The following is a 56,055-nucleotide window of genomic DNA, read 5'->3' as shown; positions in this document are numbered from 1 at the left end:
TTCACCCCCCGGCACGCCGAGCTCCTCGCCTCCGACCTGGACCACGAGACGCTGGTGCGCACCATCGACCGGTTCCTGATGTTCTACATCCGCACCGCCGACCGCCTCCAGCGCACCGCCGCCTGGCTGGAGAGCCTGGAAGGCGGCCTCGACCACCTGCGAGCCGTGATCATGGACGACTCGCTCGGCATCTGCGCCGAACTCGACGCCGCCATGGACCGCCACGTCGCCGACTACCACGACGAGTGGCGCGGCGTCCTGGAGGACCCCGAGAAGGTGGCCCGTTTCACCTCCTTCGTCAACGCCCCCGACACCCCCGACCCGGCGATCTCCTTCGCCGTCGAGCGGGAGCAGCCGGTCCCGGTGACCGGCCCGGTGTCGCTCGGCATCCCCGAGGTGCCCGCCGCCGAGGGGGCGCGCGCGTGAGGAGCACCCCTGCCCGTACGAGCCGAAAGGTGACCGCCATGACGACCCTCACTCCCACCAGCGCTTCCACCGACTCCGCCACCGGCTGGTCCGCCGTCTGCCCGCCGGACGCCCTCCCCGTGGAGCAGGGCCGCGCCGCGCTGCTGCCGGACGGCAGCGCCGTCGCCCTCTTCCGGCTGCACACCGGCGACGTCCACGCGGTCGGGAATCTGGACCCCTTCAGCGGGGCACCCGTCATCTGCCACGGCATCGTCGGCGACCGGGACGGCGTTCCCGTCGTCACCGGGCCGCTGGGCAAGGAGACCTTCGAGCTGGCGACCGGCCGCTGTCTGGACGACGACACCGTCCGGCTCCCCGTCCACGAAGTGCGGCTGACCGGCGGAGTGATCGAGGTCTCCGCCCCGCGAAACACGGTGGAAACGCTGGTCGGGTGACGATGAAGAGCACAGCACAGCAGGCAGCCCGCAAGTGAGCACTGAGAGGAGACGCGGTGTCGGCACCTGACCCGTCGCGGAACCGCACGGGATCCGTTCCCCCGCTGGCGGGGTTCACCGTCGCGGTCACTGCGGCGCGCCGGGCCGAGGAGCTGGGCGCGCTGCTGGAGCGGCGTGGCGCCGAGGTCGTGCACGCGCCCGCGCTGCGCATCGTCCCCCTCGCGGACGACGTCGAACTGCGGGACGCCACCAAGGAGCTGGTGGCCCACCCGCCGGACGTGGCCGTCGCCACCACCGGCATCGGCTTCCGCGGCTGGATGGAGGCAGCGGACGGCTGGGGCGAGGGCGAGGCCCTGCGCAGCGCCCTCGCGGCCGGCGAACTGCTGGCCCGCGGCCCCAAGGCGTGCGGCGCGCTGCGTGCCGCGGGGCTGAGGGAGGCGTGGTCCCCGGCCTCGGAGTCCTCCACCGAGGTCCTCGAACGGCTGCTGGCCCGCGACGACCTGGACGGGCTGCGCATCGCCGTCCAGCTGCACGGCGAACCGCTGCGCGACTTCATCGACGCGCTGCGCGGCGCCGGTGCCGAGGTGGTGCCGGTGCCTGTCTACCGGTGGACGGGCCCGGTCGACCCCGCCCCTCTCGACCGGCTCATCGACGCCCTGCCGGCCGGCGGCATCGACGCCGTCACCTTCACCAGTGCGCTGGCCGCCGCCGGGCTCTACGCCCGCGCCGAGGAGCGCGGCGTCACCGAGGAGCTGACCCGGGCGCTGCGCGGCCGCACCCAGGTCGCCTGCGTCGGGCCGGTCACCGCCGCGCCCCTCCTCGCGCGGGACATCCCGGCCTACTGGCCCGACCGGTTCCGCGTCGGCGCCCTCGTCCGGCTCCTCGGCGAACGGCTCCCCGCCACGGCGCCCATGCTGCCCGCCGCCGGGCACACCCTCGAAGTACGCGGCACGGCCGCTCTCCTCGACGGCGAGCTGCGGCCGGTCAGCCCCGGTCCGATGGCCATTCTGCGCGCCCTGGCCCGCCACCCGGGGCAGGTGATGTCCTGCGCCGAGCTGCTGCCGTATCTGCCCGGCGGCGGCACCGACGAACACGCCGTCGAAGCCGCCGTCGCCCGGCTGCGCACCTCGCTGGGCGTCTCCTCCGTCGTGCAGACGGTGACCAAGCGCGGCTACCGCATCGCGCTCGACCCGGCCTCCGTCTGCGGGGCCGGCTCATGAGCGGGCCCATGAGCCGGTCTGCGAGCGTCCTTCTCGTCGCGCACGGCACCCGGCACCTCGCCGGTGCCCGCACAGCGCGGGAGCTGGCCGACGCGGTCGCCGCCCGGCTGGGGCAGCCCGTCCATGTCGCGTACGCGGACGTACGGGGCCCGACCGTCGCCGAGACGCTGGCCCGGCTGCCGGGTCCTGTCACCCTCGTCCCCGCCTTTCTCGCCTCCGGCTACCACGTGCGGACCGACATCCCCGCGCAGGTCGCCGCCGCCGGGAGGACGGCCGACGTCACCATGACCCCGGCACTGGGCGCCGACCCGGCGCTGCTGGCAGCGCTGGCCGACCGGCTGGCCGAGGCCGGGGTGCGCGAGGGCGACGCCGTGCTGCTGGCGGGCGCCGGATCCTCCGACCCCGGCGCCAGGGCCGAGGCCCACACCATGGCCCGGCGGCTCGGCCGTCTGCTGCGGGGTCCCGTTCCGGTGGCCTGGGCCGCCACCGCTCAGCCCGCCGTCGCGGACGAGGTCGCCCGGCTGCGGAGCGCCGGTGCCGCCCGAGTCGCCGTCGCGAGCTGGCTGTTGGCCCCCGGCCTGTTCGCCGACCGGCTGTACGCCGCGGGTGCCGATGTCGTGGCCCGGCCGTTGGGCACGCACCCGGCGGTGACGGCAGCCCTCGCGGCGCGGGCGCTCCGCCCCGGGAGCGCAGCCGTCGCCTGAGGGGCGGGCGTTGGGGCGTCCACATCGCGGACGTCCCGATGCCGGGCCCGTGGCGGCTGTGGCATACTCCCTCGCAGGTCACGAGCGACAGCGACAAAGGCCCCGGCCCGCTGTCCGGCAACCCTCCGTCCGTGGCGGGGTGCCCCGGGTGATGACCAGGCCGTAGGACAGCAAGGTCTGCGGCAAGCGCGGATCCCTCTTTGCCCAGGGGTCTTGGTCTGCGAGGGAGTCTTCTGTGAGCAAGCGAATGCGTTAGCCGTGTCCGGCGGATCCTGACCCCCGATGAGGGGGCGCCCCTGGCTGTTGTTCGCGGGCTGCGGGGGAGTTTGTGGCTAGTGGGGGCACCCCCTGCTCGAAGGGCTTGGGGGAGCCGTTCCCGCGCCCCTTGATGGCTTGCCTGCAATCATCCGCCGACACGGCCCCTCACTCTCGCCACTCACTTCCTTCACCTTGCCCCGGAGTACAGCCATGTCTGCTACCACCACTTTTGCCCCCTCTTGTACCCCCTCCCACACCGACACGCAGCCCCTCCCCGTCCTGGGCCGCGAGGTCCTCGTGCCGCTCGTCACCGGGGGCGAAGCCCCCTACGCCGCGCTGGACTACGCCGCGAGCGCGCCCGCGCTGCAACGGGTGTGGGACGACGTGGCGGCGTACGCGCCGTACTACGGCAGTGTCCACCGCGGCGCGGGCCACCTCTCGCAGCTGTCGACGGAGTTGTACGAGCAGAGCAGGCGGACCGTCGCGGAATTCCTCGGCTGCCGCGAGGGCGACCAGGTCGTCTTCACCCGCGCGACGACCGACTCCCTCAACCTGCTGGCCTCCGTACTGCCGCAGGGCACCAGCGTGTTCGTGTTCGAGACCGAGCACCACGCCTCCCTCCTCCCGTGGCGGGCGCACGAGGTGACGTATCTGGACGCGCCCCGCTCGCCCGAACAGGCCGTCGCCACGCTGGAGTCGGCGCTGCGCTCGGCCCCCGCCGGGCCGAAGCTGGTGTGTGTGACGGGCGCCTCCAACGTCACCGGCGAGGTGTGGCCGGTGCGCGAGCTGGCCCGCGCCGCGCACCGGCACGGCGCGCGGCTGGTGCTGGACGCGGCGCAGCTCGCCCCGCACCGCCCGGTCAGCCTGGCCGGACTGGAGGCGGACTGGGTGGCGCTCTCCGGACACAAGCTGTACGCGCCCTTCGGCGCTGGCGTCCTCGCGGGCCGCGCCGACTGGCTGCGCACGGCGGAGCCGTATCTGGCGGGCGGCGGCGCCAGCCGCCGGGTGACGCGCGGCCCCGACGGCTCCGTAGCGGTGGAGTGGCAGCACAACGAGGCCCGGCACGAGGCCGGTTCGCCCAATGTGATCGGCGCGTACGCCATCGCCTCCGCCTGCCGCGCACTGACCGAGGCCGGGTTCGGCCGGCTCATCGCCCGAGAGGAGCAGCTGCTCGCCCGGCTCCGCGCCGGTCTGGCCGGCCTCCCCGAGGTGCGGATCCTCTCCCTCTTCGGCCAGGACGCCGACCGGGTCGGCGTCCTCTCCTTCGTCGTGGAGGGCTGGAACAGCTCGCACTTCGCGGCGGCGCTCTCCGCCGAGTACGGGATCGGTGTCCGCGACGGCCTCTTCTGCGCCCACCCGCTGCTGCGCACCCTCCTGGGACAGCAGGGCGACACCCCAGGGGAGTGCGGAGCACCCGAGGCGGCGCCGGGGGAGCTCCCCCAGCCTTCGGCCGGGGGGACCCCCACGCTGAACGCCGTTCGGGTCAGCTTCGGCGCCGGGACGCCCGACGAGCACGTGGACCGGTTCGTCGCCGCCGTACGGGAGCTGGTGCGGGAGGGTGCGCGCTGGAACTACCGTACGGAGGACGGCCGTTGCGTCCCCGAAAAGGCTCAGGCGCCGGCGGCGGGCTGAGTTCAGTACGCCACCGTGAAGCGTGCCCGGTGGTGCTTGGGCCGCTCCGCCTCGTCGATCAGGGCCACGGCGAAGTCCTCCATGGAGATCGCGGAGCGGCCCTCGCCGTCCAGCAGCAGTTCGCCGGTGCCGAGCCGGTAGCTGCCGGTGCGCCGCCCCGGCTCCAGCAGCGCGGGCGGTGCGGCGTACGCCCAGTCCAGCCCGGTGGGGGCGTGCTGGAGACAGAGCTGGTAACTCCCGTTGCACGCCTCGGCGATCGGGCGCCACTCCTCTGGGACGTAGCGCGGGTCGTCGCTCACCAGGACCCGGCCCCCGGTGCCCGGCACGGTGAGGCTGCCCGCGCCGCCGACGAGCAGCAGCCGTACGCCGGTCGTGCCGAGCCCGGCGAGCAGGCCGCGTGCCGCCAGCAGTAGCCCCTCCTCGTTGCCGGGTGCGGGGCGGGTGGCGCTGATGACCAGGTCCTGGCCGGCGCTGAGGGCTGCGACGTCCCCGGCGTCGGCGGCGTCACCCACCCGGTGCGCGGAGTCCGGGTGCAGGGTGGGGAAGCGCACCGGGTCGCGTACGACGGCGGTGACCTCGTGGCCGCGGGAGAGGGCTTCGGTGACGACGCGGCTGCCGACGTTCCCTGCCGCGCCGAAGACAACGATCCGCATGCGGGACAACTCCTTGTGTCGATAAGTGGATTGAGAGATGTGGGCCGGAAATCGAGAGGGCGGCGGTCAGCGCCCCGCGCGGGCCCGCTCCAGGCCCCACACAGCGAGGGCGACCGCGGCCAGTGAGGCCCCCAGCAGGCACACCCCGCTCCAGCCCGCCCGGGTCCAGACGAAGGCGGTCAGCGCGGAGCCGGTGGCGCCGCCGATGAAGAAGCTGGTCATGAAGACCGAGTTGAGACGGTTACGGGCCTCAGGGCGCAGCGCGTACAGCACTGTCTGGCTGCTGTTGAGCACGGCCTGCTGGCCGACGCTCAGCGCGACGACGCCCACGGACAGCCACAGCAGCGAGCGTTCACCGGCCAGCAGCACCAGCCAGCCGCCGCCCAGCAGGACGATGCCGGAGCCCGTCACGTACTGCACGAAGCCACGGTCGCCCAGCCGCCCGGCGAAGCTCATCGCCAGCACACCGAGCGCGCCGAGCAGTCCGAACAGCCCGATTGCCGCCTCCGACCAGTTGAAGGGCGGGCTGGCCAGCAGAAACGTGAGCGCGGTGAGCTGCACGCTGAACGAGGCGAGGCACAGGCCGCCGAGCAGCGAACGGCGGCGCAGCAGCGGTTCCTCGCGCAGCAGCGTCAGCGAGGAGCGCAGCAGCGCGGGGTAGGACAGCCGGGCCGTCGACCGGACGCGCGGCAGCCGGCGGTGCAGCGCCACGGCCATCGCGGCGACGGGTATCGCGCTGACCCAGTACACGGTGCGCCAGCCGCCGAGCGAGGCCAGCGCGCCGGAGACGGTACGGGCGAGCAGCCCGCCCAGCAGCACCCCGGACATCACGGTGGCCACGGCGCGGCCGCGTGCCTCGTCGGGGACGAGCGCTGCGGCGTAGCCGACGACGACCTGGGCGCCGACCGCCGTCAGCGCCACGGCCACGGTGCCCGCAAGCAGCAGGGGGCCGTTGGGCGCCGCGGCCGTGAGCGCGAGGAAGAGCGCGGTCGCCGCCAGCAGCCCGACGGACAGCCGGCGCCGGTCCAGGATGTCGCCGAGCGGGACGATCAGCAGCAGACCGAGCGCGTATCCGGCCTGCGAGGCGGTCACCAGCAGGCCCGCGAGGGTGGTGCCGATGTGCAGGTCGCGGGTGATGAGGTCGAGCAGGGGCTGGGCGAAGTAGTTGCCCGCGCAGGAGAGCCCGGTGGCGACGGCCATCAGGACCAGCAGTCCCCTGCCGGGCGTGGTGGCAGCCGATTCCGGGCCGGCGGGGGCGGGCCGTGACGACGAGGTGCCGAGGGTGGTTTCGGTCATGCGTTCAGGCTGCGGCCGGGGCCGTCGATGAGTCCAACACATCCTTGTCATGCGAGCGATCGCGCAGCGCGATGGATGGTGGCTAGGGTGAGCGCATGGAACTCCAGCAGCTGCGCTACGTCGTCGCCGTCGCCGAGACCGGCGGCTTCACCCGCGCCGCCGAGCGCTGCCACGTCGTCCAGTCCGCGCTCAGCCACCAGATCGCCAAGCTGGAGAAGGAGTTGGGCGCCCGGCTGTTCGACCGCACGAGCCGCCGGGTGGCGCTCACCCCCGCGGGCGAGGCGTTCCTCCCCGCCGCCCGGCAGTCCCTGGAGGCGGCCGAGCGCGCCGCCGCCGAGGTCGCGGCGACCACAGGCGAGATCCGCGGCACCCTCGCGCTCGGTGCGATCAGCACCATCGCCTCGGTCGATCTGCCGCGGCTGCTCCGCGACTTCCACACCCGCTATCCGCAGGTGCGCATCAGCATGACAGCGGGCCGCAGCGAGCTGCTGGTCGAGGAGGTCCGCCGGGGCACGCTCGACCTGGCGTTCCTCGGCGTCACCCCGGCCTTCCGCGCGAAGGGCGTCCGCTCCCACACGCTGGCCCGGGACCGGCACGTCGTGATGGTCGCCCCCGACCACCCCCTCGCTCAGGAGGGGGCGCAGGAGCCGCTGGAGCTGGCCCGGCTCGCCGAGGAGACCTTCGTCGACTTCGCCGCCGGCAGCCACGCCCGCGCCCAGACGGAGGAGATCTTCGCCGCGGCAGGGCTGCACCGTGACGTCGCCTTCGAAGCCTCGCACTGGGAGTTCCTGGCCGGCCTGGTCCGCAACGGCATGGGCATCACCCTCCTCCCCTCCGCCTTCGTCTCCCAGCTCTCCGGCGTATGCGTCCTCCCCGTACGCGACGGCCCGCAGCGCGAGGAACGTCTGGTGTGGAGTGCCACCCGCCTCACCCCGGCAGGCGCGGCGTTCCTCCGGGACTTGGGGGTGATGGTGGGGGAGTAGGGTGCGCGGCGTGAACGAGACTGATTCCCCTCTTCCGCGTACCTTCCGTCTGCTCGTCACCGGGGGAGGCACCGGCGGCCACACCTACCCCGCTCTGACGGCGGTCCGCACGCTGCAGGCCCGGCTCGGCGCGCACGGCGGCACGCTCGACGTGCTGTGGATCGGCACCCCGCAAGGGCTGGAGGCCAAGGTCGCCCCGGCCGAGGGCATCCCGTTCACCACGGTTGCCACGGGGAAGGTGCGCCGCTCCTCCAACCCGCTCAAGCTGCTCCGTCCCGCGAACCTGCGGGACATGGCGCGGGTGCCACTGGGCGTCTGGCAGGCCCGCCGGATCATCGCCGACTTCCGGCCCGACGTGGTCCTCGCCACCGGCGGGTACGTCGCCGTCCCGGCCGGGCTCGCCGCACGGATGCGCAAGCGTCCGCTGGTGCTGCACGAACAGACCGTGCGGCTCGGGCTGGCGAACCGCAAACTGGCCGGCTCGGCTGCGCGTATCGCGGTCTCGTCCGAGTCCACGCTGCCGCTGCTGCCGCAGTCCGTACGCTCCGCGGCCGTCGTCACCGGCAACCCGGTGCGGCCCGAGGTGCTGACGGGCCACGCCGACAAGGCCGTCGCCGCGCTGGGGCTGCACTCCTTCGACCGCCGGCTGCCCACCGTGTACGTCACCGGCGGCGCGCAGGGCGCCCAGCAGATCAACGACGTGGTCGGCCAGGCCCTGCCGTGGCTGCTCCAGCGCGCGAACCTCGTGCACCAGTGCGGCCCGGCGAACGTCGAGAGCCTGCGCACACAGGCCGCAGCGCTGCCCGCCGAACTCGCGGGCCGCTACCACCTCACCGGGTTCGTCGGCCCGGAACTCCCCGACATCCTGGCGCTCGCCGACGTCGTGGTCTCCCGCAGCGGTGCAGGCACCCTCGCGGAGCTGACCGCCCTCGGAAAACCGGCCGTCTTCGTACCGCTCGCCTCCTCAGCCGGGGACGAGCAGGCGCACAACGCGCGGCACCTCGAGGAGACCGGCGCGGCCGTCGCGCTGGTCGGTGACGTCACCGCCGACCGCCTCCAGCAGGCGCTGCACCCGCTGCTGACGGACCCGGCCCGGCGCCAGGCCATGTCCGAAGCCGCCCGCACCCACGGCCGCCCCGACGCCGCGGACCGCCTGGTGGACGTACTCCTGACGGCTGCGTCCCGCTGACGGACGAGGGGCCGGCGGACCGGGCGGGGCTTGCGTTCGAGCGCGCTCGAAGTGGTGGGATCCGCTGGGACCGGGCGGTACCGGGAGTCCGGAGCCGCCCCGTGCCAGCATCTCTTCGTCCTTTCGGCGTTCTGGAGGAACCATGAGCGACTCGCCCGTCACGCTGATCACCGGGGGATCGGCCGGTATTGGTGCCGCAACAGCGCGTCGGCTGCTGAAGCTCGGTCACCGGGTGGCCGTCACCGGCCGCGACGAGCAGCGGCTGGCCCGCTTCGCACAGGAGGCCGGACGCCCCGGCACCCTGCTGACGCTGCCCGGCGACGCGGCCGACCATACGGCGGTCCAGGCCGCCGTGGACGTCACCGTCGAGCGGTTCGGGCGCCTCGACAACGCCGTCGCCAACGCGGGCTTCGCCACGCACGACACCGTCACTGAAGGCGACCCCGCGGGCTGGCGGGAGATGGTCCTCACCAATGTCCTCGGCCCCGCGCTGCTCATCAGGGCGGCCACGGAGCAACTGCGGGCCACCGGAGGGCGGATCGTCCTCGTCGGCAGCGTCGCGGGCATCGTCCCTACGCCCGGCACCCTGTACGGGGCGACCAAGTGGGCGGTCACCGGCCTCGCCGAGAGCGCCCGGCGGGTGGTCACCGAGGACGGTGTCGGCGTGACCCTGATCGCCCCGGGGCGGGTCGAGACCCCGTTCTGGGACGGCCGGGGCGGCGTCCCGGACAGCCCGCTGCTGACTGCCGACCAGGTGGCCGAGTCCCTGGTGTGGGCCCTCGGCCAGCCGGCCGGCGTGGACGTCAACACCGTCGTCGTCCGCCCACTGGGCCAGCCGGTCTGACCCGGGGGAAGACGCGCCCCGTCAGGGGCGCGGGGAACTGCGCGACCAGCCCGCAACAACCCGCAGCCCGCAAACAAACAGCAAGGGGCAGCCCCGACCCGGAACAACGGGAGGGGCACCCCAACTCGCCGCGTACCCCAACCCAGCGCGTACCCCTACGCGTCGAGCCCGATCGAAAAGGCCGTCTCCAGATCGTGCTGCGAGTACGTCCGGAAAGCGATATGCGTCTCCGTGGACCGGACGCCCGGCACCTTGCTGATCCGCCCCGGAATGATGTCGGCAAGGTCGTCATGCTGGGCGACCCGCACCATGGCGATCAGATCGTGCGCCCCGGTGACCGAGTACACCTCGCTGACACCCTCGATGGCAGCGATCTGCTCGGCGATCTCGGGGATGCGTTCGGTGCTCGTCCGGATGAGGACGATGGAAGTGATCACGGTTCGGTCTCTCCCTCTGACGCCGGGGTTGGCCCGGTCACTCTAACCGGGCGGCAGCGGAGCCAGGCATACAGGAAGCCCAGCGTGAAACCCACCACATGGGCCAGGTAGGCGACGCCGGGGCCGTCGTCCACCTGCCGCGCCGCCAGCCACTGCACGGTCAGCCAGAACAGCAGCACCACCCAGGCGGGAAAGCGCAGCGGGAGGAACAGAAGAAAGGGGAACAGGCTGGTCACCCTGGCGTGCGGGTGCAGCCGGAGGAAGGCGCCCAGCACCGCGGAGATCGCCCCGGAGGCGCCGACCAGCGTCTCGCCGGACGCCGGGTGCGCCACCGCGTAACAGAGCATGGCCACATAGCCGGTGCCCAGATAGAAGAGGACGAAGCGCCCCGCGCCCATGCGCTGCTCGACCAGGCCGCCGAAGACGAACAGGAAGAGCAGGTTGCTGAGCAGATGCAGCCAGTTGCCGTGCAGGAACAGCGCGGTCAGCGGCGTCGGCAACTCACCCGCCGCACCGCTGAGCAGCGCGCTGGGCACCACCCCCCACCGGCCGAAGTAGGCCGACCGTGCCTGGTCCAGCGCGTGCCCCGTACCGTAGGAAGGGACGAGGCCGGAGGCCGGTCCGATCAGGAAGACCAGGCAGCAGCAGCCGAGCAGGGCGTACGTGATCAGCGGGCGCGGGGCCTCGGCGCGATCGGTGCCGTCCATGAGCGGATCATGACCGCTCGCTGTCCGGGCATGCTCCTCGACACACGTGGAGGCACACGGACGGTTCCAGGCCGTAGGGTTTACGGGACGTGATCCCGCGCCGCACGGACAGCACCGAGACCTTCGAGACGGATCTTTCGAATCTTTCGAAGAAATGAGGACGAGACGATGGCGGTCCCCACGCCGACGGACGAGACCCGCTGGCGCTGCACTCTGTGCGGCAATCTCACCCGGTTCGACGTGACGCGTTCCAGCAAGGTGGTCGAGTACGTCCATCTGGACCTGGCCGGGGCGCCGACGGTCGAGGAGCGGGACGTGCTCAGTGAGAGCATCGAGTCCGTGCGCTGTAGATGGTGCAACGCCGTGGACCAGGTCGAACTGGTGGACCGGCCCAGCGCTCAGGTATAGGGCTCAGGGCTCAGAGACGGCAGGTGTGACCGGTGGTGGAACGGACGGGCGGCGACCCTCGGCAGCCGGAACCGGCTGCCGGGAAGGAACCCGGGCCCGCTGCCCGCGCGGCGGCCGGGGACCCGGCGGCCCGGCCGGCTCCGGACCCCGCCGAGGGCGGCCCCACCGAGGGCAGCTCCGCCGCGGCGGACCGGCACCCGGAGACGCAGGAGACCCCCGGCCACACCGGCCCCGGTCACGAGGGTCCTGACCACGGCGGCCCCGGCGACAAGAGTCCCGGCCACGAGGCCCCCGGCGCGGAAGGTCCCGCTGCCGGGGTGCACGACGGTGAGGGCGAGCGCGATGGCGAGCGCGAGAACGGCGACGAGGGCGAGAGCCTGGAGCGCCCGTTGCCGGAGAAGGTACGGCGCCGGGTGGTCGCCTTCACCGGCGAAGCCCTCGGCGGGCTGACCGTCGCCGAACTCCCGCCCCCGCTGCGGCAGTACGCCCGCTTCACCCCGCAGCGCCGCGCCAAGTTCGGCGGGAACGCCATGGCGGCGGCGCTGGAGAGCGAGGCGGCGTTCCGGCAGCGCATCGCCTCCCGGGTGCGCGAACAGCTCCCCGAGCTGGCGGGCGCGCTCGACGAGGGCACCCCGCCCCCGGCCGCCGACCCGGTGGACGTGGCGGCGGCTGCCTACATCCTGCGCCCGCCCGGCTGGGCCAAGCTGGTCGCGGCGGCGGGCGAGGAGGCCCAGCGGGCCCAGGCCGAGCGCGCGGGCGAGGAGGCGCAGCGCGAGCTGGCCCGGCTGCGCGAGGAGCTGTCCCAGGCCAGGGGTGCGGCGCGGGACGAGGCCGAGCAGCGCCGCCGCGAGCTGGAGGCGCTGCGCAAGGAGCTGGACGGCACCCAGCGCAAGCTGCGCAGCGCGCAGGCCGACGTACGCCGGCGCGAGGCGTCGCTGCGCAAGCTCCAGGAGGAGCTGGACGCGGCGCGCTCCGCCGCCGGTACGGAGAAGGCGGCGCTGGACAGCGAAGTGCGCCGGCTCAAGTCCCGGCTCGCCGAGGCCGAGTCGGCGCTGGAGGCCGGACGGCGTGCGGCGCGCGAGGGCCGCAGCGTGGAGGATATGCGGGTCCGCCTGCTGCTGGACACGGTGCTGGAGGCGGCCCAGGGGCTGCGCCGCGAACTGGCGCTCCCGCCGTCCGAGTCCCGCCCTGCCGATACCGTCGACGCGGTGGAGCCGGGCCGGATGTCGCCCAAGGACGTGGCGGCACGCGCGCTGTCCGAGACCGATCCGGCGCTGCTGGACCAACTGCTGGCGCTGCCGCAGTCCCATCTGGTGGTGGACGGCTACAACGTCACCAAGACCGGCTATCCCGCGCTGCCGCTGGAGAAGCAGCGGCTGCGGCTGCTGGGCGGACTCGCGGTGCTGGCGGCCCAGTCGGGCGCCGAGGTCACCTGTGTGTTCGACGGCGCGGAACTGGCAGCGCCCGTACTGCTGGCGCCGCCGCGCGGGGTGCGGGTGCTGTTCTCCAAACCGGGCCAGACCGCGGACGAGTTGATCCGCCGGCTGGTGCGCGCCGAGCCGCCGGGCCGCGCCGTCGTGGTGGTCTCCAGCGACCGCGAGGTCGCCGACGGCTGCGCGGCTGCGGGTGCCAGGCCGGTGGCCTCCACGCTTCTCCTCAACCGGCTTGCCCGCAGCTGAGCCGGCGGCCCGGTCCGCGGCGCTTTCGGATGACGCTCCCCGGCGCTCCCCAACTCCCCGGAACATAAAGGACATCGAGGCCGACGCAGCGGCTGGGTGATGAGCGCTGAGTGAGACTCTGCTCGCCCAACGTGCATATCGAGTAAAGAATGGGACTGCGGGACGCCTTTTTTCCCGAGGGATTTGATCGGATCAGTACGCGTGGCTAATCTCAGGCCCCGAACCTTCGCTCGGTTGATCACCTATCCGGGGTGACAGCGGAGGACCGCCTCGTTCCGTACGACCGGGATCGCCCAGTCCCGGGAAGCGGAGCCGGAGATGACCAGACCGGCAGGCGGCTGAGGAAGAAGGAGCTCGCCCCAGTGGCGTCCCACCGTCGTCCCAAGCAGCCGAGTCGCGCACGAGTCAGTGTCTTCACCATGACCGCTGCCGCGGCAGTCGCTCTCACCTCCCAGGCGGCCCACGCCGACCCGCAGTCCTCCAAGAAGGACGTCAAGGAGAAGGTCGACAAGCTCTACGAGGACGCCGAGGCCGCCACCGAGAAGTACAACGGCGCCAAGGAGAAGCAGTCCAAGCTCTCCAAGGAGGTCGAGAACCTCCAGGACAGCGTCGCCCGCGGCCAGGGTGAGCTCAACACCATGCGGGACAAGCTCGGTTCGATGGCCACCGCGCAGTACCGCTCCGGCGGTATCGACCCCTCGGTGCAGCTCTTCCTCTCGTCCGACCCGGACAACTACCTGGACAAGGCTTCGGCCATGGACCAGTTGAGCACCAAGCAGGCCAGCGCGCTCAAGAAGATCCAGGCCAAGCAGCGCAGCCTCGCGCAGCAGCGCAAGGAAGCCTCCGGCAAGCTGAAGGACCTCAGCAGCACCCGCAAGGAACTGGGCAAGAAGAAGAAGGAGATCCAGGGCAAGCTCTCCGAGGCCCAGCGGCTGCTGAACACGCTGACCGCCAAGGAGAAGGCGAAGCTCGCCGCGAAGCAGAAGCGCGCCGACCGCGCCTCCAGCGACCGCGCCGACCTGGGCAACCTCCCCGCCGGCTCGGGCCGCGCGGCTGCCGCGCTGTCCGCCGCCAAGGGCAAGATAGGCAGCCCCTATGTGTGGGGCGCCACAGGGCCCAGCTCCTTCGACTGCTCCGGGCTGACCTCGTGGGCGTACAAGCAGGCAGGTGTCTCGCTGCCGCGTACCTCCCAGGCGCAGGCCAACGCCGGTACCCGGATATCCAGCCAGAGCCAGCTCAAGCCGGGCGACCTGGTCCTGTTCTACGGCGACCTGCACCACATCGGGCTCTATGCCGGAAACGGCCAGGTGCTGCACGCGCCCAAGCCCGGTGCCAATGTGCGCTTCGAGGCGATGGGCAACATGCCCTTCCAGTTCGGCGTGCGGGTCGGCTGACCGGCCGTACGGCCCAACTCCCGGCCGATCACCAGCCAGTGTGATGACCGCTAAACGTCCTTCGTCCGAGTGAAACCCCCCGGGTGCGGATGACCCCGGAACCCGGCCGGTGACCTGCGGGATCGACGAACGCGGCAGTGTGGAGCGGGATTTACCGACGGCAGACGGTCCTTTGTCCCCTGTAAGGGCACGGCTACATTCTGCGGGCGCAAGTCGCCTAGCGGAAGGAACGCCTCCTCCAGTGGCATCGCACCGGTCCCCTCGACGTACCCCGCAGCCCGGGCAGGGCTGGCCAGCGCGGGTCACCGTGCTGTCCGCCGCCGCTGCGGGCGCGGCAGCCGCGCTCCTCCCCGCGGCACCGGCGGGCGCCAAGCCCGACGACAAGCCGGCCGCCCGGCTCAACTCCCGTATCGACCGGCTCTACGAGCAGGCGGAAGTCGCGACGGAGAAGTACAACGGGGTGGCCGAGCGCACCGGCAAACTGCGCAAGCAGGTGGCCAACGCGCAGGACGGCGTGGCCCGCGGCCAGGCGAAGGTGAACCGGCTGCGCGACTCCCTCGGCTCCCTCGCGGGCGCGCAGTACCGCTCCGGCGGCATCGACCCGGCCGTGACGCTGATGCTCACCGAGGACCCCGACAGCTATCTCGACAAAGCCGCCACCCTCGACCGCATCGGCAGCCGCCAGCTGACCCGGCTGCACCAACTCCAGTCGGCCCAGCGCCATCTCGAGCAGCAGCGCAGCGAGGCCGCCGGCAAGCTCGAACAGCTCGACGGCCTCCAAAAGTCCCTCAAACGCCGGAAGAAGGACGTCCAGCAGAAGCTCGCCGCCGCCCGGCGGCTGCTCAACCAGCTCACCCCCCAGCAGCGCGCGGCCCGCGACGGCCACCGGGACAAGGACACGCACGGCGGCGGCCTCGGCGGCGCCAAGCCGTCCTCGCAGCGCGCCGCCGCTGCCGTCGCCGCCGTCAGGTCCGCGGTGGGACGCCCGTACGCGTGGGGCGCTGCGGGCCCTGGTGCCTTCGACTGCTCGGGGCTCACGCAGTGGGCGTACAAGCAGGCGGGCACCTCGATCCCGCGTACGTCCCAGGCCCAGCGCTCGGCAGGACAGCAGGTCCCGCTCAGCCAGGCCCGCCCCGGCGATCTGGTGCTCTACCGCGACGACGCCAGCCATGTGGCGATGTACGTGGGCGGCGGCCAGGTCGTGCACGCGCCGCATCCCGGGGCGCCGGTGCGCTACGACCCGGTCGGCATGATGCCGGTCTCCGCGGTCACCAGGCCCTGACCAGCGCCGCCGAGCTGCGCCCTTACCCTCGGTGTGGTGGGCGAGAGGCGAGCGCGTATCCGGTACGGGCGAGCGCTGAGCGGTACGGCAGCGCTCGCCCTGCTGTGTGCGCTGGGCGCCTCGGCCCGCACGCCCGGCGACGACCCGGACCGCGCCGCGTTCCAGCAGGCCCTCGCCCGCCAGGCCGCGGCGCTGCGCTCCGGTGACGAGTCCGGCTTCCTCGCCACCGTCGAGCCGGACCGGCGCGGCGAACAGCGCCTGGTCTTCCGCAACCTGCGCCGGCTGCCGCTGGACACCTGGTCGTACGAGGTGCTCGAGGTCACGGACAGGACCGACCGCACCGCCACCGTCCGGGCCACTCTCCGCTACCGCCTCGCGGGCTACGACCGCACCGCCACCACCGCCGACGAGCGCCTGCGCTTCGTACGCCGCGACGGCACCTGGCGCATCTCCTCCGAAGCAGCGAACAGCGACACCCAGCTGTGGGAACAGGGCGCCATGACCGTCGTACGGGGCGAGCACAGCCTGGTGCTCGGCGTGGGCCGGAACCGCTCCGAGCTGCGGGCGCTCGCTGCCGCAGCCGACCGCGCCGTACCGGCCGTCGCGCGGATCTGGCCGGCCGGCTGGACCCGCAGGACCGTGCTGGAGGCGCCCGCCTCGACGCGGCAGATGGCCCGGCTGCTGGGCTCGCCCGCCGCCAACTCCCGTACCTATGCGGGCATAGCCGCCGTCACCACCGGCGAGGCGGGCAGCAGGGCGTCCGGGCCCGGCGACCGTATCGTCGTCAATCCGAAGGCGTACGGGCTGCTCAGCGAGGAGGGCCGGCAGGTGGTGCTGACCCATGAGACCACCCACGTCGCCACCCGCAGGCAGACCACTTCCACCACCCCGCTGTGGCTCTCCGAGGGCATCGCCGACTGGGCGGGCTACCGGCGCTCCCGGCTGACCGCCCGCGAGGCGGCCCCGGAGCTGGCGCGTACGACCCCCATACCGCGCGCCCTCCCCTCGGACGGCGACTTCCGCTTCGGCAACGACCCCGCGCGGCTGGCCCGTGCCTACGAGGGCGGCTGGCTGGCCTGCCGGATGATCGGCGAACAGTGGGGCTCCGGCAAGCTGCTCGCCCTGTACGAGCACGCGGGCCGCGAGGACGTCGACGCTGCGCTGCGCTCAGCCCTCGGTCTCTCCCGGACCGAGTTCACCGCTCGCTGGCGGAGCTATGTGCGGGGCCAACTGCATCCCTGAACGGGGGGCCCGCCGCCGCGACGGCCGTGGCCTCCTCGCGGGGCCGGGGAACCTCGTCGGGCTCGGACGGCCGGGGCACCGCCGAACGCCACAGCCGCACACAGGAGAGGACAGCGGCGACGACCAGCACCGCGTTCCGCACCGCCAGCACCACCGTGCCCCGCCCCCCGCCGGTCACCACATCCGCGAACCAGACCGGGAACTCCAGCTGCGTCAGCCCGGCCGCCACGACCACCAGCCAGGCCGGCAGTGCCTGGCGGCTGGCCCGCAGCGTCAGACAGACCGCGGCCAGCCCCACCAGCCAGACCAGATACTGCGGACTGAGCACCCGGCTGGTGACGACGAAGACCAGCACCCCGGCGAGTGCGGCATCCGCCATCGTCGCCGAGGTCCACACCCGCGCCCGCAGCCGCCACAGCACCAGCCACCCGAAGCCCAGTCCGGTCAGCACCACCGCCGCGTTGCTCACGTTCCGTACGCCGGGCCCCACGAACTCCATGGAGCCGTACCGCAGCAGCACCTGCCCCTCCCAGCCGAACTGCCGGGCCGCGTGCAGCACCAGCGAGCCGACCGACTCCACCTCCGTACCCCGGCCGCCCTGTGCGGACAGAAAGTCCAGCGCCCCCGGCATGGTGGCGGTGAAGCCCGCCGTCACCACCAGCGCGGTCCCCAGTGCGCTCAGCCAGATCGCCCGCGTCGCCCGGCCGCGTGCGGTGCCGAGCAGCAGCAGGGCAGGCCACACCTTCACCAGCGCACCCAGCCCGGCCAGCACCCCCGCGGCACGCGGGTGCCGTGCGGCCGCCAGCAGTGCGGCGACGGCGAGGACGGTCACCATCAGGTCATAGCGCGCGTACGCCGTCGGCCCCAGCAGCGGCACCCCGGCCACCCACGCCCACACCCCGGCCCGGCGCCGCGACCCGGCCCCGGGGTCGCGCTGCCCGCGCTGCCGCGCCGCGTACAGCAGCAGCCCGAGCACCACCGCGTCGGCGGCGCAGGCCAGCACGAAGAAGGCGGAGGCGTAGCTGACCAGGCCCAGCCCGGTGAGCAGCCCGGGGGAGAGGATCACCAGTGCGGCGGCGGGCGGGTACTGCCAGGTCACATCGTCGGACGGAAACGTTCCGCTGCTCAGCTGCTCATACCATCCGTGATAGATCACCGAGACGTCGGTGGTGATGTCCATGCCCCCGGGGACCGTGCAGACCTTGAACACAAAGAGCAGCAGCACCGCCCGGGTGACCGCCCACACCAGCAACGGCGCCACCGCACCGCGCGCTCGTCCCGCCTCGCCCCGCACACATGTCCTTCCTCGCCTGGGCCGATCGGCCGCCCGTACCGCCCGCTCCCGCACGCGGTACTGTCGGCGGCGATGCACACGACGATGCACAAGACCCTGGTCGTCACCAATGACTTCCCGCCACGCGCCGGCGGCATCCAGGCGTTTCTGCACAGCATGGCGCTGCGCCTGGACCCCTCCCAGGTCGTGGTCTACGCCTCGACCTGGAAGCGGAGCCGGGAGGGGAGGGAAGCAACGGCGGCGTTCGACGCCGAGCAGCCCTTCACGGTCGTCCGTGACCGCACGACGATGCTGCTGCCCACTCCGCGGGTGACCAAGCGTGCCGTCTCGCTGCTGCGGGAGCACGGCTGCCGCGCCGTGTGGTTCGGCGCCGCTGCGCCGCTGGGACTGATGGCGCCCGCGCTGCGCAGGGCCGGGGCCGAGCGCATCGTGGCGACCACCCACGGCCACGAGGCGGGCTGGGCACAGCTCCCCGCGGCCCGCGGCCTGCTGCGGCGGATCGGCGAGCAGACCGACACCCTCACCTACCTCGGCGACTACACGCGCCGCCGCATCGCCGCCGCGCTCACCCCCGAGGCCGCTGCGCGCATGGTGCAACTGACGCCCGGGGTGGACGAGAAGACCTTCCACCCGGCTTCGGGCGGCGACGCGGTGCGCGCCCGGCTGGGCCTGACGGAACGCCCCGTGGTCGTCTGCGTCTCGCGGCTGGTGCGCCGCAAGGGCCAGGACACGCTCATCGAGGCCATGCCGCGGGTGCTGGAGTCGGTGCCCGACGCGGTGCTGCTGATCGTCGGCGGCGGCCCCTACCGCGCCGACCTGGAGAAGCTGGCCGCCTCCCGCGGGCTCACCGACGCGGTGCGCTTCACCGGCCCCGTCACTTGGGAGGAGCTGCCCGCGCACTACGGCGCGGGCGACGTCTTCGCGATGCCGTGCCGCACCCGGCGCGGCGGGCTGGACGTGGAGGGGCTCGGCATCGTCTACCTGGAGGCGTCCGCCACCGGACTGCCCGTGCTCGCCGGTGACTCCGGCGGAGCGCCGGACGCGGTACTGGACGGCGAGACGGGCTGGGTGGTGCCCGGCGGCAGCCCCGAGCGGACCGCCGACCGGCTGACCGAACTCCTCCGCGACCCCGGACTGCGCACCCGCATGGGCGCCCGGGGCCGGCAGTGGGTCGAGGAGCGCTGGCGCTGGGACCTCCTCGCGGAGCGGCTACGCGAGCTGCTGTGACCAGGACTCCGGGCCGGCCTCCGGCGGCACCGGATCGAGCAGCGCCACCTCGAGACCGGCCAGCCGCGCCGGGTCCGCGATCACCTCGTACGCCGTGATCCGGCCGCCCTCGACGGCGAAGGTGAGCGCCGCGAGCAGCCTGCCGCGCGGCGCGAGGACGGCCCCCACGGCCCCGTCCACCAGCGCGGTCTGCGCGTACCGGGACCGCTGGGACAGCAGCACCGTGCCCCGGGCCACGGCGTCGGCGCCGCGTACGAGCGCCGCGGCGCCCGCCGGAAGAGCCGCAGGATCGGCGCGGCGCACCACATCGGGCGCGAGCACGGCGAGCAGCCCGGCCAACTCCCCCTTGCGCGCGGCGGACAGGAACGCCTCCACGGCTGTCCGCTGCTGAGCCAGCTGCGTCGCGGGCACGGCCGGTGTGCCGCGCACGCGGCTGCGGGCCCGGCTGGCGAGCTTCTTGGCGGCGACGGGCGAGCGCTCCACCAGTGGCGCGATCTGCTCGAAGGGGACGGCGAACATGTCGTGCAGCACGAACGCGACCCGCTCGGCCGGTCCCAGCCGGTCCAGTACGACGAGCAGGGCCCTGCCCACCGAGTCGGCCAGCAGCACCTCGTCCTCGGGCCCGTCGGCCTCCCCCTGTGGCAGGGGGTCGGGCACGTGCTGCCCCACCGGCTCCTCGGGACGGGCGGCGCGGGCCCGCAGCATGTCGAGACAGATCCGGGAGACGACCGTACGCAGCCAGGCGGGCAGGTTGTCGATGGTCTCGGCGTCGGTGCGGCTCAGCCGCAGCCAGGTCTCCTGCACGGCGTCCTCCGCCTCGCTGAGCGAGCCCAGCATCCGGCAGGAGACGGCCAGCAGCAGGCCGCGGCTCTCCTCGAAGCGGTCGGCCAGCCGGGTCGGCTCGTCCATCGGTCACCTTTCCCTCGCGCGTTCCGTCACCTTCATCGACGTATCCGACGCCGGAGAAGTGACAGGAGAGAGCCCTCGATGAAACACGATGCGACGACGCCGTTCCTGCTGCGCGTCGACGCCAGCGTGAGCCCCGCGGACACCTCGGTCAGCAGGCAGCTCACCGCGCTGTTCGCCGACAGGTGGCGGCAGCACCACGGAGATGCCGGATACCGCCACCGGGACCTGGCAGCCGCGCCGGTCCCGCTCGTCACCGCCGACTACGCCAGGTTCGGATACTGGGTGGAGCGGCACGGCACCGTACCCGTGGACCGGGTGGCGGGGCTGGTCAGGGACGCCGCGGACGAGCACGTGTGGCGTACGACGCGGCCGCTGGTCGAGGAGGTGCTGGCGGCGGACGTCCTGCTGCTGGGCGTGCCGATGTACAACCTCACGGTGCCCGCCGCGCTGATGGCGTGGATCGACCGGATCAGCTTTCCGGGAGCGCTCCTCGACCCGGAGACGGGCCGCAGCCGGCTGCGGGACAAGCACGTCGTGGTCGTCGGTGCGCGTGGTGGCGGCTACGGCCCGGGCGCCCCGCGCGAGGGGCTCGACTTCCAGGTGCCGTATCTGCGGGGCTACTTCACCGACCGCGGGGTGCCCGAGGAGAACCTGCACGTCGTGACCGCCGAGCTGACCCGCGCCCGGGACGTACCCAAGATGGCCCCGCTCCGGACGCGGGCCGCCGAATCGCTGGCCGCGGCCCGCGAGGGAGTCCTCGAACTGGCGGCCCGGCTCATCGCCCCGACAGGGGCGCGGGGAACTGTGGGCCAAGCCGGCAACCAGCCCGCAGACTGCTGACTGCGGTCAGGGGCAGCCCGTGGGCAGTTACGCGGTGTAGAGGGCTTCGATCTCCTCGGCGAAGTCCTTCGCCACCACGCCCCGTTTCAGCTTCAGGGAGGGGGTGACATGCCCGGAGTCCTCGGTGAACTGCTCCCGCAGCACCCGGAACTTCCGCACCGACTCGGCCCTGGAGACGGCCTTGTTGCCCTCGTCGACGGCGGTCTGGAGCTCGGCGAGCAGGTCGGGGTCCTCCAGCAGCTGCTCGTGGCCGAGGTCCTGCTTGCCGTGCTCGGCGGCCCAGCGCGGCAGGAACTCCTCGTCCACGGTCAGCAGCGCGCCGACGAAGGGCCGGCCGTCGCCGACGACCATGCACTCGGCGACCAGCGCGTGGGCGCGGATGCGGTCCTCGATGACGGCGGGGGCTACGTTCTTGCCGCCCGCGGTCACCAGGATCTCCTTCTTCCGCCCGGTGATGGTCAGATAGCCGTCCACATCGAGCGTCCCCAGATCGCCGGTGTGGAACCAGCCGTCGGCCAGCGCCTCGTCGCCGGCCTGCTGGTTGTTCCAGTAGCCGGTGAACAGGTGCTCGCCGTGCAGCAGCACCTCGCCGTCGTCGGCGATCCGGATGACGGAGCCGGGCAGCGGCTGGCCCACAGTGCCGATCTTGGGCCGGTCGTACGGGTTGAAGGCGGTCGCGGCGCACGACTCGGTGAGCCCGTACCCCTCCAGCACGGTGAAGCCGACGCCGCGGAAGAAGTGGCCCAGCCGCTCACCCAGCGGTGCGCCGCCGGAGATGGCGTGGGTGGCCCGGCCGCCGAGGACGGCGCGCAGCTTGCTGTAGACCAGCTTGTCGAAGATCTTGTGCTGGATACGGAGTCTGAGCGAGGGGCCCGCCGGGTCGTCCAGTGCGCGGCTGTAGGCACCGGCCACCTCGGCCGCCCGGTCGAAGATCCTGCCCTTGCCGCTCGCGACGGCCTGTGCCCGCGCGGAGTTGAAGACCTTCTCGAAGACGCGGGGGACGCCCAGCACCATCGTCGGCCGGAAGGAGCCGAGCTCGTCGGTGAGGTCCTTGATGTCCGCGACGTGCCCCAGCTTGATCGGCGCCATCACGGCACCCACCTGCACCAGCCGTCCGAGGACGTGGGCGACCGGCAGGAACAGCAGCACCGAACCCTCGCCGGGCCGGAACATCGGGCGCAGCCGCTCGACCACGTTTCCGCACTCCGCGAAGAAGCTGCGGTGGGTGAGCACACAGCCCTTGGGGCGCCCTGTGGTGCCGGAGGTGTAGACGATGGTCGCGGGCGAGTCGGCGTCGGCGGCGGAGCTGCGCTCCTCCACCTTCTCGTCGCTGATCCCGGCGCCCAGCGCGGCCAGTTGCGCGACGGCGCCCTCGCTCGCTTCGCTGCCGGGCCCCGGTTCGATCTGCCATACGTCGCGCAGCTCGGGCAGCCGGTCGCGCACCGAGTCGACGGCCGCTGCGTGCGCTTCGGTCTCCACCAGACAGACGACGGCGCCCGAGTCGCCGAGGACCCAGGAGATCTGCTCGGGCGAACTGGTCTCGAAGATGGGCACGGTGACGCCGCCCGCGCTCCAGACGGCGAAGTCCAGCAGCGTCCACTCGTACCGGGTGCGCGACATCAGGCCCACCCGGTCGCCCGGCTCCACACCCGCCGCGATCAGACCCTTGGCGGCCTGCTGCACCTCGGCGAGGAACGCGGTGGCGGTCACGTCCTCCCAGCGGCCTTCGCGCTTGCGTCCCAGGACGGGGAGGTCGGGGTGCTGAGCCGCGTTCCGGCGGATGAGGTCCGTCAGGTTTCCGTCTGCGGGGACTTCGTAGAGAGCCGGAAGGCTGTACTCGCGCAAGACTGCTACTCCTCGTCGGCGCGCCGAAGGGGGCCGCGGGGGGTCGGCCTCCATTGGCTCGGTCCAGGGTGGGCGTGCGACCCCGGAAGAATGACGGCCCGGACGTTACCCATCGGTATGGGGGATGGGGTAGAGGGTGACGCGGAGATGTCTTGTGCGTCACAGGTGTAGATGGCAGATAGCAGCCTAGTCGAGGCGTTCGCGGACACGGAACCCGCGAGGGGGAGAGGGCGGAAAGACCGGACGTACGGCGCTTTTCGGCCGAAGACCGTTCCGTCTCCCCGTGACCTGCGGGGCGATCTAGGGTGGGCGCATGCGAGTCCACGTAGTCAGCGACGTACACGGCAACAGTGCGGACCTCGCGAAAGCGGGCGAGGGGGCTGACGCGCTGGTCTGTCTCGGAGACCTGATCCTCTTCCTCGACTACGCGGATCACTCGCGCGGTATCTTCCCCGATCTGTTCGGCGTCGAGAACGCGGACCGTATCGTCGCCCTGCGTACAGCGAAGCGCTTCGCCGAGGCCCGCACCTTCTCGCGGGAACTGTGGGCCGGGATCGACCGCGACTCCGCGATGGAGACAGCGGTGCGCAAGCAGTACGCCGAACTGTTCGCGGCCTTCCCCACCCCCACATACGCCACGTACGGCAACGTCGACATGCCGCCCCTGTGGCCCGAGTACGCGCGCCCGGGCGTCAACGTCCTGGACGGCGAGACGGTGGTGATCGGCGGATGGCGCTTCGGCTTCGTCGGCGGCGGGCTGCGCACGCCGATGCGCACCCCGTACGAGATCGACGACGAGACGTACGCGGCGAAGGTCGCCGCGCTGGGCGAGATCGACGTGCTGTGCACCCATATCCCGCCCGAAGTGCCCGAGTTGTGCTACGACACCGTCGCGCGCCGCTTCGAGCGGGGCAGCCCGCAGCTGCTGGAGGCCCTGCACACGCTGCGTCCGCGCTACCACCTGTTCGGCCACGTACACCAGCCGCTGGCCCAGCGCATGCGGATCGGCGCCACCGAGTGCGTCAATGTCGGCCACTTCAACGCGACGGGCACGCCCTGGGTGCTGGAGTGGTGAGGAGGCCGGCGGCCTGTGTGGCCGAAGTGGTGACCCGCGCGGCGCGGGTCCCGGCAACCGCGCGGTAGCCTTCCACCGCAGACGCTTCCCCGCGCCACGGCGGGTATCCCGCGCGGTCGTTCCACGTACGGCGGGCCTTGATGGCGGGCATTTCGGACACGGGTATATCGGAGGGCCATGGCGATGGCGGAACACACCAGCTCGAGCATCACGGTTGACGCGGCACCCGAGGCCGTGCTGAACGTGATCTCCGACTTCCCCCGCTACCCGGAGTGGGCAGGCGAGGTGAAGGAGGCCGAGGTCCTCGGCCGGGACGAGCAGGGCCACGCCGAGCAGGTGCGCCTGCTGCTGGACGCCGGAGCCATCAAGGACGAGCACACCCTCGCCTACGAGTGGATCGGCGAGCCCGGGATCCGGGAGGTGCGCTGGTCGCTGGTCAAGTCCCAGATGCTGCGCTCCCTGGACGGCGTCTACCGCCTCACCCCGCTCGACGGCGGTGAGCGCACCGAGGTGATGTACCAGCTCACCGTCGATGTGAAGATCCCCATGCTCGGGATGATCAAGCGCAAGGCCGAGAAGGTCATCATCGACCGGGCGCTCGACGGGCTGAAGAAGCGCGTCGAGGCGGGCGGCGCCGAGGCATCCGGAGCCGGCAGCTGACCGGCGCAACGGGCGCCGGACCCTGGGGGCCCGACGCCCGGCCGTCCGGCTCCCAGTCGTCCGATTCCCACTCGTCCGGCTCCCGGCCCTCCGGGCCGCAGACGGTGCTGGTCAGCGGTGCGGGTGGTGCGGGTCGTACGACCGTGGCGGCCGCCACCGCGTGCGCCGCCGCTGCCCAGGGGCACCGGACCCTGCTGCTGAGCGCGGAGCCCGCTCGCCGGCTCGCCGCGCTGCTGGGCACGGACGCCCGGGAGCAGGCCGATGACCAGGCCCCGGTCCTGGGCCAGGGCAGGCCCGAGGCCGTCGCCGGGGTGGCGGACCTGTGGCTGCTGCGTATCGACTCCGGTGCGGAGTTCCGCAGTCAGGCCGTCGCGCTCCAGACGCGCGGCAAGACCGTGCTCGACCTGCTGGGCGCGGTACCGCTGGACGAGGACGAGCTGACCGAACTCCCCGGCGCCGGGACCTTCGCGCTGCTGCGCGCCCTGCACACCGCGCACACGGGCGGCACGGAGGACGGCCGGGACGGCGCGGGCGGCTGGGACATCGTCGTCGTCGACATGCCGGCCGCCCCCGAGGGTCTCAACCTGCTGGCGCTCCCCGAACAGCTGCGCCGCTATCTGCGCCGCCTCATACCCGCCGAGCGCCAGGCGGCCCGGGCCCTGCGCCCGGTGCTGGCCCAGCTCGCCGGTGCCCCCATGCCCGCGCAGTGGCTCTACGACGCGGCTACGCGCTGGTCGGACGAACTGGCTTCCGTGCAGCGGGTCGTGGAGTCTCCGGCGACGGTCGTCCGGCTGGTCACCGAGCCGGGACCGCTCGCCGTCGAGACGCTGCGCACCGCAGGGGCCGGAGTACGGCTGCACGGGCTCGAGCTGGAGTCCGTCGTCGCCAACCGGCTGCTGCCGACCGGCTCCTGCGACCCCTGGCTGACCGGGCTGGCCGGCCGGCAGCAGACCGCGCTGGCAGCGCTGCGCGAGAAGTGCGAGGCCGAGTCGGTGCCGCTGTGCGAGCTGCCGCACCTGGGCCGCGACCCGCTCGGCCCCGAGGACCTGACGACGCTGGCCGGCGCGGCGCGTACCGCCGTTGCCGCCGACGGAACAGCGGCAGTGGGCCTGCGCCCGCCGGACGGGGCCGAGGGCGGGCCCGGCACCGACATCGCCTACGGCTGGCTGGAGGACCGGCTGGCCGGGGACGGCAAACTGGTGTGGCACCTCCCGCTGCCGGGCGCCGAGCGGGACGAGCTGGAACTGGTGCGCCGCGGCGACGAGTTGACCGTGGGCGTCGGCCCCTACCGCAGGGTGCTCCCGCTCCCCTCCGCGCTGCGCCGCTGCCGGGTCTCCGGCGCGGGGCTCAAGGGCGGGGTGCTGGGCGTGCGTTTCACGCCCGACCCGGACCTGTGGCCCGCGCGGAGCGGCTGACTGCGCGGAGGCCCGCCTTCGGCCTCGACCCGGTGCGCCGTTCCGGTACCGTCGGAAGGTGCACAGTTCGCACCACGCCACCACTTGCCGCCCGTAGGAGCCCCGCCATGAGCGATGCCGCCGAGCGCCCTGCCGCCCCGGACCCCGACGCCTGGGCCACCGCGTGCGAGGAGGACCTGGCCGCCGAGCGGGCACGCCGCCGCGCGCAGTACGGCCCGCCGCCCACCAGCGCGGCCGAGGAGCTGCGCCGGCTGGCGGACGCGGTCACCGAGAAGGTCGCCGAGTTCGGCAAGCCCCTGATGGGCGCCGCCGGGTCCGCCGCGGCCCAGGGCATGGCGCAGCAGCTGTTCCAGCAGGCCAGGGCGACCATCGAGCCCGTCGTCGAGCGCAACCCGCAGTTCTTCGACCACCTCGCCGCAGCGGGCAGCGAACTGCTTGCCGCCTACCGCTCCGCGGTCCACGAAGCCGAACGCCGCTGGACCGAGAGGCCCGGCGCCGACGCGGAGCACATCGATGTGGAGCGGGACGAGGACTAGGGGCTGCCCCTGTCCCACCGCTGCTGCCCCTCCGATCCGTGCTCGGTGCCGGAGCCTGCTCCGGTACCGTTGGCCTCGGCGGGGATCACATTCGGATGACCGAGGGACACATGGGACTCACAATCGGGGTCGACATCGGCGGCACCAAGATCGCAGCTGGCGTTGTGGACGAGAAAGGCACCATTCTCGAAACCAGCACGGTGCCCACACCCGACACCCCTGATGCCGTGATCGACGCCATCGCGGACGCGGTACGCCAGGCCAGCGCCGAGCACCAGGTGGAGGCCGTCGGAATCGGCGCTCCCGGGTACGTCGACGACAAGCGCGCCACCGTGCTGTTCACCCCCAACCTCAGCTGGCGGCACGAGCCGCTCAAGGACAAGGTGGAGCAGCGCATCGACCTGCCCGTGGTGATCGAGAACGACGCGAACGCCGCCGCCTGGGGCGAGTACAAGTTCGGCGTCGGCACCGGCCACGAGGACGTCGTCTGCATCACCATCGGCACGGGCCTGGGCGGCGGCACCATCATCGGCGGCAAGCTGCACCGCGGACGGTACGGCGTGGCCGCCGAGTTCGGCCACATCCGGATGGTGCCCGACGGCCTGCTGTGCGGCTGCGGCAACCAGGGCTGCTGGGAGCAGTACGCCTCGGGGCGTGCGCTGCTGCGTTACGCCCAGCAGCGCGCCACCGCCACCCCGGACAACGCCACGATCCTGCTGGGTCTGGGCGACGGCACCGCCGAGGGCATCCGGGGCAAGCACGTGAGCGAGGCGGCCCGGCAGGGCGACCCGGTGGCCATCGACTCCTTCCGCGAGCTCGCCCGCTGGGCGGGCGCGGGCCTCGCCGATCTGGCCTCCCTCTTCGACCCGGGCGCCTTCATCGTCGGCGGCGGCGTCTCCGACGAGGGCGAGCTGGTGCTGGACCCGATCCGCAAGTCCTACCGCCGCTGGCTGGTCGGCAGCCGCTGGCGCCCGCACGCCGAGGTCCTCGCCGCCCAACTGGGCAACAAGGCGGGCATGGTCGGCGTCGCGGACCTGGCCCGCCAGGGCTGACCGGACGGGGGCAGCCGCGATGAGGGGGGAGCCGAGCGGAAGGACTCCGCGGGGGGCCGCGCAGGTCACGGACCTGCCGCCCTCCCGTACGGAGTCCGACGGCTCCGCCGTCGTCCGGCTGCTCAGCTACAACATCCGCTCCCTGCGGGACGACCGGGAGGCGCTCGTCCGGGTCATCCGGGCGTGCGCCCCCGACATCGTCTGCGTACAGGAGGCGCCGCGGTTCTTCCGCTGGCGCAAGCGGGCCGCCTGGCTGGCGCGGCGCACCGGCCTCACGTATGTGACGGGTGGTGCGACGGCGGCCGGACCGCTGATCCTCGCCTCGCTGCGGGCCCATGTGGAACGCACGGAGGACGTGCTGCTGCCGCGCACCCCCGGGCTGCATCAGCGCGGGTTCGCCACGGCCGAGCTGCGGTTCGGGCCGGCTGCGCGGCTGGGCGTCGTCAGCTTCCACCTCAGCCTCCAGGCCCGGGAGCGGCGGCAGCAGGCCAGGGCGCTGCTGGAGCGGGCCGCCGCGTTCGGCAGCGCGCCGGTGGTGGCGGCCGGCGACGTCAACGAACGGCCGGACGGTCCGGCGTTCGCGCTGCTCGGCGAGGGGCTGCGGGACGCATGGGGGCTCAAGCCGTGGGGCGCCGAGTACACCTCGACGCCCGCCGAACCGGTGCAGCGCATCGACGCGGTCTTCGCTGGGGAGGGCGTCGAGGTACTGGGCGCAGGCGTGCCCCGCGGGCTGTCTGGTGTGACCGAGGCTGACCTGAAGTCCGCCACCGACCACCTCCCGGTGCTGGCCGCGTTGCGGATTCCGGGCGCGTAGGGCTCACCCGACGGGTCATGCGTACCCCGCATGGGGGGCTGCGCTTGCCAGCCCTGCTCCCCCAAGCTCTTCGAGCAGGGGGTACCCCCAGGCGCAGACCTCCCAGGCACAGCACAGCGCAGCGGGAGGGACGTGCCCCGTCAGGGGCGCGGGGCTGTGTTCATGTGCGGCTCCGCTGCGTGGGCGCGACCAGCCACAACGAACCCGCAGCCCGCAGCGGACAGATAGGGGCACCCCCTCACACGACCGCACCCCGCCCCGGATCGTCCCAGTCATCGTCGTCGCGCCCATCCCGCAGCCGGGTCAGCAGCGTGGCGAAGCCGCCGAGGAAGCCGCCGACCCCCAGGGTCACGATCCACCACGTCATGTCCGCCTGCAGCAGCACGGTGCCGAGCAGCAGCAGCGGCCCGCCCAGCGCGGCCAGCCAGGCGAACTTCGTCGTGGTGTCCGTCTCCGGCAGCGGCGGCGGCTCGGGCGGCTCGAAATGGCCCTCGCCGTCCTCGTCCCCGGCCGGCTCCCAGTCGCGGGGCCCGGTCCCGGCGGCGTAGACGGTGAAGCTGCGCACCGGCGGCTCAGCGTCGGGCGCGGGCCGCGGCTTGGTGAGCATGTCGCCGTCCGGCTCCCCGGCGCCCTCGCCGTCACCGTCCGCGTCCCGATTCCGGGCCTCGGACAGTCCGTCCGGGGCCGCCGGCTCGTCCCCGTACGCGGCGACGATCGCCGCCCAGGCGGCCTCCTCCTCGGGCGGCAGTGACGACTTGCCCTCGCCGGAGTCGCGGGGCTCGCCCTCGTCCGGGTCACGCGCCGTCACGGGCGCTCCGAACCGTGGGAGCCGGCTCGCGCTCGGCGGCGAGCCGGTCGATGAAGCCGCGGGCGTCGGCGAAGATCCGCTCCGCGTCGTGGTCGAGGGTGGCGACGTGGAAGCTGTTCTCCAGCACGGTCTCGGTCACATCCACGGACGAGACGCGGCTGAGCACGAGCGCGGAGTCCGTGGCGGGCACCACGTGGTCGTTACGGCTGCGCAGGAGCAGCAGCGGCTGCGTCACCTTCGGCAGCTCGGGCCGGGTGACGCGGAAGAAGTTGCGCAGCGCGTACGCGGCCCGGGTGGGCACCCGGTCGTAGCCCAGCTCGTGCTGCCCGCCCTTGGCGATGTCGTTCACGATGCCGGGCGCCGACCGGAGCAGGAAGCGGCCGACGGGCAGCGCGTACCCCTGCACCCGGGGGAAGGTCATCGCCGGGTTGACGACGACGACCCCGCGCACCCCGTTCCCGTGCAGCGCGGCCAGCCGCAGCGCCAGCGTGGCGCCCATCGAGAGCCCGCAGACGAAGACCTGGTCGCAGCGGTCGCGCAGCAGCCGCAGCTCCCGGTCAACGGTCGCGTACCAGTCCTCCCAGCTGGTCAGCGCCAGGTCCTGCCAGCGGGTGCCGTGTCCGGGCAGCAGCGGCAGCGAGACGGTCAGCCCGTGCCCGGCCAGATCCTCGGCCCAGGGGCGCAGAGACTGCGGGGAGCCGGTGAAGCCGTGACACAGCAGCACTCCGGTCGCTGATCCGTCGCGGCGGAATGGCTCGGCTCCGGGAAGGGTGGGCGGCACGGTGGGCCTCCAGAGGCTCAGCGGTCGGGCTCGGCGTCTCGGCAACTCGGGTCTCGGCAACTCGGCGTCTCGTCATCTCGACGCGTCTCGGCGTCTCGCCAAGGAGTGCTGCCACCCTAATTCGTCGTCCGGCGTACCGGCAGTGTCCAGGGGGCCTGCGGGGTCACCCCGCGCGGAGCGCCGCGCCTCTTCTGCGGTAGTGGCCTGGCGCCACGCCGTACTCCCGTTTGAACGCCTTGGCGAAGGCGAACTCCGAGGTGTAGCCGGTACGTTCGGCGATGCTCCGCAGCGGGGCTTCCGTGGTGCGCAGCAGCTGGCCGGCGCAGGTCATCCGCCACCAGGTCAGATAGGCCAGTGGCGGGCGGCCCACGAGCGCGGTGAACCGGCGGGCGAAGGCGGCCCGGGACAGCCCCGCCAGCGCGCCGAGCTCCTCGACGGTCCAGGGCCTGGCCGGGTCGTCGTGGACGGAGTGCAGCGCGGCGGCGACACCGGGGTCGCCGAGCGCCCCCGCCCAGCCGACGGGCTCGGCGGCCTGCTCGGTCAGCCACCAGGTGCGCAGCAGATACAGCAGAAGGGTGTCCAGCAGTGCCGGGACGACGGCGTCCGAACCGGGCAGCGGCTCGGACAGCTCGGCGCCGAGCAGATCGACAGCGGAGCGCAGCCGGTCGTGGGCTCCGATCCGGGCCGGCAGGTGGATGTAGCGCGGCAGTTCGGTCAGCAGCGGATGGGCGCGTGACCTGTCGAGCCGGTAGGCGCCGCAGAGCAGCAGGGTCTCGTCGCTGCGCACGGGTCCGCGATGGCGGAGCGAGGGCCAGGACCCGTCGGGCCCCGGCACGGCGTCCACCAGCGGGGTCGTGGGGTGGTCGGCGAGCCCGTGGCCGTAGCCGTGGGCGAGGAAGACCACATCGCCGGGGGCCAGCCGGACGGGCTCGGCGTCGTCACCCGGCGGCAGCAGCCAGGCCGAGCCCTGGAGGACGACATGGAACCCGGCCCCGTCGGAGGCGGGGAACCTGACGCCCCAGGGCGCCCGCTTGACGGTGCGGGAGGAATGCGGCCGCCCGGTGCGCATGGCGGCGATGGCGTCGCTGAGTACGTCCATGTCCGTACGGTATCCCGCCGGCTCGCCGTTCCGCGTCGGGCGGGAGACGATGGGACATGAACGAGAGTCATTGGGGCATTGGTCGTCGCTGTGAGGCTCTCTACGGTCATCGGTATGACTTCAACCGCACTGACCACTCAGGCCACTCCCGCCACTCCTCCCACACTTCCTGCCGCACTTCCCGCCACCACCTGTGCGGTCGTCTTCCACGAACTCGGCGGCCCCGAGGTGCTGAAGACCGAGGAGGTACCGCTGCCGGCACCCGGGCCCGGCGAGGTGCTGCTCCGCGTCGAGGCGATCGGCCTCAACCGGGCCGAGGCGATGTTCCGCTCGGGCGGGTACTACTACCGGCCCACCCTGCCCGGCTCCCGGCTCGGCTACGAGGCGGCCGGAGTGGTGGCGGCGGTCGGCGAGGGCGTGACCGCGTTCGTCCCCGGCGACCGGGTGCTGTCCGCCGGCACGTTCGACTTCGGGGTGCACGGGGTGTACGCCGAGCGCGTCGTACTCCCCGAGAGCTCCCTGGTGCCCGCCCCGGCGGACGCCGACCCGGTGACCGCTGCGGCCCTGTGGGTGACGTACGCGACCGCGTACGGCGGACTGGTCGAGACCGGCGGGCTGGCGCCCGGCGACCAGGTGCTGATCACCGGCGGCTCCAGCGGCGTCGGTACGGCCGCCATCCAGACGGCCCGGCGGGTGGGAGCCGTCCCGATCGTCACCACCCGGGGCACGGCCAAGCGGGAGCAGTTGCGGGAACTCGGCGCAGCGCATGTGATCAGCACGGACACTGAGGACCTGGTCGAGGAGGTGAAGCGGTTCACCGGCGGCGCCGGCGTCCGGCTGGCCTTCGACGGCATCGGCGGCCCCGGCTTCACCGCCGTCGGCGACGCGCTCACCCCCGGCGGCACCGTCGTGGCCTATGGGTGGCTGGATCCGCGCCCCATGGTGCTGTCGATGAACTGGCCGCTGACCGTGCGCACCTTCGGCAACGGACTGCTGGCACGCGATCCCGGCTACCGCCGCCGCGCCGCCGCCTTCCTCGGCGCGGGGCTGGCCTCCGGCGAGCTGGCGCCCGTGGTGGCGAAGGTCTTCGAGGGGCTGGAGGCGATGGGTGACGCACACCGTCTGATGGAGTCCAACGCGCACACCGGGAAGATCGTTGTGAGGGTGTGAACGGGGCGCGCCGGGCACCCCGCGGGCGCACGATGGACGGCGGGGGTCCGGCGCCACGGTGGCGGGATAGGGTCGGTGGGTCCCATCAAGGAGGTCGAGGTTGTTCTACAGCGCGATGAAGCTGTCGGTCGGCAGCACGCTGAAGCTCGCGTTCCGGCCCTGGGTGGAGGGCCTGGAGAACGTGCCCGCCGAGGGGCCCGCCATCCTGGCGAGCAACCACCTCTCGTTCTCCGACTCCTTCTTCCTGCCCGCCGTCCTCGACCGCAAGGTGACCTTCATCGCGAAGGCCGAGTACTTCACCTCTCCCGGGATCAAGGGCAAGCTGACGGCCGCGTTCTTCAAGGGCGTCGGTCAGCTCCCCGTCGACCGCTCCGGCGTCCGCGGCGCTGGTGAGGCGGCGATCAGGAGCGGACTCGAAGTGCTGGAGCGCGGCGAGCTCTTCGGTATCTACCCGGAGGGCACCCGCTCGCCCGACGGCCGCCTCTACCGGGGCAAGCCCGGCGGTCTGGCGCGGGTCGCGCTCCGCTCGGGCGCTCCGGTGATCCCGGTGGCGATGATCGATACGGAGAAGATCCAGCCACCCGGCAAGGTGGTGCCCAAGCTGATGCGCCCGGGCATCAGGATCGGCGCCCCACTGGACTTCAGCCGGTATCAGGGCATGGACAACGACCGGTTCATCCAGCGCGCCGTCACCGACGAGGTCATGTACGCCATCCTGAAGCTGTCCGGCCAGGAGTACGTCGACATGTACGCGACGGCGGCCAAGCGGCAGATCGCGGAGGCCGCGAAGGCGGCGAAGATCGCGGAGGCTGCGAAGGCCGAGTCCGCGAAGGGCGAGACCGCGAAGGGCGACAAAGCCGCCGGGCACGAGGACGGTGGCGGTCACAAGGCTGCCTAGTCCGGTCGTCTGCGGACCGGACCGCCGGACCCTCGCCGTCGGGGTGCTCGCCGCCGTCGGGGTGCTCGCCGTTGCGGCGGAAAGAATTCTTGGGGGAGTCATGGCGTCGCCGAAACTGATGTCCGTGGAGCAGCCGTTGTGGCGGGCGCTGACGGGCTACCGCATTCTCGCCGTCCTCTACGTCCTCGGCGTCTTCTTCTGGAGCTACCCGGAGTACAGCACTCCGGTGCCGGGCGGCGGCTATCTCCTGGTGCTGGCGTGCTGGACGTTCGGCACGCTGCGCAACGTCGGCTCGGCAGAACGCTGCACGCTGCCGTTCCTCGTCACGGACATCGTGCTGGGCGTCGTCGGTATCCTCCTCTCCCCGGTCGTGGACGGCCGCGATCTGGTGGGGCCGACCCTGCCGTCGATCTGGGTCGCCGGTCCGGTCCTCGCCTTCGCGCTCAAGGGCGGCTGGCGGTGGGCCGCGGGCGCCTCGGTGCTGGTGGGGATCGCCAACATCGTGGAGCGCGGCATGATCACCCGCTCCACCTTCCACAATGTGCTGCTCGTCTGTGTCGCGAGCGTCGCCATCGGCTACGTCATCGAGGTCGCCCGCGCCAGTGAACGCACCCTGGCCCGCGCCCTCCAGATCGAGGCGGCCACCCGGGAGCGGGAACGGCTGGCCCGGGACATCCACGACAGCGTCCTGCAAGTGCTGGCCATGGTGCAGCGCAGAGGCACGGCGCTCGGCGGCGAGGCGGCGGAGCTGGGCCGGATGGCGGGCGAACAGGAAGTGGCCCTGCGCGCCCTGGTCTCCAGCGGCGTGGTGCCCGAACAGCCGGGGCACGCCCCGGCCGGCGCCAGCGCGCACGCGTCCCTCGCGGACGGCGGCCCCGGCACTCCCGGTGACCTTGTCGAGTCCGGGACCGAGTCCGGGACCGAGGGCGGCCGGGTCCGGGCAGTCGGTGCCGACGGAACCGACGCGGCAGCACCCTGCGACGTCCGCGCGCTGCTGGCCTCGTACGCCGGGTCGAAGGTCACCTTCGCCGAACCCGGGGCGCCGGTGCCGCTGCCGGCGGGGGTGGCGACGGAACTGGCCGCGGCTGTCGGTGCCGCACTGGACAATGTGGCCAAGCACGCGGGCGACGGGGCCGGGGGCGAGGCACACGCCTGGATCCTGCTGGAGGACGAGCCGGACGCGGTGATCGTGACCGTTCGGGACGACGGGCCCGGCATCCCCGAGGGACGGCTGGCGGACGCGGAGGCCGAGGGCCGGATGGGCGTCGCGCTGTCCATCAGGGGACGGCTGCGGGACCTGGGCGGCACGGCGGAGCTGGTGTCGGTGCCCGGACAGGGAACGGAAGTGGAGATGAGGGTTCCGAAGCATGACAACTGAGGCACAACCCGTCCGGGTGATGGTGGTCGACGACCACCCGATGTGGCGCGAGGCCGTCGCACGGGACCTGGCCGAGGCCGGGTTCGAGGTCGTCGCCACGGCGGGCGACGGCGAGCAGGCGGTCCGCCGGGCCCGCGCCACCTCGCCCGATGTGCTGGTGCTCGACCTGAACCTGCCGGGCAAGCCGGGCGTGGAGGTCTGCCGAGAGCTGGTCGGGCCCGGCACGGCGCTGCGGGTGCTGGTGCTGTCGGCGAGCGGGGAGCACAGCGATGTGCTGGAAGCGGTCAAGTCCGGGGCCACGGGCTATCTGGTCAAGTCGGCCGGGCCCGAGGAACTGCTGGACGCGGTACGCCGTACCGCGCTGGGTGACCCCGTCTTCACCCCGGGGCTGGCCGGTCTGGTGCTGGGCGAGTACCGCAGGCTGGCGGCCGACCCGGTGCCGGCCGCCGAGGACGCGCCCGATGTGCCGAAGCTGACCGAGCGCGAGACGGAGGTTCTGCGTCTGGTGGCCAAGGGGCTCGGTTACAAGCAGATCGCCGAGCGGCTGGTTATTTCGCACCGCACCGTGCAGAACCATGTGCAGAACACGCTGGGCAAGTTGCAGCTGCACAACCGGGTTGAGCTGGTGCGCTACGCCATTGAGCGTGGACTGGATGACTAGGTTGCCCCCGCGCCCCTGAATTGCACCCCGCGAAGCTTCGGCAGCCTGTCGCCCGTACGAGTGATTGCCCCAGACTCAAATCCCGGCCCTCCCAAGGAAATCCGGTTACCGGCGCATCCCGTGTGACGTGAGTCACCGCTAGCGTGACTCACGTCCAGGCGTTCAGGCGGAGAGAGGGAGATCTCATGCGGGTCGGAGTGCTGACCGGCGGCGGCGACTGCCCCGGTCTCAACGCGGTCATGCGGGCCGTCGTCCGTAAGGGAGTCCAGAACTACGGATACGAATTCACCGGGTTCCGCGACGGCTGGCGGGGGTCGCTGGAGGGGGAGACGGTCCGGCTCGACATCCCGGCGGTCCGCGGCATGCTGCCCCGCGGCGGCACCATCCTCGGCTCCTCGCGCACCAATCCCTTCAAAGCGGAGGACGGGGTCCGCCGGATCAAGGAGAACCTGGCCAAGTACGAGGTCGACGGACTGATCGCGATCGGCGGCGAGGACACCCTGGGCGTGGCGGCCCGGCTGACGGACGAGTACGGCATCCGCTGTGTCGGCGTGCCCAAGACGATCGACAACGACCTCTCCGCCACGGACTACACCTTCGGCTTCAACACGGCGGTCACCGTCGCCACCGAGGCCATCGACCGGCTGCACACCACAGCCGAGTCGCATATGCGGGTGCTGGTGGTGGAGGTCATGGGACGGCACGCGGGGTGGATCGCCCTCCACTCGGGCCTGGCGGGCGGCGCCAACTGCATCCTGATCCCCGAGCAGCGCTTCGACGTGGACCAGGTCTGCGGGTGGGTCACCTCCCGCTTCAAGGCGAGCTACGCGCCGATCGTCGTGGTCGCTGAGGGTGCGATGCCCAAGGGCGGCGAGATGGTGCTCAAGGACGGCTCGACGGACTCCTTCGGGCACGTCAGGCTGTCCGGCGTCGGCGAGTGGCTGGCCAAGGAGATCGAGTCGCGCACTGGCAAGGAGGCCCGCACCACCGTCCTCGGGCACATCCAGCGCGGCGGCACCCCCACCCCCTTCGACCGCTGGCTGGCCACCCGCTTCGGCCTGCACGCCATCGACGCCGTACGCGACGAGGAGTGGGGCAGCATGGTCGCCCTGCGCGGCACCGACATCGTCCGCGTCCCGCTCGCCAAGGCCACCGAGAAGCTGAAGACGGTGGATCCGGCGCTCTATGAGGAGGCGGGCGTCTTCTTCGGCTGACGGCGGAGAGGGGAGCCCACTCGGGGGCTCCCCTCCCCCTCGCTTCCTCAGGGTCGTGCCGCGCTCGTGGCCCCCTCGCTCACCGCCGCCAGCAGCTGCGCCGTCACCGTCACCCCGTCCAGCGTCAGCACCGACTCCGGGTGGAACTGCACCCCGGCGAAGCCGGGCCCGCGCAGTGCGTGGACCTCGCCGCTGTCCGGGTCCCGGCTCAACTCGACGCCGTGCAGGGCGAGTTCGGCGGCGGCCTCGTCGTCGCAGCGGGCGGTGTAGGAGTTGTAGAAGCCGACCGTCTCCCGCCGTCCGAACAGCTCGATTGTCTCCTGCGCGCCCTGGTAGGGGCGCTGCTTGCGGACCAGTTCGAGACCGAGTTCCGCCGCGAGCAGTTCGTGCCCGAGGCAGACGCCCAGCAGCGGCTGCCGCCGGGCACGCACCAGATCGGCGGCGAGGCCGCGCAGCAGCCGCATCTTCGGGTCGTCCGCATCGCGCGGATCCCCTGGGCCTGGGCCCAGCACCACCGGCCCCGCGTGTCGCAGCGCCGCCTCGGCCAGCCCCGGCTCGTCGTAGCGCCGCACCCGCACCTGATGCCCCGTCGAGCCCAGCAGGTGGGCCAGCATCGAGGTGAAGGTGTCCTCGCCGTCCACCACCAGCACCTGTGCCGCGTCGGCCCGCTCGGGCCGCCCCACCCGCATCCGCAGCCAGAACGGTGCGAGGGAGGCACGCCGCCCCTCCAGCGCGGCCCGCACCCGCGGATCGTCCGCCAGCCGCGGGCGCGGCTCGTCCTGCGTACGGGCCGGCGCGTCCCGCACGCCCAGCGCCGCCAGCACTCCGGCCGCCTTCGCGTGGGTCTCCGCCACCTCGCTCGCCGGGTCGGAGGCGCGCACCAGCGTGGCACCGACCGGCACCCGCAGCCGCCCGTCGGCCGCGTCGATGTCGGCGGTACGGATCAGGATGGGGGAGTCCAGCGTCTGCGCTCCGCCTCCGTCGTGGCCGAGCAGCGCGAGCGCCCCCGCGTAGTAGCCGCGTCCGCCCGCCTCGTGCCGCTCGATGACCCGGCAGGCGTTCTCCACCGGGGAGCCGGTGACCGTCGCGGCGAACATCGTCTCGCGCAGCACCTCGCGCACATCCAGCGTGCTGCGTCCGCGCAGCTCGTACTCGGTGTGCGCCAGGTGCGCCATTTCCTTCAGCCGCGGCCCGACGACGACGCCGCCCTCGTCGCCGACGGTGCACATCATCTTCAGCTCCTCGTCGACGACCATGGACAGCTCCTCGCTCTCCTTGCGGTCGGACAGGAAGTCCAGCAGCCCCGCCACGTCAGGGCCCTGCGGCGGATAGCGGTAGGTGCCGCTGATGGGGTTCATCACCACGGTGCCCCCGGTCATCCGCACATGTACCTCCGGGCTGGCGCCCACCAGTACGCGCTCGCCGGTGTGCACGACGAACGTCCAGTAGGCGCCCTGCTCACCGCGCAGCAGCCGTCCGAAGAGGGCCAGCGCGTCGGCTCGGGAGAAGTCCGGGATGCGGCCCTGGTAGTCGCGCCGGATGACGAAGTTGGCGCCCTCCCCGGCACCGATCTCGTCCCTGACCACCCGGCGCACGATGTCCTCGTACGCGCTGTCGGGCACATCGAACGCGCCCTGCTCCACCCGCACCGGGTGGTCCGGCAGCGCGGCGAGCGTGCCGGCCAGCGGCAGCTCATACCGCTCGTCGGGCAGCAGCACGGACAGCGGCGTGCCGTCGTCCCGCACGTCGAAGCCCCGCTCGCGGATCTGCCGGAACGGTACGAGCGCCAGCGCGCCCGCCTCGCCGTCCGGCCGTACGGGAAGGTCGGCGAGCCGCTCCACCTCGCGCACGCTGCCGGTGAGCACTTCGACCAGGCCGGTGTCCCGGCCCGGCGTCCGCCTGTGCAACAGCGCGAACGGCGGCGCGTCGTCGCTGGTCAGCTGCTGGATGAGGGCTGCGGGTCCGATGTGCATCCGGGGGTCCCTTCACGGTGTACGAGAGGTACGGGGTGTACGGGAGGAACGGCCGCGGAAATGCAAAAGGCCGCCCCTCGGGCGGCCTGGCACGTGACTGAGGTTCTTCAGTGCATACGCGCATCGTGGCGGGCCGCCGTGCGGGCGGGCCACCACCAGTTCATGGTCGAGTGCGCGTGCATGCGGCACACCATAGCGGACGAGCCGGCCGCGATGTCCTCCCCGGGACCGAGGACCCGGCGGCCCGCGCGGCTAGGATGGCCGGTCGCAGACGGATCGGGCGGGGCAACGGACTTCAGCAGAGGCGGACTTGAACACGATCTGGCAGCTGCTCGTCGAGCGGCACGAGAGCGCTCCCGGCGGCGGATTCTGGACCACCGAGGTGATCGGCGAGTGCACCGGCACCCGTGAGCAGGCCATGACCCTGCTGGAGCAGCGGGCCCGTGCCTACGCGCCCGAGCACCCCTGGAACCCGCAGCGGGTCCAGTTCTACCGCGTCGCGGACGGCTTCATGACAGTCATCGAGGGCCTGCGCCACCGCCGCCGCTGGACCTGCCGCTTCGTGCTGGCGGAACTCCTCTACGACGGTCCGCCGCCGGTGCCCCTGGCGCCGCAGCCGCCTGCCGCACCGCCGCGGCCGGCGGCCCCGCCCGGTGGCTGGTGATACCGGTCTCGTATGGCGGGCACCCGGATGGGTTCGTCCCGAAACCCCGTAACCTTGGCTCCGTGACTGTGAACGCCCACACCGACGCCGGTGCACACACCTGGCAAGACCTGCCCGCGGCACAGCAGCCCGACTGGCCGGACCACGAGGCTCTGCGTACCGTACTCGCCGAGCTCGAGTCCTATCCGCCGCTCGTCTTCGCGGGCGAGTGCGACCAGCTGCGCCAGCGGCTGGGGTCGGTCGCGCGCGGTGAGGCGTTCCTGCTCCAGGGCGGCGACTGCGCCGAGGCGTTCGACCAGGTCAGCGCCGAGCACATCCGCAACAAGCTCAAGACGCTGCTGCAGATGGGCGCCGTCCTCACGTACGCGGGCTCCGTCCCCGTCGTCAAGGTCGGCCGGATCGCGGGCCAGTACAGCAAGCCCCGTTCCAAGCCGACCGAGACCCGCGACGGGGTGACGCTGCCCTCCTACCGTGGCGACTCGGTCAACGGCTTCGAGTTCACGCCCGAGGCCCGCAGGCCGGACCCGGAGCGGCTGAAGCGGATGTACCACGCCTCGTCCGCGACGCTGAACCTGGTCCGCGCCTTCACCACCGGCGGCTACGCCGATCTGCGCCAGGTGCACGCCTGGAACCAGGACTTCGTCAAGTCGTCGCCCTCCGGCCAGCGGTACGAGGCGCTGGCGCGCGAGATCGACCAGGCCATGAAGTTCATGCACGCCTGCGGAACCGACCCCGAAGAGCTGAAGACGGTCGAGTTCTACTCCTCGCACGAGGCGCTGCTGCTCGACTACGAGTCGGCGCTGACCCGCGTCGATTCCCGCAGCGGCAACCTCTACGACGTGTCCGGGCACATGGTCTGGATCGGCGAGCGCACCCGGCAGCTGGACGGCGCGCACATCGAGTTCGCCTCCCGGGTGCGGAACCCGGTCGGGGTGAAGCTGGGCCCGACGACGACCTCGGAGGAGGCGCTGGCCCTCATCGAGCGGCTCGACCCGGACCGCGAGCCGGGCCGACTCACCTTCATCACCCGGATGGGAGCCGACAAGATCCGCGACCGGCTCCCCGAACTGGTGGAGAAGGTCACCGCCTCCGGCGCCACCGTCGCCTGGGTGTGCGACCCGATGCACGGCAACACCTTCGAGGCGGCCAGCGGTCACAAGACGCGCCGCTTCGACGATGTGCTGGACGAGGTCAAGGGCTTCTTCGAGGTCCACAAGGGCCTGGGCACCCACCCCGGCGGCATCCACATGGAGCTGACCGGTGACGACGTCACCGAGTGCGTGGGCGGCGGCGACGAGATCTTCGTCGACGATCTGCACCAGCGCTACGAGACGGCCTGCGACCCCAGGCTCAACCGCAGTCAGTCGCTCGACCTGGCCTTCCTGGTCGCGGAGATGTACCACGACCAGTGAGCCGCCGCGACCACCGTCCCTGACCGCTGGGGCCCGCGTCACCTGTGTGACGCGGGCCCCAGCGGCGTATGTGGACAGGCCGGGGAGGGTAAGGTTAGGTTAACCTCAGCAAGCCTGAGTCCGACCGTACCGATCCGAGGCGGAGGTGACCGCGTGTACGTCTGCTCGTGCTTCGGCATCACCGAAGAGCAGGTGCAAGAGCACGCGGCGGCGGGGGCGTGCACCCCGCGCCAGATAGCCTCCGCCAGCAAGGCGGGCACGGACTGCGGCTCCTGCGTCCGCCGCATCCAGGGCATCCTCGGCCGCGGCCAGTGCCCGCGCAGGGCAGCACTGGACCGCGGAGAACCGCCCCTCACGGCCCAGCCGGCCCCAGCAGCGGCCTCACCTGCTGTCGCCGCGTAGCGGGAGCGCCCCGTCAGGGGTGCGGGGAACGGCTCCCCCAAGCTCTTCGAGCAGGGGATGCCCCCAGCAACCACCGAGCACCCGCAGACCGAGAACGACGGACAGGGGCACCCCCTCCCGTCCCGTTCGCGGCGTCACGTCTCGTTCGCGGCCTTCTGCTCGATCTGCCGCGAGAGGTACAGCGACTCGCCCAGCTTGTCGATCAGCTCGAGCTGGGTGTCCAGGTAGTCGATGTGGTGTTCCTCGTCCGCGAGGATGTCCTCGAAGATGTTGGCGGACGTGATGTCGCCCTTGTTCCGCATCAGCTCGATGCCGCGCTTGAGCCGGTCGATCGCCTCCACCTCGATCTGCCGGTCGGCGCGGAACATCTCGGTGACCGTCTGGCCGACCCGCACATGGAAGAGCCGCTGGTAGTTCGGCAGCCCCTCCAGGAAGAGGATGCGGTCGGTGAGCCGTTCCGCGTGCCGCATCTCGTCGAAGGACTCGGCGCGGGTGTACTCGGCGAGCTTGGTCCAGCCGAAGTGCTCCTGCATCTTGGCGTGCAGGAAGTACTGGTTGATCGCGGTCAGCTCGGCGGTGAGCTGCTCGTTGAGGAACTCGATGACCTCGGGGTCGCCCTGCATGGTGGCGGGCTCCTTCCAGGGGCATGACGCATGGATCGGGCAAGTGCGCACGTGGCACAGGGTGCGCGCAGCGCGCAGGATGCGCGTGGCGCGCAATCGCGCATCCTGTCACCGCCCACAGGCTCGGTCCAGTAAGTGCACGCTTACCGGGTGTGCCGGTATTTGCGCTTGTGAGCGGCGATTCCGCGCCCGTCGACTACCCACTCGGGGGGTGGTCAAGACCAGCGGCCGGGGTCTGTCACCATGGGGGCATGGGTCAGCCGCAAAGCCGCGAAGGGGAGCAACCGGAGCTTCCGCCCGGGCAGCGGCTCCAGCGCGGGTGGCCGGTCACCCACTACGGCCCGGTGCCGAGATTCCGCCGTGAGAGATGGGACTTCCGGGTTTTCGGCGCCACCGCGGACGGCGAGAAGCACTGCTGGGACCACGAGCAGTTCTCCGCGCTGCCGTACCGGACCGTGGTGGCCGATCTGCACTGTGTCGCGAAGTTCAGCATGCTGGGTGCCGAGTGGGGCGGTGTGCTCGCCCGCACGGTCCTCGAACTGGCGCCGCCCGCGCCCGACGTCACCCATGTGATGGTGTGGGCGGAATACGGCTTCAGCTCGAACCTGCGGCTGTCGGACTTCACATCCGAGAAGACGGTCTTCGCCACGCACCGCGCCGGTGAGCTGCTGACCGCCGAGCACGGGTTCCCCGTCCGCCTCATCGTGCCCCACCTCTACGCGTGGAAGGGCCCCAAGTGGGTCCGGGGCATCGAGTACATGACGGCGGACCGCCGGGGCTTCTGGGAGGAGCGCGGCTACCACAACATCGGCGACCCCTGGAAGGAGCAGCGCTACTCCTATCAGGAGGAGCCGGGAGACGGTCCGGAGCTGTAGCGCTCCGCCCGCCCCCGGCCGCCGCTCCCGTCAGTGGTGGTACTGATGCACCACCGCGTGGCCCTTGCCGGCGCCTATCAGCACGCGGTTGACCGGAGTGGTGATCACGAAGGCGATGGCGAACGCCACCGTGAGGGAGCCCCAGAACAGCCCCGTGTCCACATGCGCGTCCATCGCTCCTGGGACCAGCAGGACCACGCCGTTGTCGACCAGTTCCATGACCAGGATGGACACCGTGTCGGCTGCCAGGGCCACCTTGAACGCCGTACGGAGGTCGAGGCCGGCGCGTACGACCGCGTACATCGTGAAGCTGTAGCCGAAGGCGAAGGCCAGGACGATCGCCAGCGCCATGGTGGGTGCGTTGTGCCAGGCCAGAGCCGTGCCGATCACCATGCCCAGGATCTCGCCCAGCGCACAGCCGAGGAGGCAGTGCAGGGTGGCCTTGGCGGCCATCGGCCAGGAGACGGAGCCGGTGCCGGTGCCGCCGTGCTGATGCGCCCCGTGGCCGCTGTGGTCCTCGTGGCCGCCGTGGTGCCCGTGCTCGCTGTGGGGACGGTCGTCGTGGGCGGAGTGGTGCTGGGTGTGCTGAGTCATGGGACACCTCGTCGTCGAGCAGAGCGGATCGTGCCTTCGCACTGCCGTAACGTTATACCCCCTAGGGGTATTCCACCAGCCCCTGTGAACGCGTCAGCAGCCGTCCCGCAGCTTCTTCAGCATCGCCACATCCGCCGCATGTCCCTCTTTGCGGCCGGGCGTCTCGATCACCAGCGGCACGCCCGCGGTCAGCGGATGGGCCAGCAACTCGGCGAACGGCTCGGTCCCGATGTGGCCGCCACCGATGTTCGCGTGCCGGTCCTTGTGCGCGCCGGCCACGTCCTTGGAGTCGTTGGCGTGGATCAGCCGCAGCCGGCCGGGCCCGGTCGCCGCCACCAGCTCCCGGAGGGTGCGCTCCACTCCGCCCGGTGCGGCCAGGTCGTGGCCTGCGGCGAAGACATGGCAGGTGTCGAGGCAGACGCCGAGCTTCGGGTGGTGTTCCAGCGCCTCGAAGTACGGGCCCAGCTCGTGCACTTGAGAGCAGAGCGAGGCTCCCTGGCCGGCCGTCGGCTCCAGCAGCAGCCACGGGTCGTCGTCGTGGGTCAGCTCCTCCAACAGCGGCATCATCAGCTCGCGCGCCTGGGCGAGCGCCACCGACGGAGGCCGGCCGCCGGTCGCCGCGCCGGTGTGCACGACGACGCCCAGCGCACCGATGGCACGCCCGCGCCGCAGTGAATGCCGCAGGGAGAGCACGGACTTGGTGGCCGTCTCCTCGGTGTGCGAGCCGAAATTGATCAGGTAAGGGGCGTGTACATACGCGGGAAGTCCGCGCTCCGCGCATACCGTGCGGAATTCGGCGTCCTGGTCCGGATTTCCGGTCGACGTCGCCCAGCCGCGCGGATTCGCGACGAATACCTGAAGTGCTTCGGCGCCGATATCGGCGGCATAGGAAATGCCAGTGGCGGCCAGGCCCCCGGCTACGGGGACATGGCCGCCAATGGGATTGCGCAGGCGCCGCTTCTGCTGCGTTTCGCTCGTGGTCACACCACTCAGTATGCCGAGTTGACGTTGTCCATCGAACCGTAGCGGTCCGCCGCGTAGTTGCAGGCGGCGACGATGTTCGCGACCGGGTCGTACTGGTCCCAGGAGGTGCCGTCGACGTGGTAGGCGTCGAACGTCGGCTTGATCACCTGGAGCAGACCCTTGGAGGGCACGCCGTTGATGGCGTTGATGTCCCAGTTGTTGATGGCGCGCGGGTTGCCGCCGGACTCGCGGATGATGTTGCGCTTGATGCCGTCGTAGGAGCCGGGGATGTTGTGCTTGGCCATGATGGCGCGGGCCTCACGGATCCAGCCGTCCAGGTTGTTTGGGTAGCTGGGCTTGGCGGCGCGCTGCTTGGCGCGGTTGGCCGCCTCCTTGGCCGCGCGCTCCTTGGCCGCTGCCTCCTTCGCCTTCTGCTGGGCCTCGGCCTTGGCTGCGCGCTTCGCGGCGTCGGCCTTGATCGCGGCGGCCGCCTCGTCGGTGCTGGTGAAGCTCTTGGCGGTGACGGTGGCGTCCTTGACGCTGGCCACCGGCTGGGTTTCGGCGGGCGCCTTCGTCAGGGACTGCTGCTGCGCGGTGAGGTCCTTGCCCTGCTTGGGCAGCACCGAGGAGTGGGGGCTGAAGGCGACGCTCTCGGCGGTGACCTTCTTGGCCGTGGCCTGGCCGGAGTCGCCGTGCGCCGCGGTGCTCGGGAGCACGGTCACGGCCAGGGTCGCGGCGCCCGCGGCACCGAGACCTATGGCGGAGAACTTCCTGGCCTTGGGGCTGAGGTTGCTGAGACTGAGGCTGGAGATGCTGGGCATGAGGAAGTACGGACCCTTTCATCGCTGGCGTCGTCGCAGAGGCGGGGAGCCGGGGAAGGAGCCGAGTGCTGTTTCGGCGCCGTGCGACGACCGCAATTGTTAAAGGGCCCCTTTTGCGAAATCAAAGGTGTGACGTACTACCCGAATTCGTTGTCCGGGGGGCGAGTCGGCCGTCGTTTTCGGCCCTGCATTCCAGGTGACGGCGCCGATTGCTTTCCACTACCCTATTTCGTAGGTGATCTGCGTCCTATGGGTGGGGTCACATGCCACCAGTCCGTACACCACTGCTCGTGACGGGATATGCGCAGCAAGTCGGACATCTTCGGTACGTGGCGTGAGCGGCGCGTTACACAGCGGAAGCCCCGCGAGGGAGCCGGAGGACCGGCGCTCGCGGGGCTTCAGCGGAACAAAGACCGGCTCAGCGGAGCCAGATGGTGACCTCGGAGCCGCGGGGCGCCTTCTCGCCGCTGTCGGGGGACTGGTTGAAGACGGTGTCGCCGAAGAAGATGCGGCGTACGTTCACCTCGAAGCCCGCCTGCTCCAGCTTCGAGGTGGCCTCGTCCTCGCTGCTGCCCTCCACGTCCGGAACCTCGACCATGTCGGGGCCCTTGGAGACCGTCAGCGTCACCGTGTCGCCCTTGGCGGCCGTGCTGCCGTCAGTGGGGGACTGGCGGGCGATGGTGCCCTTGTCGTGCTCGGAGTTGACCCGCTCGGAGGCGATACGGACCTTGAAGCCCGCCTCCTTCAGCTCGTCCACGGCGTCGCTCTGATCGTCGCCCACCACGTCGGGCACCTTCAGCTCCGTGCCCTTGGAGACGGTGAGCGCCACCGCGGCGCCCGGCCTGCGCTTGCTGCCCGGTGCCGGGTCGGTGGAGATGACGGAGCCCTGCGCGGTCTCGTCGTCGAACCGCCGCTTGACGGTGCCCGGCTTCAGACCGGCGTCCTCGAGCTTGCGGCGGGCGTCCGAGAGCGGGGTGCCCTTCAGGTCCGGGATCTTCACCTCATGCGGGCCGCGCGAGACGGTCAGGGTGACGCTGCCCGTCTTGCGGATGCGGTCGCCCGGCTTCGGGTCGGTGCTGATGACGTGGTCACGCTTGACCCGCTCGCTGTAGTCGCGCTCCACCTTGACGTCGAGGCCGGCATCGGCCAGCTCCTTCTTCGCCTTCGACTCGGTCTGGTCCAGCACCGCAGGTGTCCGGATGAACTGGCCGGAATTGACGTACCAGACGCCCGCGCCCACCAGCGCCACCAGCAGCACACCCAGCGTCACCAGCACCCAGCGCGGCTGGAGCCCACGCCGCCGCGCGCCACCGGCGGCCGGAGCCGGCCCACCGTCCGGCGGCGCGGCGGGCGGCTCCGCCGGGGGCGCGCTCAGCAGCGCCGTACGGTTCAGCGGATCCGCGTCCGGCACCGGGTCGGCAGCCGTCGCCCCGGCAGGGCGCGGGATCACATAGGTGTCGGCCTCGGTCTGCGAGCCAGTCCCCGCGGCCGCGGAGTGCGCTGCCGCGGCGATGTCCTGCCCGGCGTCCTCCGCCGGGGCGATGTCCACAGCCCCGGCGCCCGCTTCCTTCGCCTGCGGCGGAACCGCGTCCAGCTCCTCGTCGGTCAGCCCGGCGCGGGCCGTCCGCACCTCGGAGAGCAGCGCGACCGCGTCCGCCGGCCGTTCCTCGGGTGCGCGGGCCGTCGCCCGTGCGACCAGGGCGTCCAGCGCCGCCGCCATCCCCGGCACCGCCGCTGAGGGGGCGGGCATGTCCTTGTTCAGATGCTGGTAGAGCACCTGCGCCGGGGAGGCACCCGAGTGCGGTTTGGCGCCGGTCAGCATCTCGTAGAGCATCACGCCGCACGAGTAGAGATCCGTACGCGGGGTCGCCGTACCGTCCTCGATCTGCTCGGGCGCCAGATACGAGACGGTGCCCAGGATGGAGTCCGTCGTCGCGGACGTCTGGCTGTCCACCGCGCGGACCAGTCCGAAGTCGGCGACCTTGACCCGGCCGTCGTCCCCTATCAGCACGTTCTCCGGCTTCACGTCCCGGTGCACCAGGCCCGCGCGGTGCGCGGCACCCAGCGCGGCGAGGACCGGCTCCAGGATGTCGAGCGCGGCGCGGGGGCGCAGGGCGCCCCTGTCCCGCAGTACGTCGCGGAGGGTGCAGCCCTCCACGTACTCCATCGCGAGGTAGACGTACGTGCCGTCCGTGCCCTGGTCGAAGACCCCGACCACATTGGGGTGCGCGAGGCGCGCGGCGGACTTGGCCTCCCGGATGAAGCGGGTCACGAACGTCTCGTCCGCGGAGAGGGAGGTGTGCATCACCTTCAGGGCCAGCACCCGGTCCAGACGGGTGTCCATGGCGCGGTACACCGTCGCCATGCCGCCGATGGCTACCCGCGCTTCGACGCGGTACCGGCCGTCGAGAACCTGGCCGACCAGCTGGTCCTTGGTGGTGGTGTCCATTGCGCAGAGTGTACGAGGGCTCGACGCCGGCCCGGCCGTGTGGTTGCGGGTTGCTGCGCTTCTGCGGCCGAACGGTGACACGCCGTATGTGAGGGCCCTCGCTATCCGAACGCGGGGCGCTCGGGATCCAGTGCGGCGACCCCCTCGGCGGGGGAGGACGCCTCCGCGAAGTGGCGCCGCGGGATGCGCCCCGCGCGGAAGGCGAGGCGGCCGGCCTCGACCGCGTGGCGCATGCCCTCGGCCATGAGCACCGGCTCCTGGGCCCGGGTGACGGCGGAGGCCAGCATCACGGCGGCGCAGCCCAGCTCCATGGCGAGGGCGGCGTCGGACGCCGTACCCGCACCGGCGTCCAGGATCACCGGGACGCCGGCCCGCTCGGTGATCAGCTGGAAGTTGTGCGGGTTGCGGATGCCGAGCCCGGAGCCGATGGGCGAGCCCAGCGGCATGATCGCGGCGCAGCCCACGTCCTCCAGCTTGCGGGCGAGCACGGGGTCGTCGTTGGTGTACGGCAGCACCGTGAAGCCGTCGTCCACCAGCGTCTCGGCGGCGTCCAGCAGCTCGACGGGGTCGGGCAGCAGAGTGCGCTCGTCGGCGATGACCTCCAGCTTCACCCAGTCGGTGCCCAGCGCCTCGCGGGCGAGCCGCGCGGTCAGGACCGCCTCGCCCGCCGTATAGCACCCGGCGGTGTTCGGCAGGACGCGGATGCCGTGGCTGTCCAGTACGGAGAGCACGGAGCCGCTGACCGAGGGGTCGAGGCGGCGCATCGCGACGGTCGTCAGTTCGGTGCCGGAGGCGAGGAGGGCGCGTTCCAGCACCTCCAGGCTGGGCGCGCCGCCGGTGCCCATGATCAGGCGCGAGGTGAAGGCGGTGTCGCCAATGGTCAGCGGATCGTCGGCCATCGCTTGCTCAGCCTCCCTGTACTGCGGTGAGAACTTCGACGCGGTCGCCCTCGCCCAGCGGGGTCGTGGCCCAGCGGCTCCGGGGGACGACGTCCTCGTTGAGCGCAGCGGCCACGCCCGAGGGCGCGGTGGTGAGAGTGGCCACGAGCTGGTCGAGGGTGAGTCCGGCGGTCACCTGGCGGGGCTCGCCGTTGACGGAGACGGTCAGTGTCCCGGCGGTGGACGTCATGCGGGCTGCTCCTGGAGTTCCTGGGCGGGGGAGGCGGCGAAGCGGCGCGGGGTGAACGGCTCCGCGAGTCCGGGCAGCTCGCCGCTGGTCAGCGCCTCGGCCAGCACCTCGCCGGTGACGGGGGTGAGGAGCACGCCGTGCCGGTAGTGGCCGGTGGCCAGGTGGAGCCCGGGCAGCGTGCCGGGGCCGAGCAGCGGCGCGTTGTCGGGGGAGCCTGGGCGCAGCCCGGCGCGGGTCTCGGCCAGCGGGAGCTCGGTGATGCCGGGCACGAGTTCGTGCGCGTCCCGCAGCAGCTCGTAGACGCCGCCTGCGGTGACGGTGGTGTCCCAGCCCAGCTCCTCGCTGGTGGCGCCGAGGACGAGCTCGCCGTCCTCGCGGGGCACCAGATAGAGGGGACAGCCGCGCACGACGGCGCGGACCGTACGGGAGAGGAAGGCGCCGTGCCGTGCGTGCGGCATCCGCAGCCGCAGCACCTGCCCCTTCACCGGGCGTACCGGGGGCGCCGCGTCGGGGGGCAGCCCTTCCAGCGTGCTGCTGCGGGAGCCCAGCGCCAGCACCGTCTGGCCCGCGTGCAGCTGAGCGCCGTCCTCCAGGGCAGCGCCGGCGGCGCGGTCCCGTGAGACGAGCAGCCGCAGCGCGCGGGAGCGGCGGAAGACGACCCCCGCGCGTTCGCAGGCGCGCAGCAGCGCCGTGGCCAGCCGGCGGGGGTCGATCTGATGGTCGCCGTCCACCCGGGCTCCGCCGCGTACGGAGGGCGCGAGCATCGGCTCCAGGCGGCGGCACTCGCGGCCGGTCAGCCACTGGGTCTCCAGTCCGCAGCGCTGCTGGAGCGCGTGCAGCTCGCGCAGCTGGGCGCGGTCGTCGGCGTCGAGCGCGACCGTGAGGGTGCCGCAGGCCCGGTAGCCGGTGTCCAGCCCGGTGGCGTCCTCCAGTTCGGCGACGAAGTCCGGATAGCGCGCCGCCGAGGCCAGGTTGAGCTCCAGCAGCGTCTCCTCGCCGTAGTGCAGCTCGGTGACCGCCGCGAGCATGCCGGCCGCCACCTGTGCGGCGCCGCCGCCGGGTTCGGGGTCGACGACGGTCACGGTCAGGCCGCGCCCCGCGGCGCGCCAGGCGGTGACCAGACCGATGAGGCCGCCACCGAGCACGAGCACGTCGGGACTCGTGAGGGTTGCTGCCGGAATTGCCGTGCCGCGCATGGGCGCTGCTGCTCCCTTCGCCGGAATGACCCGGATCAGGTTCGGACGGTCGGAGGCCGCCGCAGCCTCCCTCTCAGCCCGGTGCGTCCGGGCTCCCGCGTATGCCGTAATCAACTGCACCCACCCTACTGCGGGGCCGGCGGGCCGGGTAAGGGCCACCTGCGCGCCAGGGGGGCGCCCCGCCGGGGGGTCTACGACCGGTGACCGATGGCCGCACTGGCCGACCGGCATACAGTGATCGCGTGAGTCACAGTCAGAAACAGCAGCGGGCCGTGATCGTGGGTGCCGGGATGGCCGGCGTGCAGACAGCCGTGCAACTGCGCGAACAGGGCTGGCCCGGTTCGGTGCGGCTGATCGGGGCCGAGCCGCACGCGCCGTACGACAGGCCGCCGCTGTCCAAGGCCGTGCTGCTGGGTGCGGGCGAGGAGGCGGAGGCGCCGCTTTTCGAGATCGACTTCGCGGGGCTCGGCATCGAGCTGGAGCTCGGCAGAACCGTCACCGGTCTGAGCAGTGACGAACGGCTGCTGGTCACCGATGCCGGGCCCGTCCACTACGACCGTCTCGTACTGGCGACCGGCGCCGAGCCGGTCACCCTGCCGGGCAGCGAGGGAGTGCCGGGCGTCCATCTGCTGCGCACCCTGGACGACGCACGGCGGCTGCGCCCCGTACTGGCCGAACGGGGCCGGATCGTGGTGGTGGGGGCGGGCTGGATCGGCGCGGAGTTCGCGACGGCGGCACGCGAGCGGGGCTGCGAGGTCACCGTCGTCGAGGCCGCGGACACCCCGCTGCCCGGCGCGCTCCCGGCGGAGATCTCCGAGCCGATGCGGGACTGGTACGCGGACGCCGGGGCGACCCTGCGCACCGGCGTGGCGGTCGAGGCCGTCGAGCGCGGCGAGGTGCTGCTGGCCGACGGGACACGGCTGGCCGCTGACGCGGTGCTGGTCGGGATCGGTGCCCGTCCGGCGACCGGCTGGCTGCGCGGCTCCGGTGTGGAGCTCGGCTCCGACGGTGCCGTGGCCGCCGACGCCTGGCTGCGCGCCCCGGTCTCGGGCAGCCACGAGTCCGGTATCTACGCCGTGGGCGACTGCGCCTCCTTCCCTTCGGCCCGCTACGGCGAGCGGCTGCTGATCCACCACTGGGACAACGCGCTCCAGGGACCGCGTACGGTCGCGGCGAACCTGGTGGCCGAGGGGCACGCCGACGGGGAGGCCGACAGCGTGGCCTACGACCCGGTGCCGTACTTCTGGTCCGAGCAGTTCGGCCGTTTCGTGCAGTACATCGGGCACCACGACGAGGGCGACGAACTGGTCTGGCGCGGCTCCCCGCGCGGCGCCGCCTGGAGCGTGTGCTGGCTGCGCGGCGAGCGGCTGGCCGCGCTGCTGGCGGTCGGCCGTCCGCGCGATCTCGCACAGGGCCGGAAGCTGATTCAGCAGGGCAGAGCCGTGGACCGGGCGCTGGTGGGCGACGCGGCCGTCGCCCTCAAGCAGGCCGCGCGGTAGTGACCGCCGGTTCCAGATGGCAGTCTGGAACCCGTGACCGAGATTGACGCAAAGACCGATGCTCTCGTCCCCGCCTGGCTCACCCTTCCCGATGTCGCCGAGAAGCTCGGCGTCGAAGTGACCCGGGTACGGCAGCTCGTGAAGGAAGGCCAGCTGATCGCGGTGCGGCGGGAAGCGGAGTCCGGGAACAGGGTGCTCCAGGTTCCGGCCGCCTTCATCGGTGAGGGCCGGATCGTGAAGGGCCTGTCGGGCACCATCACGCTCCTGAAGGACGACGGCTTCAGCGACGAAGAGATGCTCGAATGGCTGTTCACCGAGGACGAGTCCCTGCCCGGCTCGCCCGTGACGGCCCTGCGGGAGAACCGGGGCACGGAGGTCAAGCGCCGCGCCCAGGCGCTCGCCGTCTGACCGGGCACGGCAGAAGAACGCAGCAGAACACCGACACCACCGGGTGCGTGGACTCGTCCGCGGGTCCACGCACCCCTCATGGGGGGACCACCGCACCATGCCCCGCAGCACCACCACGCCCACCGCTGACCCCGACGCCCGCAAAAAGCTCGCCAGGGCGCAGCTCTACCTGTGCACCGACGCCCGCAAGGAGCAGGGCGATCTGCCCGAGTTCCTGGACGCGGTGCTGGCGAACGGCGTGGACATCGTCCAGCTGCGGGACAAGGGCATGGAGGCGGCTGAGGAGCTGGCACATCTGGCCGTCTTCGCCGACGCCTGCCGCCGGCACGGCGCGCTGCTCGCCGTCAACGACCGGGCTGACGTGGCGCACGCCGCCGGCTCCGATGTGCTCCACCTCGGCCAGGGCGATCTCCCGGTCCCCGCGGCCCGCGCGCTGCTCGGCGACGAGCTGCTGATCGGCCGCTCCACCCACGCGGCGGCCGAGGCGGACGCGGCGCTGACCGAGCCCGGTGTCGACTACTTCTGCACCGGTCCCTGCTGGCCTACCCCCACCAAGCCGGGCCGTCCGGCACCGGGGCTGGATCTCGTCCGTCACACCGCCGCCCGTACCGCCGCGAATCCGGCAGCACGGCCCTGGTTCGCCATCGGCGGGATCGACGCGGACAACCTGGACCAGGTACTGGAGGCCGGGGCCCGCCGGGTGGTGGTGGTCCGCGCGCTCACCCGGGCCGACGATCCGGGGGCTGCCGCCGCCTCGCTCGCCGCACGGCTGCGGGAGGCGGCCGACGGCGGCCCCGGGCCCTCCGCGTCGTGACCGGCGGCTTCCTTAGCACGCGGCGGCCCGCTGTCCAACAGGTGGACATCGGCCATCCGGGAAACGGACAGATCACCCCGTACCATCCCAGTGTCGAGCCGCTCTACAGGTCAGGCCGCTAGCCTGCATCCATGGCCATCGGTATCTCAGCTCTCAGGACAGACCGTCCGCCGACTGTGCGTGATCTGCTCGCGAGCGGAGAGCAGTCCTTCTCCTTCGAGTTCTTCGCGCCGAAGACCGAGAAGGGGGAGCGGACCCTGTGGGACGCGCTGCGGCGCATCGAGGCGGTGTCCCCGACCTTCGTCTCCGTCACCTACGGCGCGGGTGGCTCCTCGCGCGAGGGCACGGTCCGCAACACCGAGCGCATCGCCAACGAGACCACCCTGACCCCGGTCGCGCACCTGACCGCCGTCAGCCACTCGCGGGCCGAGCTGCGCAACGTCATCGGGCAGTACGCGGACGCGGGCATCCGCAATGTGCTCGCGCTGCGCGGCGATCCGCCCGGCGACCCGCTGGGGGAGTGGGTCAAGCACCCCCAGGGGATCGACTACGCCTCCGAACTCGTCGAGCTGATCAAGGAGTCCGGCGACTTCTGCGTCGGCGTCGCGGCCTTCCCCGAGATGCACCCGCGCTCGACCGACTGGGAGAGCGATATCCGGCATTTCGTAAACAAGTGCAAAGCCGGCGCCGATTACGCGATCACCCAGATGTTCTTCCGGGCCGAGGACTACCTGCGGCTGCGCGACAAGGTCGCCGCGGCGGGCTGTCACACGCCGATCATCCCGGAGATCATGCCCGTCACGAACGTGAAGCAAATCGAGCGGTTCGCACAGCTGAGCAACGCCACCCTGCCGACCGAGATGATCGAGCGGCTCCACGCGGTCCAGGACGATCCGGCAGCGGTACGCTCACTCGGAATCGAGTACGCCACAGACTTGTGTGCGAGGCTGATGGCCGAAGGCGTCCCGGGTCTGCACTTCATCACGCTGAACCACTCCACGGCGACGCTGGAGATCCACCAGAATCTCGGCCTTCGGGAGAGGGCTAACCTGGGTCTCCGTAAGGGGACTTGAGCGAGGACTCGAGCCACGGACCGCCCATGCGGCGGCGGAAGCGGAAGAGGGGCGTAGATGGGCTGGACGGTCCTCTATATCGCGTTCGGCGTCGTTGCGCTGTGGCTGCTGGGTGAGGCCCTGCTCCAGTACAAGGCCCGGCTGCGCTGGCGGGCGCTGGCCTTCGCCGGCTTCCTGGGCGTGGTGCTGGGGACGATACTGCCGTCGATCATCGTGATCGGCGTCGGCATCGCGGCCTTCGCCGTCGGCCAGACCTTCGTCACCCTCTCCGTGCGGAGCGGGTTCACCGCCGGGTGGTCGCTCGGCGGTGGCCCCGGCTCCAGCAAGCGCCGCCGCCGGGCCGACGCGGGGCCGGGGCCCGACACCGCCTCGCTGGAGGTCTCCGACCTCCAGACCCACGACCACGGCGCCGCTCCGGCCCCCGGCACGGTTCCCGTGCCCGACCCGGTCGACGACTACGGGCCACAGGGCTATGGCCCGCAGGGCTACGACGAGCAGGGTTACGGCCGGCAAGCGTACGACCAGCAGGGTTACGACCAGCCGGGGTACGGACAGCAGGGATACGACCAGCCCGAGCCCGCCGCCCCGTTCGCAAACGGAACCGGCCCCGGTCCCGGCCCCGACTCCGGCTATGCGTACGCCGGTTACGACGCGTACGGCGGCGGCACCGAGGGCTATGAGGAGGAGACCTCGGTCTTCGGCCATTCCCCCGGCCCGATGCCGGCCTCGGTGCCCGCGCCGGACCAGACCCAGGCGTTCGCATACGGGGAGGGGACCGGCGAACAGTACGCCGCCCCCGGCCAGTACGCCGGATACCCCGACCCCTCCGGCGCCGGGGACTCCGCCGAGTACCAGAGCTACCCCGCCTACCAGGAGTACCCGGACCCCTACGCGGGCTACGGCGGCGGCTACGGCGACGAGTACGGCTACCCCGCGCAGCAGCCCCAGCAGCCGTACTACCCCGAGGTTCCGGAAACGCCCCCCGGCGGCGTGTGGGTCCCCCAACAGCGGGACGCCGGGGCGCCGCTGCCCCCGGCCGAGCCGCCGATGCCCCCCTCCGAGGCTCCCGCCCCCTACGGCTACGGCGGCGAGTACGACTACTACGCCGAGGACCCGTCCGCCGCCCAGCAGCCGCAGCCCCAGCCGTATCCGCAGCAGGCGCCGCCGTATCCGCCGCAGGACTACTACGGCAGCGGTCAGTACTGAGGCAGTCGGGGCCGCAGTACAGACCTCGGCGCGAGTGGGAGGCGGCGGCTCAGACCGAGCCGCGCCAGTCCGGGTCCTGTACCAGCCCTGCCACCATCGCGCCGCTCATGCCTGCGCCGGGCAGGCCGCCGCCCGGGTGGGACCAGCTGCCCGCCGTGTAGAGGCCGGGCAGATCGGTCCGGTTGGCGGGGTACAGAAAGGCGCCGTCGGCGCCGGGCAGTGCGGGGGGCGGCACCCGACCGCCCGGGGCGCCGGTCTCCGCCTCGTTGTCGGCGGGAGTGCGCACCTCGTGCCACAGCAGCCGCTCGCGCAGCCCCAGCCCGGCGGCGTCCGTCGCGGCCAGCAGCCGTTCGGCGAGTTGCGCTGCCGCGGTGTCGTCCGTGAAGGAGCCCGCGGGTACCGGCAGCGACAGCACGGCCGTCTCGTGCGCGTCGTCCGGGCGCAGCGCCGGATCGTCCGGCCGCAGTACGGTCACCGGCTGACCCGGCTCCGCCGCGCGGTGCACCAGCGTGCGGTGCGCCGTGCCGTCGGGGCGGGCGCCCCGCAGTGCGAGCAGCACCGTGAACCGGGCCATGCCCCGTTCCGTACCGCCCTGGCCGCCGGGTGCGCCGCCGGGTTCGCTGCCGGGTGCGACGCCGGGTGCGCCGCCGGGTGTGGCAGGACCGCCACCGGCGACCACCACGTCCGCGTCGATCAGCGAGCCGTCGGCCAGCTCCACCCCGGCCGCCCGCCCGTCCTTCTCCCGTACGCCGGTCACCGCGCTGCCGAAGTGGAAGGTCACCCGCCGCTCCCGGCACCGCTCGTACAGCGCGTCCGCGAGGGCACGCATCCCGCCGCGTACGTACCAGGTGCCGAAGGTGTCCTCGACGTAGGCGAGGACGGCGGCGCTCGCGGGAGCCGTCGCCGGGTCCAGGCCGTGCGCCCACACACAGCCGCACAGCATCGCCGCCAGCCGCGGATCGCGGAGCTCGTCCTGCGCGGCCTCGGCCAGCGTCGGCGTACGCCGGCGGAGCAGGCCCCTCTTCCGTAGCGCCGGGTAGGCGTCCCGGCCCAGGGCGCCCCGCGAAGCAGGCTCGTCGCGCAGCGGCTCCTCCAGCAGCGGGCGGCGCGTGGCCTCCCACGCCTCGCGGGCCCGGGTCAGCATCCCGGCCCAGCGCTCGCCGGCACCCGCGCCGAGTGCCTCGTCCAGTGCGGCGATCACCTTGCCACGGGAGGCGTTGGGCAGCGATACGGCGCCGCGGTCGCCCTCCGGGAACACATGGCGGGCGGTGACCGGCACCTGGACCAGCTCCACCCGGTCCTCCAGCCGCTCGCGGCCGGTCTTGACGAACAGGTCCCGATAGACGGCCGGCAGATTCAGCAACCCGGGCCCGGTATCGAAAGCGAACCCCTCCCGCACGTACTGCCGCACGCCACCCCCGTACGACGCGCTGCGCTCATGCACCACGACCTCGTGCCCCGCGACGGCCAACCGAGCCGCCGCCGCCATCC

Annotated in this window: 55 protein-coding genes and 2 riboswitches (1 of these 57 only partly in view); of the genes, 35 read left to right on the top strand and 20 right to left on the bottom strand. The window is 72.5% G+C overall.

What is annotated here, in order from left to right; genetic code table 11:
* The 5 genes from ITI46_RS06340 to ITI46_RS06320 all read left to right on the top strand — a co-directional run.
* The coding region annotated (locus ITI46_RS06340) for a (2Fe-2S)-binding protein (protein WP_209238399.1) crosses the window boundary (this coding region is incomplete at its 5' end): on the top strand, positions 1-426 show 426 of its 1,319 nt. 893 nt of the annotated region lie to the left of the window's left edge.
* A 38-nt stretch (positions 427-464) separates the two neighbouring features.
* Positions 465-860, top strand: a complete 396-nt coding sequence (gene nirD / locus ITI46_RS06335) for a nitrite reductase small subunit NirD (RefSeq protein ID WP_209238398.1) — start codon at positions 465-467, stop codon at positions 858-860.
* A 56-nt stretch (positions 861-916) separates the two neighbouring features.
* Positions 917-2,080 carry a uroporphyrinogen-III synthase gene (locus ITI46_RS06330; protein WP_209238397.1) on the top strand — a complete coding sequence of 388 codons (1,164 nt, stop codon included), beginning with the start codon at positions 917-919 and terminating at the stop codon, positions 2,078-2,080.
* Positions 2,081-2,088: 8 nt separating this feature from the next.
* Positions 2,089-2,784 (top strand): sirohydrochlorin chelatase, encoded by a 696-nt coding sequence (locus tag ITI46_RS06325; protein WP_209238396.1) that lies wholly within the window; start codon positions 2,089-2,091, stop codon positions 2,782-2,784.
* A gap of 76 nt (positions 2,785-2,860) precedes the next feature.
* Positions 2,861-2,979: riboswitch (SAM riboswitch) on the top strand.
* Between the two features lie 273 nt (positions 2,980-3,252).
* Positions 3,253-4,674, top strand: coding sequence for an aminotransferase class V-fold PLP-dependent enzyme (locus ITI46_RS06320; protein WP_209238395.1), 1,422 nt, complete (start codon positions 3,253-3,255; stop codon positions 4,672-4,674).
* A 2-nt stretch (positions 4,675-4,676) separates the two neighbouring features.
* Here ITI46_RS06320 and ITI46_RS06315 read toward each other — a convergent pair whose 3' ends face one another.
* Both ITI46_RS06315 and ITI46_RS06310 read right to left on the bottom strand, forming a co-directional pair.
* Complete coding sequence (locus ITI46_RS06315) at positions 4,677-5,327, bottom strand: NAD(P)-dependent oxidoreductase (RefSeq protein ID WP_209238394.1); 651 nt, start codon at positions 5,325-5,327, stop codon at positions 4,677-4,679.
* A 66-nt stretch (positions 5,328-5,393) separates the two neighbouring features.
* Positions 5,394-6,623, bottom strand: coding sequence for an MFS transporter (locus ITI46_RS06310; protein ID WP_209238393.1), 1,230 nt, complete (start codon positions 6,621-6,623; stop codon positions 5,394-5,396).
* Between the two features lie 95 nt (positions 6,624-6,718).
* Between ITI46_RS06310 and ITI46_RS06305 the strand changes: the two genes are divergently transcribed.
* The 3 genes from ITI46_RS06305 to ITI46_RS06295 all read left to right on the top strand — a co-directional run bounded on the left by ITI46_RS06305 (position 6,719) and on the right by ITI46_RS06295 (position 9,639).
* Positions 6,719-7,606: a LysR family transcriptional regulator gene (locus ITI46_RS06305; RefSeq protein ID WP_209238392.1), complete on the top strand. Its 888-nt coding sequence runs from the start codon at positions 6,719-6,721 to the stop codon at positions 7,604-7,606.
* Between the two features lie 10 nt (positions 7,607-7,616).
* Positions 7,617-8,795 carry a UDP-N-acetylglucosamine--N-acetylmuramyl-(pentapeptide) pyrophosphoryl-undecaprenol N-acetylglucosamine transferase gene (locus ITI46_RS06300; protein WP_209238391.1) on the top strand — a complete coding sequence of 393 codons (1,179 nt, stop codon included), beginning with the start codon at positions 7,617-7,619 and terminating at the stop codon, positions 8,793-8,795.
* 142 nt (positions 8,796-8,937) lie between these two features.
* Positions 8,938-9,639, top strand: coding sequence for an SDR family oxidoreductase (locus ITI46_RS06295; protein ID WP_209238390.1), 702 nt, complete (start codon positions 8,938-8,940; stop codon positions 9,637-9,639).
* A 155-nt stretch (positions 9,640-9,794) separates the two neighbouring features.
* Here ITI46_RS06295 and ITI46_RS06290 read toward each other — a convergent pair whose 3' ends face one another.
* Positions 9,795-10,076: an Lrp/AsnC family transcriptional regulator gene (locus tag ITI46_RS06290; RefSeq protein WP_209238389.1), complete on the bottom strand. Its 282-nt coding sequence runs from the start codon at positions 10,074-10,076 to the stop codon at positions 9,795-9,797.
* Positions 10,073-10,783 (bottom strand): rhomboid family intramembrane serine protease, encoded by a 711-nt coding sequence (locus ITI46_RS06285; RefSeq protein WP_209238388.1) that lies wholly within the window; start codon positions 10,781-10,783, stop codon positions 10,073-10,075. The genes ITI46_RS06290 and ITI46_RS06285 overlap by 4 nt, the downstream gene beginning before the upstream one ends.
* 168 nt (positions 10,784-10,951) lie before the next feature.
* On the opposite strand from ITI46_RS06285, the gene ITI46_RS06280 reads away from it, so the two are divergent.
* The 5 genes from ITI46_RS06280 (at position 10,952) to ITI46_RS06260 (ending at position 16,788) form a co-directional block, all read left to right on the top strand.
* Positions 10,952-11,191, top strand: coding sequence for a hypothetical protein (locus tag ITI46_RS06280; protein ID WP_209238387.1), 240 nt, complete (start codon positions 10,952-10,954; stop codon positions 11,189-11,191).
* Positions 11,192-11,508: 317 nt separating this feature from the next.
* Positions 11,509-12,870 carry an NYN domain-containing protein gene (locus ITI46_RS06275; RefSeq protein WP_209238405.1) on the top strand — a complete coding sequence of 454 codons (1,362 nt, stop codon included), beginning with the start codon at positions 11,509-11,511 and terminating at the stop codon, positions 12,868-12,870.
* Between the two features lie 362 nt (positions 12,871-13,232).
* Positions 13,233-14,264, top strand: a complete 1,032-nt coding sequence (locus ITI46_RS06270) for a C40 family peptidase (protein WP_209238386.1) — start codon at positions 13,233-13,235, stop codon at positions 14,262-14,264.
* A gap of 241 nt (positions 14,265-14,505) precedes the next feature.
* Entirely contained in the window at positions 14,506-15,546 is a 1,041-nt protein-coding gene (locus tag ITI46_RS06265) for a C40 family peptidase (protein WP_209238385.1), read from the top strand.
* 36 nt (positions 15,547-15,582) lie between these two features.
* Positions 15,583-16,788 carry an eCIS core domain-containing protein gene (locus ITI46_RS06260; RefSeq protein ID WP_209238384.1) on the top strand — a complete coding sequence of 402 codons (1,206 nt, stop codon included), beginning with the start codon at positions 15,583-15,585 and terminating at the stop codon, positions 16,786-16,788.
* Here ITI46_RS06260 and ITI46_RS06255 read toward each other — a convergent pair.
* Positions 16,742-18,082: a glycosyltransferase 87 family protein gene (locus tag ITI46_RS06255; protein WP_307808074.1), complete on the bottom strand. Its 1,341-nt coding sequence runs from the start codon at positions 18,080-18,082 to the stop codon at positions 16,742-16,744. The genes ITI46_RS06260 and ITI46_RS06255 overlap by 47 nt on opposite strands.
* Positions 18,083-18,166: 84 nt before the next feature.
* Here ITI46_RS06255 and ITI46_RS06250 point away from each other — a divergent pair, with 84 nt between their 5' ends.
* Positions 18,167-19,309, top strand: a complete 1,143-nt coding sequence (locus ITI46_RS06250) for a glycosyltransferase family 4 protein (protein ID WP_209238403.1) — start codon at positions 18,167-18,169, stop codon at positions 19,307-19,309.
* Here the strand turns inward: ITI46_RS06250 and ITI46_RS06245 are convergent.
* A complete protein-coding gene (locus ITI46_RS06245; protein ID WP_209238383.1) occupies positions 19,292-20,218 on the bottom strand; it encodes a sigma-70 family RNA polymerase sigma factor in 927 nt (308 codons plus the stop codon). The genes ITI46_RS06250 and ITI46_RS06245 overlap by 18 nt on opposite strands.
* 78 nt (positions 20,219-20,296) lie before the next feature.
* On the opposite strand from ITI46_RS06245, the gene ITI46_RS06240 reads away from it, so the two are divergent.
* A complete protein-coding gene (locus ITI46_RS06240) occupies positions 20,297-21,058 on the top strand; it encodes an NAD(P)H-dependent oxidoreductase (protein ID WP_209238382.1) in 762 nt (253 codons plus the stop codon).
* Positions 21,059-21,085: 27 nt separating this feature from the next.
* Here the strand turns inward: ITI46_RS06240 and ITI46_RS06235 are convergent, their stop codons facing one another.
* Positions 21,086-22,903, bottom strand: coding sequence for an AMP-dependent synthetase/ligase (locus ITI46_RS06235; protein ID WP_209238381.1), 1,818 nt, complete (start codon positions 22,901-22,903; stop codon positions 21,086-21,088).
* 313 nt (positions 22,904-23,216) lie between these two features.
* Between ITI46_RS06235 and ITI46_RS06230 the strand changes: the two genes are divergently transcribed.
* The 6 genes from ITI46_RS06230 to ITI46_RS06205 all read left to right on the top strand — a co-directional run bounded on the left by ITI46_RS06230 (position 23,217) and on the right by ITI46_RS06205 (position 28,455).
* Positions 23,217-23,978, top strand: a complete 762-nt coding sequence (locus ITI46_RS06230; protein WP_209238380.1) for a metallophosphoesterase family protein — start codon at positions 23,217-23,219, stop codon at positions 23,976-23,978.
* 183 nt (positions 23,979-24,161) lie between these two features.
* On the top strand, positions 24,162-24,638 hold the full coding sequence (locus tag ITI46_RS06225) for an SRPBCC family protein (RefSeq protein ID WP_209238402.1): 477 nt from the start codon (positions 24,162-24,164) through the stop codon (positions 24,636-24,638).
* Between the two features lie 104 nt (positions 24,639-24,742).
* Complete coding sequence (locus tag ITI46_RS06220; protein WP_209238379.1) at positions 24,743-26,053, top strand: ArsA family ATPase; 1,311 nt, start codon at positions 24,743-24,745, stop codon at positions 26,051-26,053.
* Positions 26,054-26,160: 107 nt separating this feature from the next.
* The gene (locus tag ITI46_RS06215; protein ID WP_209238378.1) at positions 26,161-26,589 is read left to right on the top strand and encodes a DUF5304 domain-containing protein; all 429 of its coding nucleotides are present in this window, start codon (positions 26,161-26,163) and stop codon (positions 26,587-26,589) included.
* Between the two features lie 110 nt (positions 26,590-26,699).
* Positions 26,700-27,641 (top strand): ROK family glucokinase, encoded by a 942-nt coding sequence (locus ITI46_RS06210; RefSeq protein WP_209238377.1) that lies wholly within the window; start codon positions 26,700-26,702, stop codon positions 27,639-27,641.
* A 19-nt stretch (positions 27,642-27,660) separates the two neighbouring features.
* On the top strand, positions 27,661-28,455 hold the full coding sequence (locus ITI46_RS06205; protein ID WP_209238376.1) for an endonuclease/exonuclease/phosphatase family protein: 795 nt from the start codon (positions 27,661-27,663) through the stop codon (positions 28,453-28,455).
* A gap of 238 nt (positions 28,456-28,693) precedes the next feature.
* Here the strand turns inward: ITI46_RS06205 and ITI46_RS06200 are convergent, their stop codons facing one another.
* From ITI46_RS06200 to ITI46_RS06190, 3 genes are all read right to left on the bottom strand, one after another.
* Positions 28,694-29,263 carry a hypothetical protein gene (locus tag ITI46_RS06200; protein WP_209238375.1) on the bottom strand — a complete coding sequence of 190 codons (570 nt, stop codon included), beginning with the start codon at positions 29,261-29,263 and terminating at the stop codon, positions 28,694-28,696.
* Positions 29,250-30,044 carry an alpha/beta hydrolase gene (locus ITI46_RS06195; protein ID WP_209238374.1) on the bottom strand — a complete coding sequence of 265 codons (795 nt, stop codon included), beginning with the start codon at positions 30,042-30,044 and terminating at the stop codon, positions 29,250-29,252. The genes ITI46_RS06200 and ITI46_RS06195 overlap by 14 nt, the downstream gene beginning before the upstream one ends.
* A 163-nt stretch (positions 30,045-30,207) precedes the next feature.
* Complete coding sequence (locus tag ITI46_RS06190; RefSeq protein WP_209238373.1) at positions 30,208-31,143, bottom strand: AraC family transcriptional regulator; 936 nt, start codon at positions 31,141-31,143, stop codon at positions 30,208-30,210.
* Between the two features lie 114 nt (positions 31,144-31,257).
* Between ITI46_RS06190 and ITI46_RS06185 the strand changes: the two genes are divergently transcribed.
* The 5 genes from ITI46_RS06185 to ITI46_RS06165 all read left to right on the top strand — a co-directional run bounded on the left by ITI46_RS06185 (position 31,258) and on the right by ITI46_RS06165 (position 36,464).
* On the top strand, positions 31,258-32,313 hold the full coding sequence (locus ITI46_RS06185) for a zinc-dependent alcohol dehydrogenase family protein (protein ID WP_209238372.1): 1,056 nt from the start codon (positions 31,258-31,260) through the stop codon (positions 32,311-32,313).
* 100 nt (positions 32,314-32,413) lie between these two features.
* Positions 32,414-33,211, top strand: a complete 798-nt coding sequence (locus ITI46_RS06180; protein ID WP_209238371.1) for a lysophospholipid acyltransferase family protein — start codon at positions 32,414-32,416, stop codon at positions 33,209-33,211.
* 100 nt (positions 33,212-33,311) lie between these two features.
* Entirely contained in the window at positions 33,312-34,589 is a 1,278-nt protein-coding gene (gene macS, locus ITI46_RS06175) for a MacS family sensor histidine kinase (protein ID WP_372451852.1), read from the top strand.
* Positions 34,579-35,250, top strand: coding sequence for a response regulator (locus tag ITI46_RS06170; protein WP_209238370.1), 672 nt, complete (start codon positions 34,579-34,581; stop codon positions 35,248-35,250). Before macS ends, ITI46_RS06170 begins: the two co-directional genes overlap by 11 nt.
* A gap of 185 nt (positions 35,251-35,435) precedes the next feature.
* Complete coding sequence (locus ITI46_RS06165; RefSeq protein WP_209238369.1) at positions 35,436-36,464, top strand: 6-phosphofructokinase; 1,029 nt, start codon at positions 35,436-35,438, stop codon at positions 36,462-36,464.
* A 47-nt stretch (positions 36,465-36,511) separates the two neighbouring features.
* Here ITI46_RS06165 and ITI46_RS06160 read toward each other — a convergent pair whose 3' ends face one another.
* The gene (locus tag ITI46_RS06160; protein WP_209238368.1) at positions 36,512-38,437 is read right to left on the bottom strand and encodes an anthranilate synthase family protein; all 1,926 of its coding nucleotides are present in this window, start codon (positions 38,435-38,437) and stop codon (positions 36,512-36,514) included.
* 310 nt (positions 38,438-38,747) lie between these two features.
* Here ITI46_RS06160 and ITI46_RS06155 point away from each other — a divergent pair, with 310 nt between their 5' ends.
* From ITI46_RS06155 to ITI46_RS06145, 3 genes are all read left to right on the top strand, one after another.
* Positions 38,748-39,101, top strand: a complete 354-nt coding sequence (locus ITI46_RS06155; RefSeq protein WP_209238367.1) for a hypothetical protein — start codon at positions 38,748-38,750, stop codon at positions 39,099-39,101.
* A gap of 68 nt (positions 39,102-39,169) precedes the next feature.
* Positions 39,170-40,513, top strand: coding sequence for a class II 3-deoxy-7-phosphoheptulonate synthase (locus ITI46_RS06150; protein ID WP_209238400.1), 1,344 nt, complete (start codon positions 39,170-39,172; stop codon positions 40,511-40,513).
* A 153-nt stretch (positions 40,514-40,666) separates the two neighbouring features.
* Positions 40,667-40,915: a (2Fe-2S)-binding protein gene (locus tag ITI46_RS06145; RefSeq protein ID WP_209238366.1), complete on the top strand. Its 249-nt coding sequence runs from the start codon at positions 40,667-40,669 to the stop codon at positions 40,913-40,915.
* Positions 40,916-41,049: 134 nt separating this feature from the next.
* Here the strand turns inward: ITI46_RS06145 and bfr are convergent, their stop codons facing one another.
* Entirely contained in the window at positions 41,050-41,538 is a 489-nt protein-coding gene (bfr, locus tag ITI46_RS06140) for a bacterioferritin (RefSeq protein ID WP_209238365.1), read from the bottom strand.
* 251 nt (positions 41,539-41,789) lie between these two features.
* On the opposite strand from bfr, the gene ITI46_RS06135 reads away from it, so the two are divergent.
* The gene (locus ITI46_RS06135) at positions 41,790-42,413 is read left to right on the top strand and encodes a sulfite oxidase-like oxidoreductase (RefSeq protein WP_209238364.1); all 624 of its coding nucleotides are present in this window, start codon (positions 41,790-41,792) and stop codon (positions 42,411-42,413) included.
* A gap of 30 nt (positions 42,414-42,443) precedes the next feature.
* Here the strand turns inward: ITI46_RS06135 and ITI46_RS06130 are convergent, their stop codons facing one another.
* The 7 genes from ITI46_RS06130 to thiO all read right to left on the bottom strand — a co-directional run bounded on the left by ITI46_RS06130 (position 42,444) and on the right by thiO (position 49,564).
* Positions 42,444-43,007 carry a DUF4396 domain-containing protein gene (locus ITI46_RS06130; RefSeq protein WP_209238363.1) on the bottom strand — a complete coding sequence of 188 codons (564 nt, stop codon included), beginning with the start codon at positions 43,005-43,007 and terminating at the stop codon, positions 42,444-42,446.
* Positions 43,008-43,100: 93 nt separating this feature from the next.
* The gene (locus ITI46_RS06125) at positions 43,101-43,991 is read right to left on the bottom strand and encodes a deoxyribonuclease IV (RefSeq protein WP_209238362.1); all 891 of its coding nucleotides are present in this window, start codon (positions 43,989-43,991) and stop codon (positions 43,101-43,103) included.
* Between the two features lie 5 nt (positions 43,992-43,996).
* The gene (locus ITI46_RS06120; RefSeq protein ID WP_209238361.1) at positions 43,997-44,791 is read right to left on the bottom strand and encodes a transglycosylase SLT domain-containing protein; all 795 of its coding nucleotides are present in this window, start codon (positions 44,789-44,791) and stop codon (positions 43,997-43,999) included.
* 418 nt (positions 44,792-45,209) lie between these two features.
* Complete coding sequence (pknB, locus tag ITI46_RS06115) at positions 45,210-47,240, bottom strand: Stk1 family PASTA domain-containing Ser/Thr kinase (RefSeq protein WP_209238360.1); 2,031 nt, start codon at positions 47,238-47,240, stop codon at positions 45,210-45,212.
* A 101-nt stretch (positions 47,241-47,341) separates the two neighbouring features.
* A complete protein-coding gene (locus tag ITI46_RS06110) occupies positions 47,342-48,139 on the bottom strand; it encodes a thiazole synthase (RefSeq protein ID WP_209238359.1) in 798 nt (265 codons plus the stop codon).
* Between the two features lie 7 nt (positions 48,140-48,146).
* Positions 48,147-48,368 (bottom strand): sulfur carrier protein ThiS, encoded by a 222-nt coding sequence (gene thiS / locus ITI46_RS06105; RefSeq protein ID WP_209238358.1) that lies wholly within the window; start codon positions 48,366-48,368, stop codon positions 48,147-48,149.
* The gene (gene thiO, locus ITI46_RS06100) at positions 48,365-49,564 is read right to left on the bottom strand and encodes a glycine oxidase ThiO (protein WP_209238357.1); all 1,200 of its coding nucleotides are present in this window, start codon (positions 49,562-49,564) and stop codon (positions 48,365-48,367) included. Before thiO ends, thiS begins: the two co-directional genes overlap by 4 nt.
* Positions 49,560-49,673: riboswitch (TPP riboswitch) on the bottom strand. Its footprint overlaps the gene before it by 5 nt.
* 133 nt (positions 49,674-49,806) lie before the next feature.
* Between thiO and ITI46_RS06095 the strand changes: the two genes are divergently transcribed.
* The 5 genes from ITI46_RS06095 (at position 49,807) to ITI46_RS34605 (ending at position 54,564) form a co-directional block, all read left to right on the top strand.
* The gene (locus ITI46_RS06095; RefSeq protein ID WP_209238356.1) at positions 49,807-51,063 is read left to right on the top strand and encodes an NAD(P)/FAD-dependent oxidoreductase; all 1,257 of its coding nucleotides are present in this window, start codon (positions 49,807-49,809) and stop codon (positions 51,061-51,063) included.
* Positions 51,064-51,096: 33 nt separating this feature from the next.
* Positions 51,097-51,471 carry an Rv2175c family DNA-binding protein gene (locus tag ITI46_RS06090; protein ID WP_209238355.1) on the top strand — a complete coding sequence of 125 codons (375 nt, stop codon included), beginning with the start codon at positions 51,097-51,099 and terminating at the stop codon, positions 51,469-51,471.
* Between the two features lie 97 nt (positions 51,472-51,568).
* Complete coding sequence (gene thiE / locus ITI46_RS06085; protein ID WP_209238354.1) at positions 51,569-52,285, top strand: thiamine phosphate synthase; 717 nt, start codon at positions 51,569-51,571, stop codon at positions 52,283-52,285.
* Positions 52,286-52,416: 131 nt separating this feature from the next.
* Positions 52,417-53,358 carry a methylenetetrahydrofolate reductase [NAD(P)H] gene (metF, locus tag ITI46_RS06080; RefSeq protein ID WP_209238353.1) on the top strand — a complete coding sequence of 314 codons (942 nt, stop codon included), beginning with the start codon at positions 52,417-52,419 and terminating at the stop codon, positions 53,356-53,358.
* Positions 53,359-53,415: 57 nt separating this feature from the next.
* On the top strand, positions 53,416-54,564 hold the full coding sequence (locus ITI46_RS34605) for a chromosomal replication initiator protein DnaA (protein WP_247745543.1): 1,149 nt from the start codon (positions 53,416-53,418) through the stop codon (positions 54,562-54,564).
* A gap of 49 nt (positions 54,565-54,613) precedes the next feature.
* Here ITI46_RS34605 and ITI46_RS06070 read toward each other — a convergent pair whose 3' ends face one another.
* Positions 54,614-56,053: a phytoene desaturase family protein gene (locus ITI46_RS06070; protein ID WP_209238352.1), complete on the bottom strand. Its 1,440-nt coding sequence runs from the start codon at positions 56,051-56,053 to the stop codon at positions 54,614-54,616.
* Positions 56,054-56,055: the final 2 nt, after the last annotated feature.

Origin of the sequence: Streptomyces oryzae, assembly GCF_017676365.1 — a bacterium.
Classification (GTDB): domain Bacteria; phylum Actinomycetota; class Actinomycetes; order Streptomycetales; family Streptomycetaceae; genus Streptomyces; species Streptomyces oryzae.
This window is presented reverse-complemented; position numbering and strand designations above follow the sequence as displayed.

Coding starts and splice junctions, on each gene's coding strand:
- nirD (WP_209238398.1), top strand. CDS start 465: ATGACGACCCTCACTCCCACCAGCGCTTCCACCGACTCCGCCACCGGC.
- ITI46_RS06325 (WP_209238396.1), top strand. CDS start 2,089: ATGAGCCGGTCTGCGAGCGTCCTTCTCGTCGCGCACGGCACCCGGCAC.
- ITI46_RS06320 (WP_209238395.1), top strand. CDS start 3,253: ATGTCTGCTACCACCACTTTTGCCCCCTCTTGTACCCCCTCCCACACC.
- ITI46_RS06315 (WP_209238394.1), bottom strand. CDS start 5,327: ATGCGGATCGTTGTCTTCGGCGCGGCAGGGAACGTCGGCAGCCGCGTC.
- ITI46_RS06310 (WP_209238393.1), bottom strand. CDS start 6,623: ATGACCGAAACCACCCTCGGCACCTCGTCGTCACGGCCCGCCCCCGCC.
- ITI46_RS06305 (WP_209238392.1), top strand. CDS start 6,719: ATGGAACTCCAGCAGCTGCGCTACGTCGTCGCCGTCGCCGAGACCGGC.
- ITI46_RS06295 (WP_209238390.1), top strand. CDS start 8,938: ATGAGCGACTCGCCCGTCACGCTGATCACCGGGGGATCGGCCGGTATT.
- ITI46_RS06285 (WP_209238388.1), bottom strand. CDS start 10,783: ATGGACGGCACCGATCGCGCCGAGGCCCCGCGCCCGCTGATCACGTAC.
- ITI46_RS06280 (WP_209238387.1), top strand. CDS start 10,952: ATGGCGGTCCCCACGCCGACGGACGAGACCCGCTGGCGCTGCACTCTG.
- ITI46_RS06250 (WP_209238403.1), top strand. CDS start 18,167: ATGCACAAGACCCTGGTCGTCACCAATGACTTCCCGCCACGCGCCGGC.
- ITI46_RS06245 (WP_209238383.1), bottom strand. CDS start 20,218: ATGGACGAGCCGACCCGGCTGGCCGACCGCTTCGAGGAGAGCCGCGGC.
- ITI46_RS06240 (WP_209238382.1), top strand. CDS start 20,297: ATGAAACACGATGCGACGACGCCGTTCCTGCTGCGCGTCGACGCCAGC.
- ITI46_RS06230 (WP_209238380.1), top strand. CDS start 23,217: ATGCGAGTCCACGTAGTCAGCGACGTACACGGCAACAGTGCGGACCTC.
- ITI46_RS06225 (WP_209238402.1), top strand. CDS start 24,162: ATGGCGGAACACACCAGCTCGAGCATCACGGTTGACGCGGCACCCGAG.
- ITI46_RS06215 (WP_209238378.1), top strand. CDS start 26,161: ATGAGCGATGCCGCCGAGCGCCCTGCCGCCCCGGACCCCGACGCCTGG.
- ITI46_RS06210 (WP_209238377.1), top strand. CDS start 26,700: ATGGGACTCACAATCGGGGTCGACATCGGCGGCACCAAGATCGCAGCT.
- ITI46_RS06205 (WP_209238376.1), top strand. CDS start 27,661: ATGAGGGGGGAGCCGAGCGGAAGGACTCCGCGGGGGGCCGCGCAGGTC.
- ITI46_RS06190 (WP_209238373.1), bottom strand. CDS start 31,143: ATGGACGTACTCAGCGACGCCATCGCCGCCATGCGCACCGGGCGGCCG.
- ITI46_RS06185 (WP_209238372.1), top strand. CDS start 31,258: ATGACTTCAACCGCACTGACCACTCAGGCCACTCCCGCCACTCCTCCC.
- macS (WP_372451852.1), top strand. CDS start 33,312: ATGGCGTCGCCGAAACTGATGTCCGTGGAGCAGCCGTTGTGGCGGGCG.
- ITI46_RS06170 (WP_209238370.1), top strand. CDS start 34,579: ATGACAACTGAGGCACAACCCGTCCGGGTGATGGTGGTCGACGACCAC.
- ITI46_RS06165 (WP_209238369.1), top strand. CDS start 35,436: ATGCGGGTCGGAGTGCTGACCGGCGGCGGCGACTGCCCCGGTCTCAAC.
- ITI46_RS06160 (WP_209238368.1), bottom strand. CDS start 38,437: ATGCACATCGGACCCGCAGCCCTCATCCAGCAGCTGACCAGCGACGAC.
- bfr (WP_209238365.1), bottom strand. CDS start 41,538: ATGCAGGGCGACCCCGAGGTCATCGAGTTCCTCAACGAGCAGCTCACC.
- ITI46_RS06135 (WP_209238364.1), top strand. CDS start 41,790: ATGGGTCAGCCGCAAAGCCGCGAAGGGGAGCAACCGGAGCTTCCGCCC.
- ITI46_RS06130 (WP_209238363.1), bottom strand. CDS start 43,007: ATGACTCAGCACACCCAGCACCACTCCGCCCACGACGACCGTCCCCAC.
- ITI46_RS06120 (WP_209238361.1), bottom strand. CDS start 44,791: ATGCCCAGCATCTCCAGCCTCAGTCTCAGCAACCTCAGCCCCAAGGCC.
- pknB (WP_209238360.1), bottom strand. CDS start 47,240: ATGGACACCACCACCAAGGACCAGCTGGTCGGCCAGGTTCTCGACGGC.
- ITI46_RS06110 (WP_209238359.1), bottom strand. CDS start 48,139: ATGGCCGACGATCCGCTGACCATTGGCGACACCGCCTTCACCTCGCGC.
- thiS (WP_209238358.1), bottom strand. CDS start 48,368: ATGACGTCCACCGCCGGGACACTGACCGTCTCCGTCAACGGCGAGCCC.
- thiO (WP_209238357.1), bottom strand. CDS start 49,564: ATGCGCGGCACGGCAATTCCGGCAGCAACCCTCACGAGTCCCGACGTG.
- thiE (WP_209238354.1), top strand. CDS start 51,569: ATGCCCCGCAGCACCACCACGCCCACCGCTGACCCCGACGCCCGCAAA.
- metF (WP_209238353.1), top strand. CDS start 52,417: ATGGCCATCGGTATCTCAGCTCTCAGGACAGACCGTCCGCCGACTGTG.
- ITI46_RS34605 (WP_247745543.1), top strand. CDS start 53,416: ATGGGCTGGACGGTCCTCTATATCGCGTTCGGCGTCGTTGCGCTGTGG.
- ITI46_RS06070 (WP_209238352.1), bottom strand. CDS start 56,053: ATGGCGGCGGCGGCTCGGTTGGCCGTCGCGGGGCACGAGGTCGTGGTG.